General features: G+C 67.4%; 33 protein-coding genes, 2 tRNA genes and 6 pseudogenes (1 of these 41 running past the window's edge). 19 read left to right on the forward strand and 22 right to left on the reverse strand.

Annotated features, from left to right (window positions below):
• Both BM237_RS24160 and BM237_RS24165 read left to right on the forward strand, forming a co-directional pair.
• Positions 1–920: pseudogene (locus BM237_RS24160) on the forward strand (MDR family MFS transporter); its annotated part reaches 640 nt to the left of the window's first position; the annotation flags it as partial.
• A gap of 88 nt (positions 921–1,008) precedes the next feature.
• Positions 1,009–1,593, forward strand: coding sequence for a chloramphenicol phosphotransferase CPT family protein (locus BM237_RS24165; protein ID WP_093851876.1), 585 nt, complete (start codon positions 1,009–1,011; stop codon positions 1,591–1,593).
• A gap of 133 nt (positions 1,594–1,726) precedes the next feature.
• Here the strand turns inward: BM237_RS24165 and BM237_RS24170 are convergent.
• Together BM237_RS24170 and BM237_RS24175 are read right to left on the reverse strand one after the other, a co-directional pair.
• Positions 1,727–1,799: transfer RNA gene (locus tag BM237_RS24170), tRNA-Arg, on the reverse strand.
• 216 nt (positions 1,800–2,015) lie between these two features.
• Positions 2,016–2,106: transfer RNA gene (locus BM237_RS24175), tRNA-Ser, on the reverse strand.
• A gap of 246 nt (positions 2,107–2,352) precedes the next feature.
• Between BM237_RS24175 and BM237_RS24180 the strand changes: the two genes are divergently transcribed.
• Positions 2,353–2,928, forward strand: a complete 576-nt coding sequence (locus BM237_RS24180) for an SSI family serine proteinase inhibitor (RefSeq protein WP_245793994.1) — start codon at positions 2,353–2,355, stop codon at positions 2,926–2,928.
• 256 nt (positions 2,929–3,184) lie between these two features.
• A complete protein-coding gene (locus tag BM237_RS24185; RefSeq protein ID WP_107415255.1) occupies positions 3,185–7,027 on the forward strand; it encodes a PAS domain-containing protein in 3,843 nt (1,280 codons plus the stop codon).
• A gap of 26 nt (positions 7,028–7,053) precedes the next feature.
• On the opposite strand, the gene BM237_RS24190 is transcribed toward BM237_RS24185, so the two are convergent.
• Positions 7,054–7,737, reverse strand: coding sequence for a TetR/AcrR family transcriptional regulator (locus BM237_RS24190; protein WP_093851842.1), 684 nt, complete (start codon positions 7,735–7,737; stop codon positions 7,054–7,056).
• A 111-nt stretch (positions 7,738–7,848) separates the two neighbouring features.
• Here BM237_RS24190 and BM237_RS24195 point away from each other — a divergent pair, with 111 nt between their 5' ends.
• A complete protein-coding gene (locus BM237_RS24195; RefSeq protein ID WP_093851843.1) occupies positions 7,849–8,568 on the forward strand; it encodes an NAD(P)-dependent oxidoreductase in 720 nt (239 codons plus the stop codon).
• Positions 8,569–8,662: 94 nt separating this feature from the next.
• Here the strand turns inward: BM237_RS24195 and BM237_RS24200 are convergent, their stop codons facing one another.
• On the reverse strand, positions 8,663–10,315 hold the full coding sequence (locus tag BM237_RS24200; protein WP_093851844.1) for a long-chain fatty acid--CoA ligase: 1,653 nt from the start codon (positions 10,313–10,315) through the stop codon (positions 8,663–8,665).
• Between the two features lie 332 nt (positions 10,316–10,647).
• Positions 10,648–11,157 (reverse strand): annotated as a pseudogene (locus BM237_RS24205) (SigE family RNA polymerase sigma factor); the annotation flags it as partial.
• 697 nt (positions 11,158–11,854) lie between these two features.
• Here BM237_RS24205 and BM237_RS24210 point away from each other — a divergent pair.
• From BM237_RS24210 to BM237_RS24220, 3 genes are all read left to right on the forward strand, one after another.
• Complete coding sequence (locus BM237_RS24210) at positions 11,855–12,145, forward strand: DUF6191 domain-containing protein (protein WP_093851846.1); 291 nt, start codon at positions 11,855–11,857, stop codon at positions 12,143–12,145.
• A gap of 26 nt (positions 12,146–12,171) precedes the next feature.
• Complete coding sequence (locus tag BM237_RS24215; protein ID WP_093851847.1) at positions 12,172–12,927, forward strand: ferritin-like domain-containing protein; 756 nt, start codon at positions 12,172–12,174, stop codon at positions 12,925–12,927.
• Between the two features lie 127 nt (positions 12,928–13,054).
• The gene (locus BM237_RS24220) at positions 13,055–13,588 is read left to right on the forward strand and encodes an NUDIX hydrolase (RefSeq protein WP_093851878.1); all 534 of its coding nucleotides are present in this window, start codon (positions 13,055–13,057) and stop codon (positions 13,586–13,588) included.
• Here BM237_RS24220 and BM237_RS24225 read toward each other — a convergent pair.
• The gene (locus tag BM237_RS24225) at positions 13,566–14,909 is read right to left on the reverse strand and encodes a helix-turn-helix domain-containing protein (RefSeq protein WP_093851848.1); all 1,344 of its coding nucleotides are present in this window, start codon (positions 14,907–14,909) and stop codon (positions 13,566–13,568) included. The two genes, BM237_RS24220 and BM237_RS24225, sit on opposite strands and share 23 nt — an antisense overlap.
• Before the next feature lie 266 nt (positions 14,910–15,175).
• On the opposite strand from BM237_RS24225, the gene BM237_RS24230 reads away from it, so the two are divergent.
• The 5 genes from BM237_RS24230 (at position 15,176) to BM237_RS24245 (ending at position 17,957) form a co-directional block, all read left to right on the forward strand.
• Positions 15,176–15,394, forward strand: coding sequence for a hypothetical protein (locus tag BM237_RS24230; protein ID WP_093851879.1), 219 nt, complete (start codon positions 15,176–15,178; stop codon positions 15,392–15,394).
• Entirely contained in the window at positions 15,391–15,513 is a 123-nt protein-coding gene (locus tag BM237_RS30365; RefSeq protein ID WP_281253958.1) for a hypothetical protein, read from the forward strand. Before BM237_RS24230 ends, BM237_RS30365 begins: the two co-directional genes overlap by 4 nt.
• Complete coding sequence (locus BM237_RS24235) at positions 15,514–15,816, forward strand: hypothetical protein (protein WP_093851849.1); 303 nt, start codon at positions 15,514–15,516, stop codon at positions 15,814–15,816.
• A 229-nt stretch (positions 15,817–16,045) separates the two neighbouring features.
• A complete protein-coding gene (locus tag BM237_RS24240; protein WP_175541114.1) occupies positions 16,046–17,236 on the forward strand; it encodes a methyltransferase domain-containing protein in 1,191 nt (396 codons plus the stop codon).
• 76 nt (positions 17,237–17,312) lie between these two features.
• Positions 17,313–17,957 (forward strand): methyltransferase domain-containing protein, encoded by a 645-nt coding sequence (locus BM237_RS24245; protein WP_175541115.1) that lies wholly within the window; start codon positions 17,313–17,315, stop codon positions 17,955–17,957.
• A 226-nt stretch (positions 17,958–18,183) separates the two neighbouring features.
• Here the strand turns inward: BM237_RS24245 and BM237_RS24250 are convergent, their stop codons facing one another.
• Genes BM237_RS24250 through queC form a run of 4 tightly spaced genes read right to left on the reverse strand, consistent with a single transcriptional unit; the run spans position 18,184 to position 20,651 of the window.
• Positions 18,184–18,969 carry a GTP cyclohydrolase I FolE2 gene (locus BM237_RS24250; RefSeq protein ID WP_245793996.1) on the reverse strand — a complete coding sequence of 262 codons (786 nt, stop codon included), beginning with the start codon at positions 18,967–18,969 and terminating at the stop codon, positions 18,184–18,186.
• Entirely contained in the window at positions 18,962–19,318 is a 357-nt protein-coding gene (queD, locus tag BM237_RS24255; protein ID WP_093851851.1) for a 6-carboxytetrahydropterin synthase QueD, read from the reverse strand. Before queD ends, BM237_RS24250 begins: the two co-directional genes overlap by 8 nt.
• Positions 19,318–19,953 (reverse strand): 7-carboxy-7-deazaguanine synthase, encoded by a 636-nt coding sequence (gene queE, locus BM237_RS24260; RefSeq protein ID WP_093851852.1) that lies wholly within the window; start codon positions 19,951–19,953, stop codon positions 19,318–19,320. Before queE ends, queD begins: the two co-directional genes overlap by 1 nt.
• A gap of 2 nt (positions 19,954–19,955) precedes the next feature.
• Positions 19,956–20,651 (reverse strand): 7-cyano-7-deazaguanine synthase QueC, encoded by a 696-nt coding sequence (gene queC, locus BM237_RS24265; protein ID WP_093851853.1) that lies wholly within the window; start codon positions 20,649–20,651, stop codon positions 19,956–19,958.
• Positions 20,652–21,107: 456 nt separating this feature from the next.
• Here queC and BM237_RS30115 point away from each other — a divergent pair, with 456 nt between their 5' ends.
• The 4 genes from BM237_RS30115 to dbpB (BM237_RS24285) are packed head-to-tail and all read left to right on the forward strand — an operon-like array spanning position 21,108 to position 25,154.
• On the forward strand, positions 21,108–21,671 hold the full coding sequence (locus BM237_RS30115; protein ID WP_245793997.1) for a hypothetical protein: 564 nt from the start codon (positions 21,108–21,110) through the stop codon (positions 21,669–21,671).
• On the forward strand, positions 21,668–22,801 hold the full coding sequence (gene dbpB, locus BM237_RS24275; RefSeq protein ID WP_093851855.1) for a DGQHR domain-containing protein DpdB: 1,134 nt from the start codon (positions 21,668–21,670) through the stop codon (positions 22,799–22,801). The genes BM237_RS30115 and dbpB (BM237_RS24275) overlap by 4 nt, the downstream gene beginning before the upstream one ends.
• A complete protein-coding gene (dpdA, locus tag BM237_RS24280; protein WP_093851856.1) occupies positions 22,798–24,018 on the forward strand; it encodes a tRNA-guanine transglycosylase DpdA in 1,221 nt (406 codons plus the stop codon). Before dbpB (BM237_RS24275) ends, dpdA begins: the two co-directional genes overlap by 4 nt.
• Before the next feature lie 32 nt (positions 24,019–24,050).
• A complete protein-coding gene (gene dbpB, locus BM237_RS24285) occupies positions 24,051–25,154 on the forward strand; it encodes a DGQHR domain-containing protein DpdB (RefSeq protein WP_093851857.1) in 1,104 nt (367 codons plus the stop codon).
• 108 nt (positions 25,155–25,262) lie between these two features.
• Here the strand turns inward: dbpB (BM237_RS24285) and BM237_RS24290 are convergent.
• The 12 genes and pseudogenes from BM237_RS24290 to BM237_RS24345 all read right to left on the reverse strand — a co-directional run.
• Positions 25,263–25,468 (reverse strand): annotated as a pseudogene (locus BM237_RS24290) (transposase); the annotation flags it as partial.
• A 42-nt stretch (positions 25,469–25,510) separates the two neighbouring features.
• A pseudogene (locus BM237_RS24295) lies at positions 25,511–26,690 on the reverse strand (IS3 family transposase).
• 73 nt (positions 26,691–26,763) lie between these two features.
• A pseudogene (locus tag BM237_RS30120) lies at positions 26,764–27,098 on the reverse strand (helix-turn-helix domain-containing protein); the annotation flags it as partial.
• Between the two features lie 270 nt (positions 27,099–27,368).
• On the reverse strand, positions 27,369–29,411 hold the full coding sequence (gene dpdD / locus BM237_RS24305) for a protein DpdD (protein ID WP_093851858.1): 2,043 nt from the start codon (positions 29,409–29,411) through the stop codon (positions 27,369–27,371).
• Positions 29,401–29,928 carry a phospholipase D-like domain-containing protein DpdK gene (gene dpdK / locus BM237_RS24310; protein ID WP_139238163.1) on the reverse strand — a complete coding sequence of 176 codons (528 nt, stop codon included), beginning with the start codon at positions 29,926–29,928 and terminating at the stop codon, positions 29,401–29,403. Before dpdK ends, dpdD begins: the two co-directional genes overlap by 11 nt.
• A complete protein-coding gene (gene dpdJ / locus BM237_RS24315; protein WP_245794001.1) occupies positions 29,925–34,406 on the reverse strand; it encodes a protein DpdJ in 4,482 nt (1,493 codons plus the stop codon). The genes dpdK and dpdJ overlap by 4 nt, the downstream gene beginning before the upstream one ends.
• A gap of 6 nt (positions 34,407–34,412) precedes the next feature.
• On the reverse strand, positions 34,413–35,087 hold the full coding sequence (locus BM237_RS24320; RefSeq protein WP_139238164.1) for a hypothetical protein: 675 nt from the start codon (positions 35,085–35,087) through the stop codon (positions 34,413–34,415).
• A gap of 5 nt (positions 35,088–35,092) precedes the next feature.
• The gene (gene dpdH, locus BM237_RS24325; RefSeq protein WP_093851862.1) at positions 35,093–38,146 is read right to left on the reverse strand and encodes a protein DpdH; all 3,054 of its coding nucleotides are present in this window, start codon (positions 38,144–38,146) and stop codon (positions 35,093–35,095) included.
• Positions 38,139–39,005, reverse strand: a complete 867-nt coding sequence (gene dpdG / locus BM237_RS24330) for a protein DpdG (protein WP_093851863.1) — start codon at positions 39,003–39,005, stop codon at positions 38,139–38,141. The genes dpdH and dpdG overlap by 8 nt, the downstream gene beginning before the upstream one ends.
• Complete coding sequence (dpdF, locus tag BM237_RS24335) at positions 39,005–41,599, reverse strand: protein DpdF (protein ID WP_093851864.1); 2,595 nt, start codon at positions 41,597–41,599, stop codon at positions 39,005–39,007. The genes dpdG and dpdF overlap by 1 nt, the downstream gene beginning before the upstream one ends.
• On the reverse strand, positions 41,599–44,937 hold the full coding sequence (gene dpdE, locus BM237_RS24340) for a protein DpdE (RefSeq protein WP_342746254.1): 3,339 nt from the start codon (positions 44,935–44,937) through the stop codon (positions 41,599–41,601). Before dpdE ends, dpdF begins: the two co-directional genes overlap by 1 nt.
• 737 nt (positions 44,938–45,674) lie before the next feature.
• A complete protein-coding gene (locus BM237_RS24345) occupies positions 45,675–47,009 on the reverse strand; it encodes an NsdA family TPR-like regulatory protein (RefSeq protein WP_093851866.1) in 1,335 nt (444 codons plus the stop codon).
• Positions 47,010–47,307: 298 nt separating this feature from the next.
• Between BM237_RS24345 and BM237_RS24350 the strand changes: the two genes are divergently transcribed.
• Both BM237_RS24350 and BM237_RS24355 read left to right on the forward strand, forming a co-directional pair.
• Positions 47,308–47,676, forward strand: coding sequence for a radical SAM protein (locus tag BM237_RS24350; protein WP_093851867.1), 369 nt, complete (start codon positions 47,308–47,310; stop codon positions 47,674–47,676).
• A 60-nt stretch (positions 47,677–47,736) separates the two neighbouring features.
• Positions 47,737–48,281: pseudogene (locus tag BM237_RS24355) on the forward strand (winged helix-turn-helix domain-containing protein); the annotation flags it as partial.

Here is a 48,281-nt window from a genome sequence, read left to right on the forward strand (position 1 = left end):
TATGGGTGACACTGGCCGGAAACAGCTACGACTGGCTGTCCTGGCAGACGTACACGATGGTCGGCACCGCGCTCCTGCTGATCCTGGCCTTCGTCGTCACCGAGTCGCGTGCCGCCGAGCCGATCATCCCGCTGGGGCTGTTCCGCAACCGCACGATCACGCTCACCGCGCTGGCCTCGCTCTTCGTCGGCATCGCGATGTTCGGCGCGACCGTCTTCCTCAGCCAGTACTTCCAGCTCGCCCGCGGCGAGTCGCCCACGATGTCCGGCGTACTGACCATCCCGATGATCGGCGGGCTGTTCGTCTCCTCCACCGTCTCCGGCCTGGTCATCACCCGCACCGGCCGCTGGAAGATGTGGCTGGTGGCCGGCGCCGTCCTGCTGACGGCCGGGCTCGGCCTGCTGGGCACGATGCGGTACGACACCCCGTACTGGCGGATCGCGATCTTCATGGCGCTGCTGGGCGCCGGCGTCGGCATGATGATGCAGAACCTCGTCCTGGCGACCCAGAACCAGGTCGCCCTCTCCGAGCTGGGCGCGGCCAGTTCCGTGCTCGCCTTCTTCCGCTCCCTCGGCGGCGCGGTCGGCGTCTCGGTGCTGGGCGCGGTGCTCGCCCACCGCATCACCGACTACGTCACCGACGGCATGACGAAGCTGGGCATCCGGCCCGAGGGCGCGACCGGCGGCAGTGGCAGCGCCATCCCGGACCTGGACGCCCTCCCGGGCCCGGTCCGCACGGTCGTCGAGAGCGCGTACGGCCACGGCGTGGCCGACATCTACCTCTACGCCGCACCTATGGCGGTGATCGCGCTGCTGCTGGTGCTGCTCGTCAAGGAGGTGCCGCTGCGCACCCGGCTCGACGAGCAGACCGACGACGAGAAGAAGGAGCGGCAGCCGGCCGCGGCCACCGCCGCCGACCCCGGCCCCTCCGCCTGACCCCCGCCTCCCCACATCCCACAGGGCCGGAACCGCACACGCGGTCCCGGCCCTGTGGGGCATGATCACCCCCATGGACAGCGGAAGAATCGTCTTCCTGAACGGCACTTCCAGTTCTGGGAAGTCGAGCATCGCCACCGAACTCCTCCGGATCCTGGACGGCTCCTGGTTCCACATGCCCGTGGACGCCTTCCACGCGATGCGGACGAAGAAGGAGGCCGACCCGGCCGAACTGCCGGCCGTTCTCAGACGCACCTGGGAGGGGTTCCACCGGGCCGTCGCCGGTATGGCTTCGGCCGGTAACGACATCGTCGTCGACCATGTCCTGAGCGAGCGGTGGCGACTGCTGGACTGCCTCACCCTGTTCGAGCCGCGGAACGTCCTGCTCGTCGGTGTGCGCTGCTCCCCGGAAGAGTTGCGGCGGCGCGAGAGAGTCCGCGGCGACCGTCCGGCCGGCCTGGCGGAACATCAACTGGGTCTCGTGCACGCCCACGGCGTCTACGACGTCGAGTGCGACACCACGGCCGCGAGCCCGGCGGAGTGCGCCCTGCGGATTCGTGATGCTCTCACGCACCACACGAGTCCCACGGCCTTCGAGCGCCTCCGACGTACCCACGTCCGACCCGGCCCGTTGGACAGGAGCGAATGTTTCCCGTGAAACATCGCGGTACGACAAATCCCCGCTCCAGGCGAACGACTGCCTCCCGGTGGGCTACCGCAGGCCCGAGCACCGCGATCCCGGTACATACGTGAGAGGCCCCGCCGTACCCGGCGGGGCCTCTCACTTGCTGCGCGCTCGGCAGGATTCGAACCTGCAACCTTCTGATCCGTAGTCAGATGCTCTATCCGTTAAGCTACGAGCGCTTGGCTTCCCGGCTGTTCTCTCGCCGGTCGGCGTTGCGGGAACAACATTACATGACCTCCGCCCAGAGGTGAAATCCATTCGGTCAACACGGCCTGACCTGCGGAGATACCCGGCAGAGGGCGCTCACGACCCCTGCCGCGGACCTGCCGGCGACCCCTGGAACGGAGGAAGCCCCGGCCGCACGGCCGGGGCTTCGGTGATCTTGATGATCGAAGCGGAGGCTGAGGGATTTGAACCCTCGATGGGCTTTAAAACCCAAACCGCATTAGCAGTGCGGCGCCATAGACCAGACTAGGCGAAGCCTCCCCACGCACCGCGTCACCGCAGCGTGTGTGTGCTGATGATGGCACAGCCCGGAGGCTGTCTCCAATCGGAGCCTACGTTACCCGGCTGGCGGGTCCTCCGGCAAAGGGCTTTGCCCCTGGTGGCGGCACAGGTGGTGCGGCGGGCGGGTGGAGGTGCGCAACGGCGTGCGCGGTGGCGCGTTGGAAGGGGGAGGGAAGAACCCGCAGTCGCGCGGGTCCGCCCGCACCACACCTTCCGGGAGCCGCCATGCCGCGCCGCCGTACCGCCGCAGCCCTCGCCGGGGCCGCCGTACTCGCCACCGTGCTCACCCCCGCCTCCGTCGCCGCACCCGCCTCCGTGCCGGCCTCCGCCTCCGCACGCCCCTGGCCCGCGCCCATGCCCATGCCCGAGCCCGTCATGCCGGCCGCCCGGCAGGACCAGCTCACCATCACCGTCTCCACCTCTCCGGACGGCGTCGCGGCACCGCACACGGCGCCGCGCGGGGTACGCGGGGGCGGGGCGCCGACCAACCGGACGCACACCCTCGACTGCCACCCCGCCGGCGGCAGCCACCCCGACGCCCTCGCCGCCTGCGACGCCGTCGACCGGGCCTCCCAGGGACCGCACGACCCCTGGCGCCCCGTCCCCGCGGACGCGATGTGCGCCCAGATCCACGGCGGTCCGGCCACCGCCCGTATCACCGGGGTGTGGCACGGGCAGCGGGTGGACGCCTCGTTCCGGCGTACGGACGGCTGCGAGATCGCCCGCTGGGACGCCCTCGTGCCCGCCCTCCCCGGCCCGGAGGAGTTCGTGGAGGAACTCCCGGCGGAACCGGTGAAGTGACGGACGTCATACGCGGGCCCGGCCCCGGGCCCGCGTTCTCCCCACCCTCCCCACGCATCCGCCGTCGCTTCCGCCATCGCTGCCCGTAGACTTCCCCTCAAGTGGCACGCGCGGGAGAGCGGCGCACCGATCCGGTTCCGGCCCGGTTCCGGTTTCGGTTTCGGTTCAGCTCCGGTCCGGCCCCCCGGCGCCGGGCCCGGCCCGGTTCCGGCGCTGCCACGGTGCACCAGCTGGTCAGCAGGGAGGATGCGTCGTCGTGAGCAGCAGGCCATCCCGAGGCGCTGCTCGCCTCGCAGCCATACTCGACGCACTGCCGGACGCGTTGCTTCTCGTGAACTGCAACGGCACGGTCGTCAACGCCAACAGCATCGCCCTGGAAGTCTTCGAGTCGCCGGGCACGGCCCTGGTCGGGCGCGGACTGCTCGACCTGCTCCCGGACTTCGACTCCAAGCTCATCCCCGGCTCGATGCGCCGCCCCGACGACGCCCCCCAGCCCCGCACCAAGCCGACGCGGATGGTGGCCCGGCGCACCGACGGAACGCAGTTCATGGTCGAGGTGACCAGCGCCAACCTGGAGGACGGGCGCACCCCCTACGAGTCGTCCTTCGAGGCCGCCTTCGCCGACCACGGCAACAGCTACACCGGCAACGAACTGCTGATGCTCGTCGTCCGGGACCTGACCGGCACCGTCGACACCGAGGCCGAGCTGGCCCGGCAGCAGCGCCAGACCGAGATGATCCTGCGCGCCGCCGCCGAGGGCGTGGTGGGTGTGGACACCGAGGGCCGGGTCGTCCTGGTCAACCCGGCCGCCGCGCAGATCCTCGGCTACCGGGCCGGCGAGCTGGGCGGGCAGAAGCTCCACCCGCTCGTCCACCACTCGCGCCCCGACGGCAGCCAGCTCCCGTGGGAGGAGACGCCGCTCGCCGACAGCCTGCGCTCCGGGCGCAAGCACCGGGTGCGCGGGCAGGTGCTGTGGACCAAGAGCGGGCGCGCGGTGCCGGTCGACATGACGACCGCGCCGGTGCGCGACGGCGACCAGCTCGTCGGCGCGGTGCTCGCCTTCACCGACCGCACCGCCTACGACGCCCTCGCCGCACGCCACGAACAGCTCCTGGCCGTGCTGGAGAGCGGGCTGCGCGGGCCGCTGGAGCAGCTCCGCGGCGAACTGGGCGGGCTGGCGGCCGATCCGGCCGGGCAGCTGTGGCCGGAGGCGAACCAGACGCTGCACTATCTGGCCGCCGGCTACGCGCGTATGACCACGCTCGTGGACAACGTGCTGGGCTACCAGCGGCTGGACGCGGGCGCCCACCGTCTCGCGCGCGAGACGGTGTCGCTGGACGAGGTGGTCTCGGCCGGCGTCGAGGGCGCGATCGAGCTGATCGGGCCCGGGCGCGCGCAGTTCGCGGTGCACGCCCCGCCGGTCGAGGTGGAGGTGGACCCGGTACGGCTGGCGCAGGCGCTGGCCCATCTGGTCGCGGACGTGGCCGGCGTGGATGCGACCGGCAACGCTCAGGGCCCCGCCTCCGGCGACTCGACGATCGTGGTCGCGGCCGCGCAGCGCGGGGACGTGGTGCGCATCGAGGTGCGCGGCCCGTACGGCGGCGGCAGCCCGGTGCACGAGCCGCTGGTGCGCGGGATCGTGCGGCGGCACGGCGGTGTGCTCCAGACCCACCAGGTGCCCGGCGCCGGAGGCGGCAGCGCCTACGTGCTGGAGGTGCCGGTCGGCTCCCCCGACCCGGCGAAGGCGGCGGCCCGGCGGAAACGGGGCGCCCGGGAACAGGACGTCCGGGAACAGGACGTCCGGGAACAGGGAGCCCAGGAGCAGGCCGCTCAAGAGGCACGGGAGCAGGAGGCACGGGGAGAGCAGGGGCCGGAGACGGGGGGCACGCAGGGCTCCCTGGACACCCGGGCCGCTCAGGAGGTGCAGGCCGCCCAGGGCGGAGGCGAGACCACGGTGATGCCCGTGCCGTCGCAGCCGGTGCGCGGCACGCCCGCCGCGCACGCGGCGGGTGCGGCGGGCGCGGCGGAGGCCTCCGGCGGTGGGGCGATCGCCCTGCCGCCCGGCTCGCGGAACACGGCGGAGACCGCCGCGCCGGACGACGGCAGCGGCGCCGGGGCGATCCCGTCCGGTGGAGGACGCCGTCGGGCGCGGCGTGCGCTGGCCCAGGGCGGCGAGCGCACGGAGGAGACCGAAGACACCGGGGACGGCAGCGGTGAGCACGCGCTGCCGCCCGCGCCGTCCCGGTTCCCCCAGCAGAGCACGGGCACGGGCCGGCGTGCCCGCCGGGCCTTCCCCGGGCCGGAGGCGCCGGCTCCGGCCGCTCCCGCACAGGCTCCGGGGCGGGCGGCGTTCGCGCTGCCGCCCGGCCCGACCCCGGCTGCGGACCCGACCCCGGCTCCGCAGCCCGTGCAGCCGCCCGCGCAACCGCAGTTGCAGCCCGTACAGCCACAGCCGGGGCAGCAGCACCAGCCCGCACAGCCACAGCCCGCACAGCACCAGCCGGTTCGGCGGCCCGAGGCCGAGGCCGTCCAGGAGGACCGGCCGACCGGCCGCCGCCGCCGCGTGCCGCCGCCCGAGGAGACGCCGCGGCCGGCTCCCGCCGCCGCCGAGCCGCAGACCCCCGGGTCCGGGTCCGGGTCCGAACAGCACACCCCCGCCCATCACCCCGAGTACGCCGAGCACGCCCGGCAGCCCGAACACGACGACACGGGCGGCGCGGGCGACACGGGCGGCGCGGGCGGCGCCGAGCAGCCCGCCCAGGCCGATCTCACCGTGGTCGCGGGCAGCCCCATCCTGGGCGGCGCGGTGCCGCCCGAGGGTGCGCGTCGGCAGCGTGCGCTGCCGATGCCGGGCAGCGAGGCGGCGCCGTCGGAGCAGACCTCCGGCGTCAGCGTGCGCACCCTCGGCCAGGGCGTGCCCTTCGCCCGGCAGGCGGATGAGCAGCACACCGGCCGGCACGCGGTCCAGCAGCCCGCGCCCCCTGCCACACCCCCCGCGCCCCCCGCACCTGCCGAGCGCCCCGCGCCGCAGCCTCCGGCCCAGGCGCCCGCGCCCGGCTCCGCACCCACTCCCACCCCCGCTCCCACGTCCACACCCGCGCAGAGCAGCGCCGGTCCGGGGCGCCGCCGCAAGCTCGCGGCTCCGCCGGCGGAGAAGGAGCGCGCCGCCGAGGCGGCCGCCGCGGCCGTCACCGCCGCGCCGTCGCAGGCCCAGCCCCAGTACCCGCCGGCCCAGCACACCCACAGCGGGCGGGAGTTTGCCATCGGCGCGCCCGAGGCCGGGGCCGAGGGGCCGGAGCATCTGGACGGTCCGGGCGGCGCCGTGGAGGTCACCGGCGGCAGCGGCCAGGTGCCGCTGCCGGCCGACGACGAACTGCCGCCCGAGCCCCTGGACAACCCCCGGCGGCTGCTGGTGTGGCCCGAGCCGGACGTCTCCACCCAGCAGGCCCTGACCGACCGCGGCTACCGCCCCGTCATCGTCCACTCCCGCGAGGAGGTGGACGCCCAGATCGCGGCGTACCCGGCGGCCCTCTTCGTGGACCCGCTGACCGGCCCCATCACCCGTACCGCTCTGCAGTCGCTGCGCCAGGCGGCCGTCGCCGCCGAGGTGCCGGTGCTGGTGACGGCCGGTCTGGGGGTGGCCTCGCGCGAGGCGGCGTACGGCGCGGACCCGGCGGTGCTCCTCAAGGCCCTCGCACCGCGCGACAGCGAGCAGCACCCGCCGCGGGTGCTGCTGGTGGAGGAGCACGCGGCCATCGCGGACGCCATGGCCGCGACGCTGGGGCGGCGCGGCATGCAGACCGCGCACGCCCCCTCGGACGCGGAGGCGGTGCAGCTCGCGGCGCAGATCCGGCCGAACCTGGTGGTGATGGACCTGATGCAGGTACGCCGCCGCCGTGCCGGGATCATCGACTGGCTGCGGGTGAACGGCATGCTCAACCGCACGCCGTTCGTCGTCTACACCTCCGCCTCCATCGACGAGGCGGAGCTGCCCGGCCTGGCGTCCGGCGAGACGGTCCTCTTCCTCGCGGAGAGGTCCACGAGCCCGGAGGTGCAGGCGCGCATCGTGGACCTGCTGGCGAAGATCGGCGCCAACTAGCCACCCGACCCGGCGTTGGCGCCCGGTCAGGTGCTCGCGGCCTCGTCCGGGTGGAGGCCGTCGAGGATGAGGGCGAGGCCGAAGTCGAACTCCCCGGCGTAGTCGTAGCCAGGCTTCAGGACGTGCTCGGCGGCCAGTTCGGCGAGGTGGGGGTAGGCGTCGGCGGGCATCTCGCGCAGGATGGCGCCCGTGACCTCGTCCTGCTCGGCCGTGCCGGTGAACGGCAGGCTCAGCTCCTGGAGCACGAAGCCGTACAGGTAGCTGTCGATCAGTGAGACGGCGTGCGCGGCCATCCGGACGGAGAAGCCTCCGGCGCGCAGGGCTCCGATGACGGCGTCGTGGTGGCGCAGGGTGGCCGGGCCGGGCCGGGAGCGGGAGTCCATCAGGCCGACGGCCCAGGGGTGGCGCAGGAGGACGGCGCGGGCGGAGACCGCGCGCCGTCGCATGGAGCTCTTCCAGTCCGTGTCGCGCGGCGGCAGTTCGATCTCGCCGAACACCGCGTCCACCATGCCGTCGAGGATGTCCTCCTTGCCCGACACATGGTGGTAGATCGACATCGCCTCGACGCCCAGCGGCTCGGCGATGGCCCGCATGGTGAGCGCGGCCGATCCCTTCTCGTCCGCCACCGCCACCGCGGCGCGGATCACGCGCTCCCGGCTGAGCGGGGTGCGCGCCGAAGCCCCGCGCCGGGCCTTTCCCGCCTCGCGCATCCGCCTCTCCTCTCGCTCCGCTTGACCGTCTTACGGCGTAAGGCTAGCGTAACTTACAACGTAAGGTTGACACTCCGAGGACTCCGAGGACTCCGGCGAAAGGGCTGAGCCATGGACACGGATCGAATGAAGAAGGTGTGCGTCGTCGGAGCTTCGGGGAAGCTCGGGCAGTACATGGTGCGGCACGCGCTGGATCGCGGCTACGAGGTCGTCGGCGTGTGCCGGGAGCGCAGCGTGCCGAAACTGGCCGCGTTCGAGGGCCGGATGACCGTCGTCCCCGGTGACACGAACGACCGGGAGGTGATCCGGCGGGCGGTCGCCGGATGCGACGGGGTGCTGACGGTGCTGGTGCCCTGGGGGGTGCGGCAGTACGCGTCGGGCACGGCGCAGGCGGTGCTCGACCACGCGCGGCCGGGCGCCCGCCTGGTCTTCTCCTGCGGCTGGCACATCACGCGCGACGGCAAGGACAGGTACTCGCCCATGTTCCGGCTGGGTGTCAGGGTCGCCGCCCGGGTGGGCAGGCTCGTGCGCTACGTCGAGATCGACGACCAGGTGGAGGCGTGCCGCCGGATCTTCGCCAGCGACACCCGGTGGACCGTGGTGCGCGGCAGCAGCCTGGAGGAGGGCGAGAGCCAGGGCCTGCCCGTGTGGAGCCGGCACGTGGGCGACCCGGTGCTGGCCAGCGACCTGACACGCCGGGTGGACTTCGCGCTGTTCATGGTGGAGGCGCTCACCGACGACACGCTCGTGCGGGAGGCCCCGGCGATCGTCGGCCGCCTCACCCCCAGCGCCCTGGCCCACGCCGGGGGCCGCGCGAACACGCCCGGCTGAACCGGCCCCGGCCGTACCGCGCGCGGCGGCGGCCCGGACGGGACTCCCGCCCGGGCCGCCGCGGCAACCCTTGTGCGCCGTGCGCCGTGCGCGGTCAGAGCTGTGTGACGTCCAGCTCACCCTGCGCGTACTGCGCCCGGATCACCTTCTTGTCGAACTTGCCGACGCTCGTCTTCGGCACCGCCGGGATCACCGCCCAGCGCTCGGGAAGCTGCCAGCGGGCGACCTTGTCGGAGAGGAACCCGCGCAGGTCCTCGTACGAGACGTCACCGGCGCCCTCCTTGAGGACGACCGTGGCCAGCGGGCGCTCGCCCCACTTCTCGTCGGGCACGGCCACGACGGCGGCCTCGGCGACGGCCGGGTGGCCCATCAGGTGGTTCTCCAGCTCCACCGAGGAGATCCACTCGCCACCGGACTTGATGACGTCCTTGGCGCGGTCGGTCAGCGTCAGATAGCCGTCGGGGGTGATCACGCCGACGTCGCCGGTGCGCAGCCAGCCGTCGGGGCTGAACTTGTCCTCGGGGCGCAGGGGCTCGGCGTCCGCGCCCCCGTAGTACGCCCCGGCGATCCAGGGGCCGCGCACCTCCAGCTCACCGGCGGACTCGCCGTCCCACGGCGCCTCGCTGCCGTCCGGGCCTATCAGCCGCGCCTCGACGGAGGCCGGGAAACGGCCCTGGCTGACGCGGTACGGCCACGCCTCCTCCTCGCTCAGCCCGCCCGGCGGGTGCGCGACGGTGCCCAGCGGGGAGGTCTCGGTCATGCCCCAGGCGTGGGTGACGGTGACCCCGTACTTCTCGCCGAACTCCCGCATCAGGGAGGGCGGGCAGGCCGAGCCGCCGATGGTGACGTTCTTCAGGGCGGAGATGTCGCGCGGGTTGGCGGCCAGCTCCGCCAGCAGCCCCTGCCAGATGGTGGGCACGGCCGCCGAGTGGGTGGGCCTCTCGGCCTCGATCATCGCGGCGAGCGGGGCGGGCTGGAGGAAGCGGTCGGGCATCAGCAGGTTGACGCCGGACATGAAGACGGCGTGCGGCAGGCCCCAGGCGTTGACGTGGAACATCGGCACCACCGGCAGGGTGGTGTCGGCGTCCGTCAGGCCCATCGACTCGCCCATGTTGACCTGCATGGAGTGCAGGTAGATGGAGCGGTGGGAGTAGACGACGCCCTTGGGATCGCCGGTGGTGCCGGAGGTGTAGCACATGGCCGCGGCCTCGCGCTCGTCCAGCTCGGGCCAGTCGTACGAGGTCGGCCGGCCCTCGATCAGCGCCTCGTACTCGTGGACGGCCGGGCGGCAGCCCTCCAGCAGGGAGGTGTCGCCGGGGCCGACGACCACGATGTGCTCGACCGGCTCCAGCTTGGGCAGCAGCGGAGCGATCAGCGGCAGCAGCGAGCCGTTGACCAGCACGACCCGGTCGGCCGCGTGGCCCACGACCCACACGAGCTGCTCGGCGGGCAGCCGGAGGTTGAGGGTGTGCAGCACCGAACCCATGGACGGGATGGCGAAGTACGCCTCGACGTGCTCGGCGTTGTTCCACATCAGGGTCGCCACGCGGTCGCCCGGGGCCACCCCGAGCTCGTCGCGCAGGGCGTGGGCGAGCTGGGCGGAGCGGGCGCCGACCTCGGCGAACGTCCTGCGGTGCGGTTCGCCTTCCCCGGTCCAGGTCGTGATCCGCGATTTTCCGTGCACCGTGGTTCCGTGTCGCAGAATGCGCGAGACGGTCAGCGGTACGTCTTGCATCGTGCTCAGCACCGGGGCCTCCCGTGAACGAGATATTACGTGCGCCGCCGCGAGCGGGCGGCGCGGTCGTTGCGGGAAGCCTGCCACCGACCGGTCGGTATGTCACTAGGCCGGACCCGGATATGTCGCTGTCTTTCCACCCGGGCCCGCCGCTAGGCGGCGACCGCCGCCTCCCCCTCGAAGTCCCCCGCGCCTCTGAGCCCCCTCAGGTCACCGCCGTCCCCTCCGGCGCTCACCCGCACCTCTCGCAACCCCTGCGTCCCCCGGGCACCCCGGGCCCCGTGCGTCTCCCCTACACCCCGCGTTCCCCGCTCCGCACCACCGCCGCCCAGCACGTCCGCCAGGAGCCGCGGGTCCTCGCGGAGCTTGGCCAGCGCCCGCGACACCGCGCTCTTGACCGTGCCGACCGAGACCCCGAGCACCGCCGCGGTCTGCGCCTCGCTCAGGTCCTCGTAGTAGCGCAGGGTCACCATGGCCCGCTGCCGCTCCGGCAGCGCCAGCACCGCCCGCCACACCGCGTCGCGCACGGCCTGCTGCTCGGCGGGGTCGGGGCCGGGCACCGGATCGGGCTCCGGCAGCTCCTCGCAGGAGTACTCGTCCACCCGGCGCTTGCGCCACTGCGAGGTGCGCGTGTTCACCAGCGCACGGCGCACATAGCCGTCGAGCGCGCGCTGGTCCTCGATCCGCTCCCAGGCCAGGTAGGTCTTGGTCAGCGCGGTCTGGAGCAGGTCCTCGGCGTCGCTGGGGTTGGAGGTGAGCGAGCGCGCCGTGCGCAGCAGCACCGGCCCGCGGGCCCGTACGTAAGAGGTGAAGGTCAGCGGCGCCACGGTCGCGGCCGTCCCATGCGTGGTCATGGCCCAACGCTAGGAGCCGGGACCCCTGCCCCGGATCGGTCCCAGGTCCCGATGCCGCGTCCCTCTCAGGGTGGAGGCGGATCTCCTTCTCCACCCCCGGGAGGGGGACGGCCCCCCCGTACCGCCTCGGGGTCGTCCCGGTGACCGCCCCCGCGCACCGCAACGCACAGCGGCCGCGCGCACAACAGCAGAGCGGCCGCACCGAGTGCGGCCGCTCTGCCCATCCCTTCCTTCTCCCGGGACACCGGCCGGTTCCCCGCCCGGCCGGCGCCCGTCGGCTCATCCGAGCCCGTGAAGCGCGTGCACCACCACGGCCCCGAACCGGGTGATGCGGGTACGTGCCATGTTCTGTCCTTCCGGAGCGTGTGCCTGAGGTTTTCGCAGCGACGTCGCGAACTCAGACTGCCCTACGGAAACCCGGCGAACCACCCACAACGCCTCATCCACTCGCAAGAATGACGACGTGTCGATAAACCCCCCGTGCAACCGCACCCCCCTTCCCACCCGTCCGCAGCAGGGCGGGCGCCATCGGCACGCCCCTCGCACGCCTGTACGCGCCCATGCCGCACGGCGCACGCGCTCTCCCTGCGCGCCCGCTTTCCACACCCCGTCCGCCGTACGGCCTCATGGTCGACGGATCCGCGTGCGTGGAGCAGACTGGCGGGCGGGCGCGTAAGCGCGGAAGGGGGAGGACACCGTGGAGTTCGTGGTCTTCATGACGCTGCCGGGGCTGGTCATCCTGCTGATCGCCGTGGCCTTCGTCGACCGGGTGCTGCTGCCCCGGCTGGGCAGGGGACGCGACAGCAGGGTCGCGGCGACGGGCTTCGAGATGCTCCACGCGAGCCTCCTGCCCGGCAAGGAGCACGAGCTGAAGCAGCGTCAGACGACGACGCTGATGCGCGAGGAGGAGGGCGACGGCGCCCCTCCGCACTCCACCGTCGACCTGAAGCGCGGCACCGCGGTCATCCGCCCGAACGACCTGTCCTGATCTCCGGCCCAGGAGAGGGAAACCACATGGGCACGAACGGATTCGCCGAGTGGGTACGGCGTTTCGAGGACGAGCGCGAGCGCAGGCACGCCCGGGGCGACCCCGACTGGGAGCGGGGCGCCACCCTCCACCCGGCCGTGCGGAACAGCGTCCAGCGCTTCCAGGTGGGCGAGGACGGCGACGGCGCCAACCTGATCGCCAAGGCGGACCGTGCCGGGGACCCCGACTACGCGCGAGCGGTCCGGCTGTTCGTCGACGAGGAGCGCAACCACGCCCGCCTCCTCGCCCAACTGCTGGCCGCGGGCGGCGCACCGACCCTGACCGGCCACTGGAGCGACAGGGCCTTCGTACGGCTGCGGCGCCTGATGGGGCTGCGCATGGAACTGCTGGTGCTGATGGTCGCGGAGGTGGTGGCGCTGCGCTACTACCGCGCCCTGCGCGACGGCGCCGGCGACCCGCTCACCTCGGACGTGGCGGGCCGCATCCTGGCCGACGAACAGCGCCACATACCGTTCCACTGCGAGCGCCTGCGCACCTCCCTCGCCCAGCTGCCCCGACCGCTGCGCCGACCGGTGACGGCCCTGTGGCGGCTGATGCTCCTCGCCGCGTCCCTCGTCGTCGCCGCCGACCACGGCCCGGCACTGCGCCGCCTCGGCCTCGGACGCCGCCGCTTCACCGCCGACGTCATGGCCTCCTCCCGCACGGCGGTCTCCGCGATCCTGGCCGCGCGCCCGGCCGCCCTGCCGGACGAACAGCCCGGCACCCGATCGGGCGCGGCCTGACGCCGGACGGCGGCCGTCAGTTCAGCGACTTCTCGACGATGCCTCGGCCTAGGACCTTGACCCTCCGTTGCCGTATCTCTGGGATGCTGATGGACGCCGGGTGTACCGGGCGAGAGGGGTGGCGTTCATGCAGTGGAAGGCCCATGGCGAACGGCAGATCTACACCAACCCGTGGGTGAGCCTGTGCCTGGTCGACGTCCAACAACCCGACGGACGCAGATGGGAGTACCACGTCGTCCGTCTACGCCACTTGGCCGTGGCCGCAGTGGTCAACGATCACCGCGAAGTCCTCATGATGTGGCGGCACCGCTTCATCACCGACGCCTGGGCCTGGGAACTGCCCATGGGCCTTGTCGAGGAGGGGGAGACGCCGGACCAGACGGCGTCCCGCGAAGTGCTGGAGGAGACCGGCTGGCGGCCCGGTCCGATGAAGCCGCTCATCTACGCGGAGCCCGCCAATGGGATCACCGACTCACAGCATCACGTCTTCCGCGCCGATGGCGCGACCTATGTCGGGCCCCCGACCGAGAAGAACGAGTCCGACCGCATCGAGTGGATCCCACTCGCCGATGTGAAGGGAATGATCGACCGCCGGGAGATCATCAGCAGTGGTTCCCTCGTCGGCCTCCTGTACCTGCTCATGAACGAGACGATCCGCTGACCTGCCTCGGCAGGGCCTCCCTCAGGCGGGCCTCGAACGCCATGACCGCGGGCTCCCGTCGATAAGGGGACAACTGCCCGTAGAACTCCCTCAGGTGGCCTGCCACCCGCTCGGAGGAGACCGCTGACGCGCGCTCCAGCGCTTCGGTGGCCGTGTGGCACGCCTCATCGATCCTGCCCAGGTGGAGGCGTGTACGGGCGAGCCAGAACGCGTGGAAGGCGCGGCCCCGCCGGTTGGAGCTGTCCTCCCTGCTCAGTGCGTTCGCGATCAACGGCTCGGCGATGGCCGCCTCCCCGATCCGGCCGTGGGCGATGCCGGTGTCCACGATCAGCTTGGGTTCGTCGAAGTAGGTGACCCATGCGGGGTCCGGATCGGCCGACCGAATCTGCTCGAACTGCCGGTGTGCCTCGTGGATCGCCGTGTGCGTGGCGGCCCGGCTGCCCAGTGCGGCGTGGGCGAAGGCTTCCCTCATGGAGAGCATCGACAGCACACGCGGTGTCGTGTCGTCGGCGGTACGCGCCTGGTCCTGGGCGGCTCTCACGAGCGCCAGGGCGTCCCCCGGCTTGTCCTGGTATGTGGCCTGGAGGCTCATACACGCCAGGACGTTGGCCATGAACTGCCGGTCGTCGATCGCCTTGGCCAGGCGCAGTGCCTCCGCGAAGTACGTGCGGGCCTGGCTGTACTGGCGAGCGTCGAAGTACGTCCAGCCGGTGAGCCGTGCGAGCTCGGCCGCGACCCCGTACAGCTCCTGCTGGATGACCGCGGACCGGTTCTCCTTCAGGAAGCCTGTGACATAACGGAGCTGGCCGACCACCGCCGGCCTCAGTGCCTCGCCTCCGTGCTGGTCGTCCCGTCTCCAGTAGTCCTCGATCGATGCCCGGAGAGCTTGAAGGGTGGAGGGGCTCAGATCCGTCCGCGAGGCTAGGGCCAGGATGTCGTCCACATCGGCTCCCGGAAGCGCGGTGGGTGTCTCCTGCTCCCGCACCGGAGCCACAGGCGGCTCCCGTTCGACCGTGGTGAGGGCGGCGGGCGTCTCCCACGGGCGGCGGGCGAGTCCGAGCATGTGACCTGGAATGCGCAGGCCGTCCGCGATGCGCTCGACGACGTCCATGTGCAGGAGCTGACGTCGGCCCGCCATGACCTCCCCGACACGGCTGGGAGTCAGATCACACCGCCGGGCGATCATGGATGGATAGACGCCCGCACGTGTCTTCACCAGCCTGAACACCCGAGTGAAATCACGGGCCCGGCAGGCATCGATCATCTCGGGATCGGCGAGCAACCGCGGAGGCAGCTCCTGCGAACGGGCCGGCTCGGGCATCGGCAAGCTCCCACTGACGAGGGCTACACAACGTCGCTACATATACACCTCCCGTGAGATTACCCAAGTTGGGTAATCAGCTGGGCCTTTCAGGCGCCCTGCCCTCATCGCGATGCTGCTGGGCATGGCGAGCAGGCCGACAACAGTCACCACCGCAGGAGCGGCACCGACCGCGTCGGGCAACACGGCTCATCCGGCCGTAGAGCTCTGTCGGCTCGTCGGTTCAGTCAAGTCGCACGCCCCGGGAGTGACGAATTCCGATGACCATGTCCACCGATGAGCCCGCCAAGGGCGACGCGCTCTACGACGAGATCCGCAAGACCGTGGGCGAGTTCCAGGACAGGGACGCCGCGTACTACCTCCTGCGCCCCGTCGGCGGGGGCCGCGAGTGGGCGGCCCTGCCCGAGGTGCTGCGCCCGGCCACGCAGGCCGAGTTGCTGAGCGCCCGTGTGAAGGCGGCGAACCGCGCCGGCCGGATGCCGTGACGCGGGCCGCCACCTGGATGCGCTTCTGGTGCGAGCTGTCGGCGAGCGCCCCCGGCCGACCGTCCCGGATCGTGCTGGGCCTGTATCTGGCCCCCACCCCGCGCCTGGCGGTGCGGTAGATGCGCGGGCAGGCGGAACGCGTCGCCAGGGCGCTCGCCCCCGGCCCCGACACCCCGTGGCTGCCCCCGGCCTGCCTGCGTCCCGTCCGGGCGGAGGGTGCCCCCGATCCCGGCTCGGTCATACGGGAGTGGGCGCGCGCCGAGGCGGAACGGGAGAACGCCCTGGGTGTGCTGCGGGAGGGCTGGTCCTACACCGTCGCGGCCCACGACGAGACGGCCCACTACCGCCTGGCGGCCTGGCCGCTGGTGCTGCCGCCCGCCGGAGAACTACGGGTGTACCGGCGCACCCACACGACCGCGTAGGCCGCCCCACGGACTCCGCCCCGGCCGCGTCCGGCAGGACGGCCGTGACCGGGACGGCAGGCTCCCGTTCCCCACGGGACGGGCGCACGTACACGAAGAGACGACCCCGACGAAAGGAAACCCATGAACACCGTGCAGACGCCCTGGCGGGCCGACGCGGGCAACCCGCAGGACGACAGCGACTCCGGCAACACCAACGACGGCCAGGGCCCGGCGGACGGTCGCTGAGGTGGCCGAGGACACGACGGTGGAGGCCGGTCCCGAGCGGCTGGCCTCCGTACTCCTGGAGAAAGGCGCGCTGACCGCCGACTGGCTGCCGGCGTTCCACGCCGTGCCGCGCCACCTGTTCGTACCCGAGATGATCTGGCCGGGGCGGGCCGGCATGAACCGGCAGGACGACCGGGTCGTCCGCTCGCAGTCCCCGGACCTGTGGTGGGAAGCGGTCTACTCGGACGCGCCGATCACCACCCAGTGGGACGACGGCGCGTACACCGGGCCGGGGCGGGGCCGTACTCCGACCTCCTCCAGCTCGATGCCGACGATGGTGTTCTCCATGCTCGCGGACCTGGGCGTACGGCCCGGCGACCGGGTGCTGGAGATCGGCACGGGGACCGGGTGGAACGCCGCGCTGCTGTGCCACCGGCTGGGGGACGGCCACGTCGTCACGGTCGAGGTGGACGAGGGCGTCGCCGGTCAGGCCCGCGCCCGGTTGTCCGCGGCGGGCTTCTCGCCCCGCGTCGTCGTGGGCGACGGCGCCGAGGGATACGGTGAAGGGGCGCCCTACGACCGGATCATCGCCACCTGCTCGGTGGGGCGCGTCCCGGCGCAGTGGCTCGGGCAGGCCCGGCCCGGTGCGGTGATCGTCGCGCCGTGGGGGCCGGTGTACGGCGGCGAGGGGATCGTCCGGCTCACGGTCCGGGACGACGGGTCGGCCTCCGGGCCGTTCACCGGCTCGTCCGCGTTCATGCGGCTGCGCGAGCAGCGCAGGAGGCTGCCTCCGACGAGCGAGTACCTCGGGGGGCGCGAGTGGCCGGCCGGGGGCGCGGAGTCCACGACGACGCTCTCCCCGGATGACGTGGGCGGCTGGATCCACATGTTCGCCATCGGCGTCCAGGTGCCCGACCTCTTCTGCCGGGTCGCCCACGGACCGGACGGCTCCTACCGGCTGTGGCTGCACGACACCGGCCTGACGAGCTGGGCCACCGCCGACCACGAGAGGGGCCGGACCGAGTTCCGGACCGTCCAGGCCGGTCCCCGCCGGCTCTGGCACGAGTTGGAGTCTGCCTGGCGCTGGTGGTATCAGCAGGGGCAGCCGGACTTCGCCCGCTTCGGCCTCACGATGGACGGCCAACGCCACACGGTCTGGCTCGACTCCCCGGACAACCCCGTCCCGGACTTCACCGGCGCGACAACCCCCTGAGCCCCGCCGTCCCTCACCCGTCCCCGCCCGCCCGGGCGGGGACGGGCCTCCCCAAGCACACCACCAAGGAACCGAGTTGCCCGTACAGCACGACATCGCGGCCGAACGCGACCTCTGGGACGCCTACGCCAGCAGCCCCCGCAACGACGTGACCGGTGCCGAGCCCGTCTTCAACTGGACGCAGTACCAGGGCCACGGCCCGGGAACCGAAATCCTCGGGAACCCGGTCAGCGTGCTGGAGATCGGCTGCGGCACCGGCCGGGCACTCGCCCACCTCGCCCAGCGGGGCGTCAGGGCGAAGGGCGTGGACCTCTCGCCCATCATGGTCGCGAACATCACGAAGCGATGGGAGTCGCTGGGGGTGGAGTTCGCGTGCGCGGAGGTGCTGGAGTTCCTGGCCGACGGGCCAGCCGTGGAGATCCTCGCCGATGCCGGCTACCAGGGCTTGGGCGCGCAGACCGGCGGACGGGTGGTGACACCACCGCACCGCAAGTTCAAGAAGAAAGCCCCGGACTGGTACGAGGAGAGGTACCAGCGGCAGCGTACAGCGCACTCCTCACGTCGTATCCGGGTCGAGCACGGCATCGCCCATCTGAAGAACTGGCGGGCTTTGGCCCGCCATCTTGGCCACCGCGAGCACATCAGCGACACCGTCCAAGCCGTCGCCGGCCTCCTCTCGCATCAGCAGACCGCAGACCTGACGCCGGCACGACAGAGGTGAACACCGAGCCCGCCGACGTTCCTCGACCACGCAGCGGGCCAGGCGCAGCCGTCCGGTCTCGGTCAGGGGTGCATTACGGTGGGACACGAGGGCCTTTCGGTCAGGTGTAGACGTCGCAATCCACACCGAACCGGAAGGCCCTCACCTGTTCAAGATCCCTCAGCCGAGACCTGGCTCACCCGTCCACAACCTCCTGGGACAGAACACCTAGGGCGTGTGCGGTGCTTCAGTCGGTGTAGGTCAAACTGGCGATGGCATCGTGGCTGTGAATGCTTTCCAGATTCTTCGCCCGGATCGCGTGCTTCAGACCCTTTTCCCGGCATGCAAGGCTTACGTCGCGGATGATGTCTTCGACGAAGACGGGATGATCGTAAGCCTGCATTGTGACGACGCGTTCGTCGGGCCGCTTGATGAGCGGGAGGACGGGGGCGGAGCCGACACTGCGCAGCAGGTCGATGATTTCGTGGATCGCCAGGGGGTAGGGCGCGTCGGCGGTCCCGGTGACCGTGAGGGTGATCTCGCTGCGTTGGTTGTGGGCCCCGTAGTCGGAGATGGCCTTGGAACACGGGCACAGACTGGTGACGTCGGTGGTCACCGTGGTGGCGACGGTGCAGGTGTCGGCGGTGATGCGGCCCATGATGGTGATGTCGTGGGTTTGCCACGACTGCCGCTTACTGGCGGGTGCGGTCACAGTCGTGGCGATGGGCAGAGACAGCGTCACGGCCATGGTGGGGGCTTCGAGCAAGGCGAGCCCTCGTTTGAGTGCGATGGGCAACTCCTGCGGGATGAGGGTGGCCACTTCCTTGTGCACCAGGGCGATCATGCGGCTCATGTGGGTGCCGCGCCGCTCGGCCTGCAGGCCGACGGTGACGCTGATGTCGGCGATGCCATGCTGGCGCGTGTGACCGTCATCGAAGATGACGGGATAGCGCAAGCCGCTGATCCCTACTTCGTCGATGGCGATGTTGCGGGGGTCGACCTCGTTTTGGATGTCATGCATGCTGTTACTCACCTCGGTAAGTACAACCGGAGGTGCAGGTCTCACGCACGGTGATCGCCGACAGGTCAGGGAGTTCGGCGATCAACCGGTCCCAGATCCAGCAGGCCAGGTTCTCGCTAGTGGGGTTTTCTAGGCCTTCGATGTCGTTCAGGTAGTAATGGTCGAGTTCTGCCTCAATGGGCTTGAAAGCACGCTTGATGTCCCCGAAGTCCATCACCCAGCCTGCTTCCGCATCCACCGGCGCTTCGACGTGCACGGTGATCTTGTAGGAGTGGCCGTGGAGGCGGGCGCACTTGTGTCCCTCGGGGACACGAGGCAGGCGATGGGCCGCTTCGAAGGTGAACTCGCGAAAGATTTCCATTACTGAATTCCCAGGTACTTGTGCGTCTGGAGAGAAAGAGTCCAGCGCGGGTTCTTCATGCAGTACTCGACGACGGCACGAGTGTGGGCCTCGCGATTAGCGTCATCCAGCGGCTGCAGTCTGAAGTGGCGGAAGTCGAGGCTTTCGAACTGGGCGGGGTCGCCACCGACCTGGGGATAGACCAGTTTGAGTTCGTCGCCGTGAGTGAGGACCAACGTGGAGCCAATCTTGGGGCTCACGCACAGCCAGTCGATACCCCGCGGTGCCGGGCGGGTGCCGTTGGTTTCCACCGCGACTTCGAAGCCGCGGTCGTGGAGGGCGTCAACGGCGTCATCGTCCAACTGCAGTAGGGGTTCGCCTCCGGTACACACCACGAACCGGTGTGCGCGCTCCGCAGTGGGCCAGGCGGCCTCCACCGCGGCGGCCAGGTCGTCGGCGGTGGTGAAGCGGCCGCCGCCTTCGCCGTCGGTGCCGACGAAGTCGGTGTCGCAGAACTGGCAGATGGCGCGGGCGCGGTCGCGTTCTCGGCCGGTCCACAGGTTGCAGCGTGAGAAGCGGCAGAAGACCGCAGGACGCCCTGCGTGACTGCCTTCCCCTTGGAGGGTGTAGAAGATTTCCTTAATCAGGTAGGTCATACTCAGGCGCTCTGGTATTGGACCGGGTCCGTCACGCCGGCCTCGGCGAAGCCTTTCAGGCGCAGTAGGCAAGTCTCACACTTGCCGCAGGCCCGTCCTTGGTCGTCGGGGTCGTAGCAGGAGGAGGTCAGGGAGTAGTCCACGCCCAGGCGCAGGCCTTCGCGGACGATGCCGGCCTTGGACAGGGTGATCAGTGGGGAGTGCAGCGTGATCTTGGATGTGCCTTCGACTCCAGCCCGGGTGGCCAGGTTGGCCATGGCGGCAAAGGCCTCCATGTACTCGGGGCGGCAGTCGGGGTAGCCGCTGTAGTCCACGGCCGTGACCCCGGTGAAGATGTCACTGGCGCCGACGGTCTCGGCGAACGCCAGCGCGAACGACAGGAAGATCGTGTTGCGGGCTGGCACGTAGGTGATCGGTACCCCGGACTGGGGCGTGTCCTGAAGCGATTCGTGCTTGGGTACCTCGATATCGGCGGTCAGGGCGGAGCCGCCGAAGACCCGCAGATCGATGTCAGCGATGACGTGTCGGGCTACCCCCTGGGCCTGGGCGACCCGCCGAGCCGCCTCCAACTCGACGGAGTGACGCTGACCGTAGCGGAAGCTGAGCGCGCAGGGAGTGAATCCCTGGTCCTTGGCGATGGCCAGCACCGTGGTCGAGTCCAGGCCGCCGCTCAGCAATACGATCGCGGGACGGTCCATGCTGTCACTCCCTTGTCTGATGTCCAGTTGCCTCAGTTGAGGCAGGTGAAGCCTACCCCTGTAACTACCGGCTACAGTAACCACAACAACAGACGAGTTAGGGAAGCCAGAGGTCGAGCCGCAGTGAACGAGTTGCCCATCGTGGTCACGTGCACGGACCGGAAGGCCTCACCTCCTCTGGCCGCTCTGCAGGCCCGCAATCTGCCAGCCGCGGACCTGCCCGAAAAGGCCGCAGAATGGGCACGCCGCCTCCACACCGCCGCCGAGGGGCAGGTGGAATTGGCAGAGCTCTACCAAGGGGACCAGTGGAGGCGCGCGCAAGCCCTGACGGCCGCCGCAACCCAGGCCGGGTTCGCCCCCCGCCTGTATGTAGCCTCGGCCGGACTGGGCCTGCGATCAGCCTCCAGTCTCGCACCCTCCTACGCGGCCACTTTCATGCCCCGACACACAGATTCCGTGGCTTCCTCCATCTCCCAGGCAGCCGACTGGTGGGATCATTTGCAGCGCATGGACGAAAGCCGTAATTTGTCTAAAATTGCAGCTTCTGCCGGACAAGTTCTTCTAGTGCTGTCCGAGACGTACGCCCAGGCCATGCACCGCGACCTGCTCGCCCTGGCAACCAGCGGAGCAAGCACCGTGCTCATCGGGGGCGCCTGCGACCTGAACGGGGTACTGCGCATTCCCGCCAACGCCGCCCTGCGCGGCGCCCTGGGCGGCACCCTCACCAGCCTCAACGCCCGCATGGCGGCCACCTGGCTGCAGCACTGCACACCCGGCCACCTCATCACCCCTGCTGCCAAAGAGCGTTGGGCGACCTGGGCTGGTCAGGCTGCCCGCCCGGAACGTTACGCCCGTACCCCGATGTCCGACAAGCAAGTGATCGACTTCATCAAAGACATGAAGAGCCGCTATCCAGATTCCTCCCGTACTCGCCTGCTACGCCTGCTGAGAGACAAGGGAATGGCCTGCGAACAAAAGCGTTTCGCGGGACTGTACTCGTCAACGATTGGCCAGCGATGACCTCCACTGTGCTTAAGCGCCGGGCCCTGCGGATCGAGCAGCACCCCACGATCCCGCTGTATGTTTTCACCTTGGCGGCGGAAGAGGTCTACCAGGTCGCCGATGTCGCCCGGATCTCTCGGGACGAAGCGGGCAAATTGATCGGCTACCAGCGGCCCGAGAAAAAGCAACACGTCAAGCAGATCCTCGAATATCTCGACGGCAAGGAGGTCCTCTTCCCCAACGGACTAATCCTTGCCCTGCCCTCCACCGTGCGATTCAAGTCCAGCCCCGGCCCCGGCAGCAGCGACGGCCTGTGCACCTCCGGCACGCTGGAGATCCCGGTGCCTGATTCCCCCGACGCTCCTCGGCCAGCCTGGATCGTCGACGGCCAGCAGCGCAGTCTCGCCCTGGCTCGCACCCGCAACAACCGCCTGGCCGTGACCATCGCCGGCTTCGTCGCCGAAGACCTGGAAACCCAACGTGACCAGTTCTTGCGCGTCAACACCGTCTCCCCCCTGCCGACCAACCTGGTCACCGAACTCTTGCCCGAAGTCGGCACCGTGCTGCCGACGAAACTGTCCGCCCGCAAACTCCCCTCAGTCCTGGTCGAAGCCCTCAATCAGGACAAGGACTCCCCATTTCGCGGACTGGTGCGCCGCCCATCCACCACGGCGGACCAGAAAGCGGACGCCGTCGTCACGGACAACAGCCTCACCACGGCGATTCAGGAATCCCTCAATTCCGCCTCGGGCGTCTTCTTCCCCTATAAGAACCTGTCCAACGGTACGGTCGACACCGCCACCATCCGCCAGATCCTCGTCGTCTACTGGACTGCCGTGCGCGACACCTTCCCCGACGCATGGGGGTTGCCTGCGACCAGGAGCAGACTGATGCACGGCGTCGGAATCCGCTCCATGGGACGTCTCATGGACCGCGTCATGATGGCTATCAACCCCGCCTCACCCCACGCTGGGAAGCTAGCCCGAGCCGAACTCGACTTGATCGCCCCCCACTGCTGCTGGACCCAGGGGCGCTGGCCCGATCTGAACATCCCCTGGAACGAGCTCCAAAACAACCCACGTCACATCAGTACCTTGTCGAACTACCTCCTTCGTATCTATGTGCAGGAAAAGGCAAAAGCCGCGTGAAATTCTATTTCCCTGATAGCCAAGACCTAGTGAGTCCCACATACGACTTCGTCAACGACGAGTACTCGCCCTACCGAGTCCGCCAGCGCGATGACGTGTACGCCCACCAGGCCGTGACACCGATCCCCTACGACGGGATCCTTGTCAGCAAGGCGGTTGTCGACGGATCTATGAAGGGGGCAGGGAAATACTCTGCCCCACAGCGCGAGCGCTTCTATCGCCTGGGTGTGAGGAAATTTTTCCGCCTCCCTGACGCATGCTCCACCGTCGGCGACTGCGGCGCCTTCAACTACATCGACGAAGAATACCCACCATATGAAGTCGACGAAGTCCTCGACTTCTATGGCCGATGCGGATTCGATGCAGGCATCAGCATCGACCACATCATCTTCGGCTACATCCCTGAAGAATCCGACCAAGAGCCCGAAGCTGCCTGGGTCAACCGACAGCAGATCTCCCTGGAACTCGCCGAAAACTTCTTCAACTCCACCAAGAAGACCGGCGCACAGTTCCAGCCGATCGGCGCAGCACAGGGATGGGGCCCTCACAGTTACACACACAGCGTTCAAGAACTACAGAAAATGGGATACCGGCGGATCGCGCTGGGCGGTATGGTCCCCCTCAAGTCCCACGAAATCCTCGCCTGCCTACGTGCCATCGACAGCGTCCGCAACCCCGACACCGAATTGCACCTGCTCGGCATCAACCGGGTCGAGAGCATGGAACAGTTCGCCCGTCACGGTGTGACCAGCTTCGACAGCACCTCGGCCTTCCGCCAAGCCTTCATGGACGACCGCAACAACTACCACACCGCCACTGACTCCTACACGGCCATCAGGGTTCCTCAAGTCGACGCCAACCCCGCCCTCAAACGGCTCATCCTGTCCGGCAGTATCTCCCAGTCCCAGGCCATCGCGGCCGAACGCGCCTGCCTGCGCACCTTGCGAGAATTCGACCGCGAAGAGACACCCCTTGAGGAGGTTCTCGGCGCTCTGGAAACCTACGAATCCCTCGTCCTCGGACCGAAAAAGAAAAGCTATCTTGCACTCTACGAGCGCACCCTGAGCGACGCACCCTGGCGCACCTGCCCCTGCGCCCTGTGTAAAAAGCACGGAATCGAGATCGCAATATTCCGAGGATCGGAACGCAATAAGCGTCGCGGTTTCCACAATCTGACCGTGCTCGAGGCTAAAATGCGCGCTCTCAGCTTCACGTAAAAACGAAAAATTTCATTTTTTCAGGAGATTAGATGGCTGACCGATATGAACTAAGGCTTCCAGCGTTGGAAGTACGCCAGGGCAACCGAAAAATCTACTGCTTCGCCGTTGACGGGAAGAAGTTGCACAGCTTCGCAGCCGTCTCCCGCGTACGCCGGGACGACAGCAGCACCCTCCAGGGCTACCAGCGGCCCGAGGTCCTCAGTCACATCCGCGGAATCCGCCGCTACCTCGAGTCCGACAATGCCATGCTCCCCAACGCCCTGGTGCTGGCCCTCGATGACACGGTTCGCTTCGAGACTACAGCGCGCCGCAGTAAGGGCGTCTACTACTCCGTCCCCGGCGAGTTGGTCATCCCTGTCGATGAGTCTCTCCCCGACGAGGACAAGGCAGCCCTTATCGTGGACGGCCAGCAGCGCAGCGCTGCCATCCGCGACGCCGACTTGGCCGAGTTCCCCGTCGCCGCAGTCGGCTTCATCGCCGATACCCAAGAAGACCAGCGCTCCCAGTTCATCCTGGTCAACAACACCAAGCCACTGCCCAAGGGGCTCATCCACGAACTGCTGCCCGAAACTAGCGGACATCTGCCCCCCTCCTACGCCCGTAAACGACTCCCCGCCCACCTGATGACCCGGCTGAACACCGACGGCAAGGGCCCCTTCTACGGCCGCGTGGCCAGTCCCACCTCACCCGACGGCAACATCAAGGACACCAGCCTGCTGCGCATGCTGGAGCACAGCCTCTTCGAAGGCTCCCTCTACCAATACCGTAACCCCGAAGACGGCTCCGGCGATGTCGAACGCATGCTGGAGCACCTGCGCAATTTTTGGACCATCGTCCAGCAGACTTTCAGCGACGCCTGGAAACTCCCGCCCCGCCAGTCCCGCCTCACCCACGGCGTCGGTATCCAGGCCATGGGCTTCGTCATGGATGCCCTTACCGATGGCATGGCAGCCGAAGACGTCGACTGCGACCGGGTCCGAGCAGCAATCCTTAGCTTGATGCCGGTGACCGCCTGGACGTCCGGGATGTGGCGCTTCGGCGACGGTGAGCAGCGCCGCTGGAACGGGCTGCAAAACACCCCCAACGACGTCCGTCTGCTCACCGACCTGTTGGTCCGCGCCGTACGGGACTGACGGCCAGCCGCGTTCACCGTGCCCTTTAGGGTGCGGTGAACTGGCCAGCGCCTGCCAGCCCTCGACAGCGGCGAGTTACTGAGGTTGAACTCGTGATGTCGTAGGGATTCATCCGGGTCTGATGGTCAGGCCAGTCTCGGCCAGGCAGCCGTCGATGAGGTCGCTGCGGTACTGGATATGTGGCGCAGTCCCCGCCGGATGCGCCGGACGAGGTGCTCGGGGGTGGCGAAGGCGGTGTTGGACAACCAGCCGCACCGCAGCAGGGACCAGATCCCTTCGACCGGGTTGAGGTCGGGCGTGTAGGGCGGCAGGTAAGTTGAGCTGCCCCGAGTTTCGTAGAGTCCGGTGATCTTGTTTCAGACGGACTGCGGGGTGGCTTGCTGTTGTCGCCACCAGTCGCGTTCGTACTCGGCGGGCGGTACGTAGTCGAGGGCGGAGTGGAGCCGTTCCTCGTTGCACCAGGTGACCCACTGGAAGATCGCCCGCTCGACCTGGTCGACGTCCCGCCACGGTCCTTGCATCTCGATCAGCTCGGCCTTGAAGGTGCCATTCAGCGCCTCGGCCATCGCGTTGTCATACGAGTCCGCGACCGAGCCGACGGACGCGGCGGCCCCGATCTCGGCGAGCCGGTCGGTGTAGCGAATTGACACATATTGCGACCCGCGGTCGCTGTGATGGATCAGCCCGGAGTCCTTCTTGATCCGGCGTCTCCACAGCGCCGTCTCCAGTGCTTCCAGCGGAAGTTCGGTCCGCATGTGGTTCGCGACCTGCCATCCGACGATCGTCCGGGAGAAGACGTCCAGGACGAACGCCACGTACACCCAGCCTGACCAGGTGCGGACATAGGTCATGTCGGCCACCCAGAGCTGATCGGGCCGGCTCGCGGTGAAGTCACGGTCGACCAGGTCCGGCGGCCTGGGGGCTGACGGCTCCGGCACGGTGGTGCGGCGCCGCCGGCCGCGGATGACGCCTTCGAGGCCCAGCTCGGCCATCAGCCGCTCGACGGTGCAGCGGGCCACGTGGACGCCCTTGCGCCGCAGTGCGCGGGTGATCCGGCGGACGCCATAGGTGCCGCCGGAGTCGGCATGGACCTGTTCGATCAGCGGCATGAGCTGCTCGTCACGCAGCCGGCGGGCCGACTTCGGCCGCTTCTTGCGCGCGTAGTACGCCGACTCGGACAGCCCCAGCACCCGGCAGGCGAACCCGACCCCGAGGCCCTTGTCCCTGAGGTGATCGATCACCTGATCGGCCTCGTCCGGGGACGGTCGAGTTCCGCCGCAAAAAACGCGCTCGCGGCCTTCAGGATCTCGTTCGCCCGCCTCAACTCCGCGATCTCCCGACGGAGTCGCCTCAGCTCTTCCCGCTCGGCGGTGGTCAGCCGGTCGTCGCGTTCGCCGGTGTCCGCCTCCGCTTGACGGACCCAGCCACGCAGGGCCTCCTTGTGGATGCCCAGGTCCTTCGCGGACGGCCGGTCGTGCGGACCTCACGGACGGCCCGCTCACGGAGCTCGTCCGGGTACTTACGTGGTGCTGGCACTGCTCGTGTTTCTCCTTCGGGCCAGGATCATAAGCCTGGCTTCAGGGACTCCACGAAACCGGGGTCAGCTCAGTCGCAGGCCGATCACCGTTTTCACACGGTTCAGGGTCCAGCGCTGGTCCTCCCAGCCGTGCGCGGCCGGCCCCTTGGCCAGCTCTTTCTCCAGAATGGCGAACTGCTCCTCGCTCAGCCGCGCAGCGACGCCGGGCCCTGCGAGCGCAGTGCTCGCGGACCGTTCTCGGCCCAGGTCCGGCGCCAGCGCTGCACCGACCGCACGCTGACCCGCAGCTCACGGGCGATCACCGCGCTCGTCCCACCCCGGGCGAATCGCTCGGCCGCCTGGAGTCGTAACCCCTCGCGGAACCGCTGCCGTTCGGCGGTCAGGCCGCCGCCTTGTGGATACCGCATCCCACCGGCATACCGCGGGGGTCAAGGACCATCAGCCCTTACGACACCACAAGTTCAACCTCAGTAGGTGAAGCGATGCTGCAACGCATCCACGACCACGGGGTGTCGAGGCCAAAAACAAACGTCACTCGCTTGCGCCGAGGCTCTACAGAACACCCCCATACGATTTGTGCCTGCTGACACAAATCGCATAATCTGCGGATGGCCAGTACATCGGGCTCCCGACTCATCAGTTCACCGAGGGTATTTTTCAAGTCTACACCCGAGACCTTATCGATTTCGTCGTGTGGAAATCTCCTGCTGCCGGGTCGCCAAGTCGTACAAAGCATTGATGGCTGCGTGAGCTACAGATGCCGAACCTGCACCCCGGGGATACACGACTTCTTTGGCGTACCGTCCAATACAGTTGGTCGCCGCGTGTGCGGCGCACTGCGTGATCATCACACTGAAGTCTGAGTTGCGCGCTGCGTCTTTCAGATGCCGAGACGCGACCTTCTCTGCCGAGATCACCACCTTAACCCGGGGGAAACGTTGGATAATTCGCTCCTGGACGCGCTGAAGTACACCTTCGTCCAAGCCGTAAATGAGGATCTGCGCCGCTCCTACAATGGGCTTATTCTCGGCGCTTTCCGATGAGACTCGCTCTGGCCATTCCAGTCTCAGACCAAGCTCATCACTGAGGGAGTGGGCCGTGGAGAGGTATGCCTCATCGAGGCGCCGTGCATGGACACGGAGGGGGGCCAGCAGCAGCTGGGCGGTCTGAATACGGGCCTTGGGTGCCGGTGAAGCAAAGTTCGCCAGTCGGTCGACAAAGTCGAGGGCTTGTCCGGCGGTCTCTGGTGCCACCCACTGGTCGAATCCGATGCTCATTTGCTCCAGGAATTCGGTGTACTCCTGAGCGTTCGGAGCGGTACGGAGAAACAGTTCCAAAAGGAGGTCCAGGACAGCAAGGTTCGCAGGGTCGCAGCGCTGGTTCACGATGCTTCGCATGACCGTGGTCAGCGTCTGCGGGTAGAAGACCTCTACACGGGCGAGTTCCTGCAGAAACGGCCCGAGCGCGTACTGCCACACGGCTTCGTACTCGGGGTCGGTGAGGTCAGCGAAGACGCCTGCCATTTCTGCGTCCGACACTGCCTCCACCTGGATCGGGATGTCGCTTCGACGGACATCCATTCTGCGACAAAGCTCGAAGGCAGTCTTGTCGCCCTGGGCGACAGCTTTGACTATTTCTGCCCATGTGTTGAGCGGCGCCTTGCCCGGCGTCTCTTCGGGCTCGGGCTCCGTTGTGGCTACCGGCTCGATCTCAGCCGGCTCCGCTGTCACGGTGTCCGCATGCACCGACTGGCGGCGATACGAGGCCAGCGCCTCAGGGACGGTGTCTCCGCGGCCCTCGGCATCGAGCAGTGCGATGCTGCGGGAGAGTTCCGCCCTATCACCTCGTCCGTGCATGCCGACGAGCATCACCGTGATGGCCTGCTCGCTGAGGGTCAGCAGGTTTCCGTCTGTCAGCAACGAGAATTGGCTATCGGGCGCCTTCAGCGCATCTACGGCGCGAGCCAGGTCTCCTTCAGCAAGCGCGGGTTCGATGTACGCCGTGAAGAGAGCCGACAGCACCATATCCTTCACCGGAACCGGCGGGTCCTGAAGCAGCACTTCTCGTAGCCCGCGCAGTGCCAGGATCTCGTTCGCCTTTCCCTGCGCGGCCAGGAGCCTGATCTCCAGGTGTTTGACGTTGGCCGGCGAGAGGCCGCCCTGGTGGTCGATCTGCTGAAGAAGAGCCTGGGCAGTCTGTGGTGCACCGCTGAGGAGGGCTGCCTCGAAATCCGCCAGAAGACGCCCCAAGGGCTTGGGCGCGGACCAGGACCGCACGGGGGCCCGCTCCACCACTTCCACCATGCGTTCCAGCGCAGTCCTCAGGCCCCTCCTCTCGTCTGTGTCGGTGGTCGCCTGGATGACGAAGGTGCTCCCTGCCCCGTAGCGCTTAAGGATCGCAGCCTCATGCGGCTTGTCGAGCGCGGCAGGCACGTCGTAGCCGTACTTCGCAAAGGAGGGGCCGACAAACGCCACCAGGAGGTCTCGAACAGCAGTGATTTCCTCGCGCTGGCGAGGAATCACGTAGTAGGCCATGCGCTGCGTTTTCTCGTTCAGCCATGGCAGCACCATCGGTGACTTGTGGTACTTGACGGCCGCATCCCGAAGCAGCGTGATGCCGCTCGGGTATTTACCAGCATCGTTGCGGTCCCGATGAAGGAAGTGGTCCACGAACTGCTGTGTACTGGCCGCCTGTCTTGCTGCTTCTTCCTCAGACGCCACGTGCCATCCATTCATGCTGGTAGTCCACTATTGCCTGCGCCGCAGCCGGTTCGTCCAACGAATACGTGATCTTTTCCTTGTTCCGGGCAAGGCCGTTGCGCGTGAAGTTCATGGAGCCCTCGAACATCCAGCCCGGGCCCACCAAGCTCTTCTCGTGAATCACCTGGTCCAGGAACACCTCCAGATCCGTACTCTCGTCACGGCCCAAGGCGAGGCGCTCGAGGAAGAGTGCGTTCGCAGGAGCGTCCTGGGTCACCACGCGCACGGCGGTACCGCTGTTCGCCAGCATCAGCAGCAGGTCGGACAGTCGGCACTGCAGTGGGGGATTTTCGCCCAGAAGGTAGTCGAAGGAGCCGTCAGCGTTGTCGACCAGGTCCACATCACTGACCCATGCAGACACCAGCCAGACCTCACCGCCGGGCGCTGACAGTTGAGCCAGCAGTGCTGTCCTGATCAGTGAGTCCGCGCGCAGGGCGCTGCGCGCATTGGTGCGCAGCGTACGAGGGGAGACAGTCACTGCTCGGACTCCTTGATGACGGCCTTCACGACGACCTCGCGGTTGTCCCTGTACACCTGGGTCACCTCGCCGTACAGCTTGAGACTTCCACGGTCCACGCGCAGGGCAGGGATGTTTAGCAGTACATGGCGCAGCAGTTTGGGCCGATCCAGGGGAACAACCACTTCTGCGGCAGGATGCGACGAGAGCACCTGGGCATACATGGCAGGCCAATCCGGCGATGTGGCATCCAGGCGCGGCCATGCTTGCGTGTGCACGGCGGCTGCCAGAAGCCGATCCAGGATCTGTGGGTTGTCCACCGCACGGTAGGGCTGGTAGGAGTCCAGATGGTAGTTCCGTGCCTGGTCACCCCGGGGCCACAGGATGCTGAAGGCCTGGTCCGGGCTGATCTTGTGGGGCAGTTGGATCTTGGACGCGCCTACGGCGTAGGCGATGACCCGGGAGTCGACCTCGATCCCGGTTACTTCTTCCAACTGATCCCATGCCTGCACCAGGGCAAGGGCCGTCGCGTCGGTCAGGCTGTCGGAGCCGCGGCGAAGCACGCGCATCGCGAGGGATGCGACATCACCGTGCCGCGGCGCACCATCCAGTTGGCTCCAGGCGGACCGTATGCGTTGCAGTGCGTCCTTGCTGTCCTGAGCCGACGTCGCAGTGCGCATCTGGCTCATCGCCTGGGCCAACTCGCCGTGGGGTTCGCCCTCCACCACATGACGGAGCAGATTCGTCAGCCGTACATCGGTCTGCTCGAAGCTGTTGGGACGCAGAGCCGTGCTCACCAGGCTCCAGAAGCGTGCAGGATCGCGCCCGTAGGTCTCCGCCAACTTCTCCACCACGCCGAGTCCGCCCTCGGACGTCTCGCTGATCCAAATATGATCCGGTGCCGAACCGGTACCCGGTACCACGTCGAGCGTGAGGTCCTGGTCGCGTGCGTCGGGACAGGCTCGGGTCACGGCCTCCAGGATCGCGGCGGCCAAGGTGTCCCGGTAGGCGCGGCGAGCCAGGTCAGTTGTGCGGTCGCGGAGGTTCTCGCCGAACAGCAGTGAGCCAGCGTCGTCCAGCACGGCTACGATATCGGGGTTTTGGCTGAGTTCCTGCAGCTCGCTGATGACGCGGTCGGCAGGACTGCCGACGTCCGCAGGCGAGGCAGAGGGATCCTGCCTGTACAGCAGCGGGATGACCTTTGTGATGCTGCCTCGCCAGGCGCCCTGCGACAGTCCCGCGTGAATCGCCTCGGGCTTGGTGCCTTCCAACCCCTCGAGCGCGAACGCGGAGAGGTAGACCAGAGACAACCATCCACGCTGGAATGAGTTGGCTGCCTCAGCGATCCGCTGGTCCTCCAGAACGGTGTTCACAAACGCCTTCGAACGCCACTGGGGAGAGTTCAAATGCTCCACCACGCCCGGCAGAGAGAGGTCCAGGGGCTTGATCTGAATCCGGACGGCGTCGACGGACGAGGTGAAGCCCATGGCTGCCCTCGCTCCCTCGAGGACGTAGCTGACCTGAACCTTGTGCCGCTTACCCGGCTTGCCCTTGATCACTTCAGCCACAGCGCCATAGGTCATCCGACGCACCTCAGTGGGGTTGCCGGAGGCGTGAGTGGTGAACCCGATGGACAGCACCTGATCCCGCCACTCGGGCACCTTGGGCACGTCCGCTGCAACAGGCGGGCCCGCATGGTTGTCCACGAATTGGGTGGCCCACAAGGGGATGCCCTGCGAGGAGGTCGCGATCTCCTCGTCCGGCTGCGCAAGTCTGATCCGCCGCGGGCGAGTGACCTCGACCGTCTGCACATCCGTGCGGCCGGTGTCCCAACGGCCCTGCCGCTCCGCCGCGTCGAGAATGCTCCCCAGTTCGATCACGGCATCATCGACCCCGGTGGGAACCTCCAGCCACGTGCGGTGGCGGTCATCGCGATACCCGAAGCGGCGGCTGACACGGCCGGGCACAGCTTCCCGCAGCGCGCGGCCTACGGGCAGCCTGTCCTCGTCGTCGGACGTGGCGAAGGGGAGATCAAAGCTCACCTCCGGAAGATTCAGCGGAGCAAAGAGCGAGGTCGTGACGAACTCGGGCAGAAAAGCCTTCCGGTCGACCGTGCCAGGATCCTGATGGATCGGCGATGCGCCGACCTTAAGACGTCGCAAGAGGGTCGGAGCGACTGCCAGCAGCAAAGACCGGGGCTGCTCCCACAGCAGGGCCTGCACTTCGTCGGGACTCAGGCGCAGCGCGCCTCGCAGATAGTTGGCCAGGGAGCGCAGGAGGGTGTCGTCCCCGTCGAGGAGTTTCTCCAGATCCTCAGTAATCGCGTGCCGGGCGGCGGGCAATTGCTTATTGTCATAGTCTGGACAGGTGTTTCCTGTCGCCAGCGTTCGAGCGCTGACCCACAGCCTGCGGTTACGCAGTCGGCTGCCGAGCCAGTCGATGAAGGCCTGAGCACCTTGGATCTTGATGATGTGGCGGTTGTGCACGGGCAAGGTGCGAGGGGTTACCTCGGGAGCGAACAGGGACACGTAGTCCTGGTAGGCCAGCCGGTCTCGGCCGAAGTCGGACAGGGTAACGATCGTGAGCGGGCGCGTGCCCCTCTCACGTCCGGCCCGGCCCCGGCGCTGCAGGAAGGAAGCCGGATCGCGAGGCGCTTTGTGCTGGACCACCAGTCCGACGTTGGGATCGTTGAAACCGACTTCGAGAGAGGCTGTTGCGACGACAAGATCGGCGTCCGTGTCGACGCCCGCATCCTGGGAGGAAGTCCGGCCGATCCTCAACGGCCTCTGGCTCAGGTCGGCGCTGAGGTTGTGCCCGATCAACTCCGGAAGGTTCCAGGACTGGCCCGCGAGAAAACGCTCCTCTTCGGCCGGCAGGTCTGTGGAACGCAGGGCCGCCAGGACTGCGGCATCCCGCCTTCTGCGGTTCTTTCCGTACTGCCCGCCCTCTGCGTCCCGCAGGTCGTCATAGAGGCGGTTGGTGACATCCAGGTCGTCGGTGAAGAGGAATCCCTTGGTCCCGTGCAGCGTCGTGCCTGCCGACCGATTCCTGTCGAGGAGACGCCCGTGGAGCATCGCCGTCTGGATAGTGGTGGACAAAAGGCTCGTACCCGACAATGGGTCACCGCGCAGCGCGAGGTGATACTCGCGGCCCTCCGACTCCATGTCCCTGCTGTGTGGCTCGATGAGAGTGACGCTTTCCGCCGGGAGCCCGACGAGTTCCGCCATGAAGCGGTCAGCCTGACGCAGGGTGGCGCTCAGCCCGACGAAGGTGACGGGGCCACGGCGCGCGTGACGCCAGCGCCGCAGCAGCAGGGCTGTTTGGGCACCCGTGGAATCGGAGTAGGTGTGCACCTCGTCGAGCAGGACGATACGGGGACCGTGCCCCGCCCAGCCGAGAGTCCTGCTCAACTTCGACCCCGTGCTGTTGCGGTTGAGCATCTCCGTCGTGGTGAAGAGCAGCTTGGGTTGAACCCTATTGATCGACTCTCGGGTGAGAGCCATGGCCCCGTCAGGTATCTCCCCCTCCTTGCACACCGAGCACCGCAGCACCTCAATGTTGCGAACTCTGTCCTGGTCGGACCAGAGCATGGCGCCGCCGTCCCCGGTCGGACACGTCAGATAGGGACAGACGCGGGCCCCTCCTTGTTCGGCCCACATATAGGTTCCGTGCGTTACGTCATCGCTGGAGGGCGGTGTACGCCCGTAGAGCACGCCGATCGTGGGACTGGACAGGCCTCGCCACCGCAGTTCAAGGGCGTTCTTGATCGCTTCACGCAACTGGTCACGCAGCAGTTCGATGCGCGGATAGAGCGCGAGGGTGTGCACCCCCGTGCCCTTGTGGTTGGCCATCGCCGCGAAGGCCGGAAGGTAGAACGCGAGAGTCTTGCCGCTACCCGTGCCGGCCCCGACCACGACGCCACGCGAATCCCCGTGAGCCAAGGAACGGGTGACGGCCTTGGTGGCGTCGACCTGGAAACGTGAGAGGACATACGAACCGATCAGCACCCCGGCGACCGTGGAATGCATCCCAGTCCACCCCGCCGTCGCCTCCATCTCGGCGATCGCCTGCGTGGCCGAGACCTCACGCTTCGGATAGTGGCGCTCGGAGACGTGCAGGCGGTAGTCGGCGACCAGAGGCTTGCCTCTCTCCCACCAGTCAGCCTGCAGCGGATTACCAGGCCAGGGGCCGAAGATTCGCCGCAGACAGGCAGTCAGCCGAACCCCCTCGGCGAACCGTGTCCGATACCGCTCGGCTCCACCGAAGGGGACATAGAAGAGAAGTTGCTGATTGAGCAGCGCCTTCTTCAACTGGTCAGCGTCATAGAACAGTGATGCCGCGTCCTCGTCCTTGTCAAGTAAGGACCACAGAGCATCCCCAACCTCTTCCTCGGAGAGCACGCCGTCGGTGACACCCCATTCAAGAAGAGGCAATTCCCGCTCTTCCAGGGCAGTGAGTGCCTTCCCTAAAATTTTGCGGCGCAATGTCGTTGATGCCACAGGTTGTCAGTTCGCCTTCCGAGTGATGGTGTACCAATTGTCCTGGTCATACTCTCGCAGCAGTGCGATGTCCGCGTCCGTGAGTTCGCGAAGAGTGACCCCGCCGGCATCCAGTCGGTTGATGAGTTCGAGGAGGCCTTGCGGTGCATCGGCCGGCGCATCCTGAAGGAGCGCTGAAAGCGTGTCGCGGTCACTGCAGAATGTGAGGATGGTGGCGCTGTCGACCTTGGGTCGGTTTGCCTTGGTCTTCATCGATTCATAGAGCTCAGTCGCCTCCAGTCGCTCATCGGGGCCAAGGGCGACAAAGCGGGCGGGGGAGACCTCTTGGATCCGTGCGACGGCCCAGGTCTTCCAAAGTTGTCTGAGGGAGGCACTCAACTCGCTAGTGAACGCCTCCAAGGCGCGCCTGGCACCAACGAAAGCCTGGTCGCCTGGCAGGCCGCCGCGCGATTTCGATTCGAGTTTGGCCCGTGCCGTGTCGAAGCCGGACATGTCCAGAGCCTGGCCGGTGCGCTCGCGAAGCAGTACCGCGGTCCGTTGCTGCACAATCGCTGCCTGCAACGCTGTGCGCACCTCATCGATACGGCGGAGCACCCGCTCCTGGTCGTCTCGCTCCTTTTGACTTTCAGAGATGCTGCGGGCTGTGTTCTGCAGCTCCTGCGCCTTCTCCAGAACCGTCACGCTACTCATTCACCTGCCTCCGCTTGGGGTGTGGCGTCATCTACGGCCTGCTGCCACTCCACGAGCAGACCTGTCAACTGGTCCGCAGCATCGCTGACCGCGTTCTGGGTCTGCATCCGCGCTGCCGCGAGAGCGGTGTCGAGCAAGGCGTCGGCGGTCTTCAGGTAGGCGCGCATCTCCTGCAGATGTGGTGAGCGTAGTGTGGCCGCCACAGCCAGGAGGTTGTCGGTCGACTGATCCTCCCTGGCGCGGACTAGTTCCTTCTCCAGCACGGATACCGTGTTCCAGTCGGCTTCCGCGACGGCTACAGCCCGCATCTCCAGCTCAGGCCCTTGGGGTCCTGTGATGCCTTCGGCGTTGGCCATCTGCAGGGCCGTGGCAACCTGCTGGACGAGGCGGTCACCGGGACCGCTCGACTTGGGAAAGCGTTCTCGGATCTCGTGGACGAGGGTGGTCAACTCTTGCAGTTGACCGCGTACCGCAACGTCCCATCCGGCGCGAAGGGGGTGTGCGGCCTCCTTGGCCCACTTCGGCAGTTCAAGGCTCGACAAGTCCCACTTCTGTGCGGCCTCCTTCACGAGGGCAACGGCACGTGCCGCGTCAATGACGTGGACGGCACCCGTGGCACCCTGGCCGAGTCCCAGACAATTCAGCAGTGCCTCCACAAGACCGGCGCGATGCTGCAGGTGTGTCTCAAGCCGCTTCATCCATGTCTCGGTGCGCGACGAACTGTCCGGCCGAGCCCATGCCTTCCCCTTGTCAAAGGCGGCGGCATAGAGGGCATCGATCGGCATACCCGGGACAACCTGCCCGGCGAGGGCAGCCCCGAGCAGAGATACGCGCAGTCCGGCGACCAGGTCCCCGTCGGTGTGTTCAGCGTTGAGCGCGACCCGTTCACGCAGGGCCGCTCGATGTTTCTCTGCGGAGCTGGCGAGTCTGACGACGTCTTGCGGCCGCATCCCGTCGGCATCCTGGGCGTGAACCCTGACCAGACTCTTGAAGAACTCGCCGTTGCGGGGATTGCGCTCTAGGGTGATTGCTGCGCTCTTATTTAGCGCCTCAGCACTGGCGTCCTCGATTGAGACTGTGTTGGCTTTGACGGTCCAGCCGGCTCCTTCTGCGTCGCCGACTCCGATCGGCTTGATGGGAGGCGTCAGCCAGTCCTCCCTGTAGTGAACCGATCGGGAGAGCATGGTGCGGACGATGTTCGCCACCTCGGTGGTAAGGCGTGATCCGCTGGCCGCCCAGTCTTCCACCACATCGAGTTTGCGCTGGAGAGCGGGAGGAACCCGTGGTGTCTGCGGCGCATCGACGAGCGTGATCGCAGGCTGGGTGGCCTCTCTGGCGGGCAGGGTGCGGACGGGACCGGCACCTCGCCCTTCTACGTCCAACTCTGGAAGGGAGAATGCCTCGCCGATGCCCTGTAGCAGGTTCACCAGCTGGGCGGGGGCATCAGCCCAGAACTCCAGCGCCTTGCGCCGCCGCTTGGCGTTCACAGGGTCGCGTGCCTCGACGTCTTCGCTGACGCTGTTGGGCAGTGCCTTGTCGACGCCCTTGACGGCCTTGTAGTTCTCCTGGAAGAAGGTGCTCGGGAACTGGCCCTTCCTGATCGACCCGTAGGCGTCGTTCAGGATCGGGATGACTCCATTGCCGAGAACGGTGCGCGGGATGAACGCGTAGGGGTTCTCTCGCGGAGCCACGCTGTGAACGACACGCGTCAGCGCCGCACGGTTGAAGGGGTAGAGGCCGAACCCGTCGACGGATGCACCGAAAGAACCATGACAAAGGATCTTTACCGTGCAGTCGTCGCACCTGTTGGGGACCAATTCGCCGCCAGCGCGCTCCAGTGCATCACGCCCCACTCGTGCGGCATTGAGGTACTTCGCGACGAACCTGGCGATTTCCTCTATCCCCGTCTTGCTCTCTCCCAGAACGATGTCCAGGTTGTAGACGAATCCTCCGGTGGACGTACTGATCCTGGTGGCTGCGGTCTCTGGAAGGTCGTGGAAATATCCGCTCGTGATCGCCATGAGGGTGCGCATGGGCGCGAGAGCCGTCTTTCCGTCCCGCTGCGACGTCTCAGTGATCGCGTCGAGCAGATCTCCCTGGACACCTTGGATGAGGGCGAAATCCTCCACCAGGAGGATGATCTCCTTGCCCTGGCGAGCGTAGATTTCGCGCACCTTCTGCATCGCTCCCAGGAGACGACCGCCTCCAAGCGACGATAGTTCCTGGACGGCCTTGTCCCAGTGGTCGTTGAGCAGCTCCACAGCCAGCACTTGCAGTTCGGGCCTGGACATCACTATGCCGAAGATCTGCCGCGTAGGAGCCGCCATGTCGCCGGCGATGGCGTCAGGGCTCAAGGGGAGGTCGCCGAGAGAGAAGCGTGGAGGGCGTTCCTCACCGGACTCCCGGTCGCTGAGGAAATGCTCGGCGAACCGGGGAATGAAGTTGTCGGGCTCCAGCATCTGCTCCTGTAGAAGTGGATCCTGCAGGAGCAGGGAGATGCCTCGTGGCCCGACGAGTTGGCGCTTCTTCCCAGAGACCGCGTCCTTGCTGAGGTCGGCAAGTGTGACGCTCAACTGGGTGATGAGACGGCGCGCCAATGAGGCGGCGGTGAAGGCCCCGGTGACGTGCCGGATATCCTTGCGGATCTGTTCGATCTCTTCGTCCTCGACCCCGTCGAGGAGAGAGTCGATCACATGCCGCAGACTTGTCTTGGACTTCTCGAGATAGATGATCTTTCGGTCGTCGGAGTGCTTGATCTTCTCTTTTACCCAGCGCACCAGATGGGACTTGCCGGATCCTGATTCACCGACCACCGGCAGCAGCAGCGTCCCGGTGTTCGTGCGCCGGTTGAGGAAGTCGTCCCGGACATCCTCTTCTGTGACGCTCTCACCCGTGCTGCTGAACGATCGGCCATTAATCCGGCAACGCTGAATGCCCAACCGTGTGTGCGTGGAGAGGAAGACGGCAGGCGAGGAGACGACCGCCTCCGTCTGGATCGTGGAAGTTACGTTCTCCACGTCCCAGCAGACGAAGCGATGGAAGTCAGACATGGGCGGCCTCCTGTCGGGCGATGACGGAGCAAAGGCGCATGGACGACTGCTCTGGGTCCTGCACCTTGATCGGTTGTTTCGCGTCGGAGTCGCTGCTCAGGACGAGCCACTTCTCGTACTCACCTCGCATCAGGGCGAAGGAGAGTGCCGCGCCGGCAGTCCGGTCGTCCGCAAGCCCGTAGCCCAAACTGTTGGAGATGGCTCCGCCGGGAAGGACAGGAAGGTGTTCGCGCAGCAGGCGCAGGACATCCAGGGCATCCGCAGGAGCACCAGGTGGCAGGTGCTCTTCCAACACCTGTCGCACGGCGAGTGTGCAGTCCGGAATGTAGCGTTGGGCGAGGTGGGGTGCCGAGGCTCCCAAGCCGAGGGATGTCGCCCACGTCGTGAACGGTGACCATCGAGTGTCGTTTACAAAGACCAACTCCCCGTCAGGCGCGTCCCTTTGGTGCTGACTGTCCACCACGGTCCAATTGAAGGACTCCGAGAACGGGTCGCGGGTTAGACTCCATACAAGAGCCCGCCGCAGGTCATCGGCGGTCTCGGCCGGTTGGTGTCCGCGCAGGCCCAACACGGCGGAGCGCAGGCCGCGCTGGAAGGCGGCATAGTCGTCCCAAGTGAGGGCCGCAAGATCACCCGCCAAAACCCAGTCCTGACCGTCAACGCTTTCCTCAGCGAGACCCAGTGACCGCAATGTGGTGAGGGCGTAATGGACCGTGGTGAGCTTCTTTGATTCGCGGCTGTGCGGTTCAAGGAAGGCGCGCAGCGTGTCGTAAGCCACCGGCCCGGATTGCGAGGCGAGGAAGCGCACCACCACCCAGATCTCGCCGGGATACGGTACGGGCGTGTTGAGCAATGCCATTACCTGAACTCGCTCCTCGCGTGCTGGATATTCAACGACGGGTGGGTGGTCACAAAGGGAACCCCGGGCCTGGTCGGATCCTGTACCTGCCAAGGCAGCAGGAGATAGAGAGGGTCCCCGTCCTCAAGCCGGTAGCGGAGTTCTTCCGGGAGGAGCGACGTCGCCTCATCGGCAACCCAGACGACGGTGGCCCGGGTGTCACTGCCCATCAGGCTGCTGCCATGATCGACGACCACCGGATGACCTGGTGCCTGCTCCTGTATCTGCCGGGCCAGTTCCGCGTCGAGGCCAGGGCCGGCGAAGTGACAGACACCCGACCGTGCCAGTTTCACCAGCACAGGCAGCAAGTTCTCTTTGCGCTCCGCAGGGTCGTGCCAATAGATGCTGAGGTGCGAGGTCTGGGGGTGCAGGTGGGCCAGAGGACTGTCGCGCGGGGGCCACTCAACAGCGGCCGGATCCGGCGAGAGCGGCCTGCGATAGTGAGACGCCACTCCTTCACGCGGAAGTCCCTGACGCCGGCACGCAGGACAGCCACGGCAGGCTGCCATGGTGTAGTGACGCCCACCGTTGCTTCCTGTGATCGAGTAGTACTCGGCCAGAGTGTCGGCAATGCACCGCTCGTGACGCAAGACCGTCAGCATCGCGCGCAGAGAGTTGCGCTGGGCCTCCTTGACGCTCGATCGGATGCGCTCGTAGGCGACGCGGAAGTACTCTGGATTGTTGGTCTGCCCCTCCACCAATTCGATCTCGATCCGGTCTCGGGCAATTTCGTAGAATGCAGTGATCCGCGCCTGCCAGGCCGGGGCGTCTTCGCCGGGCTCCCGCATCGGGGGCGTGGGAGGGAAGACACGGATCAGCCCGATGCGATCCATCATATTGAGCAGGCGAATGTTCCAGTCCTTGTGCGTGGCGTACCCCACAGGCATCCGCGGTGGCCGCACGGTCAAGTCGAGCAAGTAGCGGTTTGCGTGCAGGTGGTGCCCCTTGGTGAACATCGCCCGCCATCGCCCCCATGCGGTGTCCGCCATGAGGATCTTCTGCTCGTTCAGGGACTGGGCTGTGGCCTGGTCGCCAGGTGTCGACGCCAGGTAGGCGAGTGAGGGACTGCCGTCACGGCCGCCTCGTCCGACCTCCTGGTAGTAGCGGTCCACGGTCTCGGGCACGCAGGCGTGCACAACACTGCGGACGTCGTCGAGGTCGACGCCCAACCCGAAGGCGGAGGTGCCGACGACGACGTCGTACTCGGTCGCGACAGCGCCATGGCTCGTGCGGCCCGACCAGCCCTCAAGCGCGCGGCGGCGCCCCGCATCGTTGATGTCTCCGTGCACGACGGCGACGCGCTGCATCCCTGCGGCGCGCAGCGCATGGGCCCACTCGGTGGCATGCTTTTTCTGGGTCGCATACAGCACCATCGGTTTCGGGAGACGTGCAACAGCCCGGAGCACTGCTTGGGAGCGCGCCTCGTCCGAGTCGAAGGCATCCAAGAAGTAGGCAGGTTCACTGCGTAGTTCGGAGGACCAGACCACGTGGGTACCTTCGCGGGAACCGAACAGGTCACGCAGCGTCGTCACCTGTTGCTCGGTGAGCGTGGCACTCATCGCGACCGTCCTGGGGGCATGCCCGTGGGGCGCGACCTCGCGCCAAGACCGGTGCGGGGCGGCGAGACTCTGAAACCCTGAACGGAACTCGTTGCCCCACTGCTCGACGAGGTGTGCCTCGTCCAGGATGACGAAGTTCAGGTGCCCGTCCTGGGCGGCGTCGCGCAGGGCTTTGCTCAGGCCAGCGACCACGGCCTCCGGCGAAGCGATCACCAGTGCCTGCCGCCCCGCTGAAATGTCCGATCGCATCTGCTCCTTGTCAGCCTCGCCCAACTCCCCGAAGTAGGCGTACCGCTTGTGCTGAGCGCCGGGATCACGCTTGCTCAGCAACTCACGGACACGCCGCTCCATGTCGATAGCCAAGACCACGGTGGGCACCACCATCACGGACACGCCGCTGCGTCGGTGGGCTAGCATCGCCCCGGCGAGTGCCACCGGTGTCTTACCGTGGCCGGTAGGCAGGCAGACCAGGAGGGTCTCACCCGGCGGCATCAGGGCTACCGCGCGAGCTGCCTGACGCTGCCCTTTGGAAAAGTAGTGCTCGTAGCCGAGGATGTCCGTCCAAAACGGATCGGCCGGCTCAGCTTGCAGAACTCGGGCCAGGCCGGAGTCCTCGCCCAGGACTGCTTCACGGACCTGCGCCAGACCTGCCTCGTGCGCAGGTTTGTCACCCTCGACCGGAGCCCACTCCTGGCCCCGCACCAGCGCGCGGCTCCCGTCTACCACCACGTCGCAACCGCCCGCTCGCCACTGATCGACGGTGGGCAGACCCTCTCGCAACGGCACCGAAAATCGGCCTGCCCGGCCCAGTGCCTGGTGATGCAACAGCAGTTGCCGAGTCAGCGAGACGATGTCCAGCCAGCCGGTGTTGCCGTTGTCTATCCCAGCCAGGGCATCTGCCAGACGGCGTAGAACGCCTTTGGCCAGTACGTCCGGCTTCACTTCGGGCCACTGATTGAGAAGGTGCTGAGCGCTCACCCATGTGTCGTCAGACATCAGTAGGCCGTTTCCAATCCGCGGCGGACCAGACAGGCAGCCGCCACGACGCGGACAACCGGCTGCGACAGCCCCTCGGCGAGCGAAGTCAGCACCTTCGCATCGGTGACCAGGCTTTCGGTATCGCGCAGCAGCCGGCCAGCGGCCTGCCGAGCCTGGGCCTGCGAGTGCAAAACTGCGGAAACCTCCAGCGTCTTCTGCTGGGCGTCCTGGCAAACTGCCGCGAGATCTGTGTGCTGGTGCAGGAACCTCAGCGCTGCCTGCTGTGCGTCACGGACGTACGTGGCTGCGTGCTCCTGGCCTCCGAACACCTCAAACAACTCCGAGACGCGCTGGCTGTTGTAGTTGCGGTCACCCTTGCTCTTGTCGTAGCGACGATTCAAAAAGGCCAACTGGCCGCCCAAGGTCACGGGCTGGTTCGTGCCCGACTCGATCCAGACGCGCCTGATGACAGGAGGGAAGATCCGATCCGCCTGGCGGCGCAGAGCCTTTGCCGCGTCCGTGCTGTCTTGGACGTACTCCAGTGCGGCAGAGGTGTCCGCCTCGATGAGAAAATCGAAACCGAAATACGGCTGCGGCCCGTGCCCCGGCGGCATACCCTGGTCGATCCGCCTGAAGGCGGCACTCTGCCCGAGATTGTCATTGAGGACGGCATCGGACAGCATGTCCACCAGGGGATTACCGACGCGGAACAGCCGTGCGTCCCGACTGCGCAGCGCACGCGACCGGTTGAACATCGCATGAGCGATCTCGTCGTCCGGGATACGATCCTTGATCCGCTCCCAGTGACGGGGAGCAAGAAGTGGACGGCTCGAACCGTTGTTGATCAGAAAGCGCCGAGCCGGGGATCCCTCGATGGAACGATCGAGGGAAGACAGCTTGATCCCTCCTCCAGCAGTGTCCGTGTAAGCCAGGAGCGCCCCTTCCATGTCGGACCAGTCACGCTCGACTTCAGTCAGCGCGGCCGGAACGCTGCGCAGACGCTGCGACGACACGTGGATGGATTCCAGAAGGTCCATCTTGCGGATCTCGTCGCGCTCCTTGCCGAGCCGGGCAAGCACGTCCTGCTGCTGTGCCACAAGCCCTTCCGGTCCGTCCTCAACCGCCCCGGTCCATACACTCTTGACTGACTGGGCTATGGCGTCCTGGAGGGTGGAGACGGAACCGTCGAAGACCTTGTAAGCATCCCCGAGTAGGGTGGCCCATGCCTCCGTAAAGGAGCCGTCGGGGCCGTTGTCCTCGGCCAGTCGGAACTGGGGCGCGGGACCAGTGGCTCCGGGCAAAGCCAAGCCCGGGTAGCGGTCGACACGGCCCAGACGCTGTTCCAGTTGGTTGGGCGACCAGGGAAGCCTCAGATGCACGACGCAGTCGGCTGCCTGCAGGTTCAGACCGTCTTCGGCCGTGTCGTCGGCCAGGAGCACCGACTGCCCGGGCATGTGGTAGGCCCACCGAGAGATCTCGGTTGCCGCCATGGCCGCGCCCAGCGTACGCGTGTGCTGGGCAGTCACTACCTTCGGAAAGTCACGGCGCAACCTGCCTGCGAGCGCGTCAGCCAGCCGACCGGGTCCACAGAAGATGACGGTGCGCTTTGCCTTACGCATCACGGGAAGAAGCGCCCGGATGACGTGCTTCAGGTTCTCCTCGCTCGGCTCGCCCCCCGCGGGCCAGTCTTCCTCGGCCTCGGCCAGCACAGCCTTCTCACAAGCAGCCACCGGCACGCTGGCGAGCATTTCCCTCTCCCGCGGTGAGAGCCCGGCACGTTCGCCAGCGCCGGTGTCACCAATCACCCGCCACCGGAGCGCATCGATGGCGTCGTAGGGAAGCGCGAGTGCCCGTGAGGTGAGAATCGCCAAGGGCATGGCGAATTGCGAGAGATGATCGCTCATCCCCTCGTTCTCCAGATGCTCACGCACCGTGCTCCACCAGCGCATCACGAATGCGCCCCCGGCCTCTACGACCGTTGAGTGCGAGTGGATGAGTCCGGGGCGCTGACGGCCGCGCACCTCATAGGGGAGTGCCTCGGCGTCCGGGCCGCTGCCCTCTTGCAGCACCGCTTCACGCCGATTGCGAATCACTCGGCGGTGGATCCGGTACGTCTCACTGATGTGAGCGCGCAACTCAATGACTTGACGGGCAAACTCATCCTGCGCATCGGGGTTGATCAGCTCGTCCTCCTCGTCAAGCATGCCGAGGACCTTGTCCGCGAGCTGAGCCAGACGGACATCACTGGAGGGAACCTGCGCTCGGATCTCCTCGATGGAGTCCCGGATGATATACGTATACTCCGGGTCCAGAGAGTAGACCGAGTTGGCCAGTTCCTCGCGCATGCGGTAGCGGTCCTCGAAGTCCTGGCGCCGCTCCCACGAGTAGAGATCTTTGTCGAGCAGGTGAAGCAGACCGAGGTTCGTCAGGTATCCGGACGTCACGGGAGTGGCAGACAGCAGCAGCAGCCGCTTGGCCGAGTGCGCGAGTTCGCACAACTCCTTGTAAGGCGTCTCATCCGGACCTGCCTGCACCAGTGCGTGGGCCTCGTCCACAACGACGAGGTCAGCCTGCCTGCATCCAGCCCACTTATCGGGGGTCTCATGGCTGGTCACGACGATCGTCGCATCAGGGAAGTCCCCAATGTGGAACTTGTCCTTGAGTTCGGACAGCCATTGTCGCCGAAGAGCGGCCGGCGAGACCACCACCACGCATGCCTCGGGATTGTCGATGAGGATCTGGCGCACGACGTACCCTGCCTCGATCGTCTTCCCGAGGCCGACCTCATCGGCCAAGAGGTACCGCTGGACCGGGTCAGAGAGGACCGTGAGCGCGGCGTTCACCTGGTGCGGAAAAATCTCCACCGTCGACGACAGAAACGTGCTCATGCCAGCGCAGGCGCCACGCTGCCGGACGAGGTTTTTGAGAATCGGGAGCCTTGCGTCCCGGTATGGCGTCGTACTGCCGCCGCGGACTGTCAGATCCGCTGCAGGGTCCAACACAGGGCGATCCCACCGCACGTAGAGATGCTCCTCACGAGCAGGTAGATCGTAGTCCACATTAGGGAACCGCACAATGTAGGAACGCTGGACGGGTTCCGCCTGTATCACTCGACCTGCGTTCCATAGGCCATCCGGACTCCTCCACCAGATGCGCTCCTCGCGCTCCAGAAGGACCGAGTGAACCAGGTGATCCGCCACCCACTGCGACTGTGCGATCGTCGCGGCCGGCGACTCGAAGTAGTCAACGCGGACGCGCCCCGCATCCACCTGTCCGACCTTGCCGATCCCCGGGCCCTCTGGTATCCGGACAAATGCGCCGAGTTGTCTTGCGCTACTCACGCGGCCCTGCCTCACGATTTTACCCCCACCAGATGTGCAGGTCGCCCCTCCCCAGGGCGCAGCGCCCCCCGGCGCTACAGCAGCACATCTTTCACTATCACAATTTCTCTAACTATTGAACACTTGAGGATGCGCCGTCTATGAAGAGTGGATGCAGTGACACCTCGCAAATGTAACGCGCAACGGATGATAGGGGAGGCGAGCCGTCTCGTCACTGTGGCGAGGTGCCATGGGCTGTCTCCGGTCCTACTGGAGGCTGTCACGACCTGACCTCGGCCCACGCCCACCGAATCATCAGGAACTGCGATCGCCGAGAGGAGCGCCGCCCCTCTCCGATCGCGCCTACATCGGTACCGGCGCGTGCGTGACCACACTGTCTAGACGCCCTACGAGAGACGAACTGACGTTCGCCCAGCAGTCCGTCAACCAGAGGCAGAGGGAGCGTGGGCCCTGGCCGAGTGGAGTCGCCCGACTGAAGTCTTGGTGGATCTTCCACAGAACATGGCGCAAACGAATCGAATGACGTCAATCGCAGCACTGACCCTCTCCCTGAAGCAGCAACGCTGGAAGACCTCCTGTATTCCCGCTGAGGCGGCACCCTGAATCGTTCCGGAGTCGGTGGAGGCTTGACGCTTCGGTTCCAGTTGATGGTTGACAGTGGTTATGTTCGACTTTTCTCCGCGCGTGACTACGACGTGCAGCAGGAGGCTGGGATCGAGTGGCAGGGTCTGGTTTGTCGCCTCGGTGATCTCTCAGGCACGGAGGACTGATGGGGCCAGCGTCCTTGCGCGGTCGTGGAGGTCGCGGGCGGTGCGGTTGCGGAGGTGGGGGCGGATCAGGGCGACCATGGTGCGGATGCGGTCGTCCACCCGTCCGCTCTGGACGTGCGGGTAGTCGTCCAGGGCCGAGTGCCAGGTCGCGGAGGCCTCTTCGAGGTGACCGAGCCGCATCTGCCTCTCGGCGGCGATCGCCAGGTTCCGCACCCGGCTTCTGCGCTGCGTGGGCTGCCGGAGCCTGTTGGACTCCGCCTTGGCTCTGACCGCCCCGCCGATGTCTCCGATCTCGTACCGCACCTGGCTCGTGTGATCCGCGAGCGCGGCGGGGTCGTACCGGCCTGAGACCCCGGCTCGTGATTCGGCTTTCTCCATCGCCGTCTCCGCGTCGCGCAGGTGGGCCAGTGCGGTGCGGCGGTCGCCGGTCTGGGCGGCGGCGTGGGCCTGCTGGCCGGCGAGGAAGGCGCGCATGCGTGGTCCGGCCTGGGGGGAGGCCGCGGCTGCCGCGTCGGCCAGGCGCAGGGCCTCCGGCCCGTGGCCGAGGTCGACGGCCTGGACGCTCATGCCGCGCAGCGTGGTGCAGTAGGTCAGGTGGTCCTCGGCCGCGCCGGCCAGCTCCAGGGCCTTGAGGTAGTACTGCTGCGCCAGCCCTTGCAGGCCCTCGTCCACGGCCATGTAGCCGGTCAGATAGCACAGGTCGGAGGCGGCCGAGAACATGTCCTTGCGCACGGGCTCGGGGGCGTCGGCGCGCAGGTACGCCGAGACGGTGTTGACGATGAACGAGGCGGCCATGGGCCGGGCGTGACGGCCGCCGAACTGGTCGTCCAGTTCGCTGATGCGCTCGGTCATGGCGACCACCATGTCCACCTCCGGCCGCCCGATGCGCACAGTGCGGCCGGCCCGCACCGCCTCCATCCGGCCCACCACGTCCTGCCAGCCGGGGACGGTCAGCGCCACGGAGAAGAGGCCGACGCCCAGCACGCTCCTGCGGGATGGGTCCATGTCCGTCCTCCCGAGGGTCATCAGTCCTTCCACGGTATCCGCGCCGGTGCCCGCCTCCTCGGCCTCCAGACCGATCTCGGCCAGCGTGACCGGCCTGCGCAGTCGGCGTGACAGGGCCTCACGGATGAAGGGCCGTACGGCCTTGCGCGGCCTGGTGCCACTCAGCCAGTGGGACACAGCCGACTCGTCGTACCGCAGCGGCACCCCGGCCTCCGCCCCGACGCGGTTGACCGCCAAGGCGAGTTGGGACTGCGACCACTGGCTCTCGGTCAGGACACGCCGCAGGCCCTCGTTCGGCTTCCTGGCTCCCATGTCCACTCCCCCGCATCCACGCGATCTTTCATGGGTTTCACGCGCTGCCGCTCCACCCACGGTACCGCCCAGAGTAATCACACGGTTACGTATCCGTGAGCACGGAAGTGGTCGGTACCGAAGTCCAGCGTGCGGAGGGAATCCGTCGCGCAGTCCGCCGTGACGCGGGTCCGGCCACGGCTGCCGACGGCACCCAGATCCAACTCGGCTGCTTGCAAAGCCAGTTCGGAATCAGCATCCAAGCGGCACAAGGCACCGGCCGGCAGACAGCATCCCCCCGACAAGAGAGGGAACACCGGTGACAGTGATCGTCAAGACTCCGCCGGCCCGGAAAGCCACCACCCGGCTTCTGTGGCTGGACCTGACGCGGAAGTGCCAGCTCGCCTGCGGGCACTGCTACAACTCCTCCGGCCCGAGCGGATCGCACGGCACCATGACCCGTGAGGACTGGGTCGGCGTTCTGGACCAGGCCGCGGCCTACGGGGTGCGCAGGGTGCAGTTCATCGGTGGTGAGCCGACCATGCACCCCGACTTCACGGCCCTGGTGGACCACGCGCTGAACGTCGGTCTGGAGGTGGAGGTCTACAGCAACCTCGTGCACGTCTCCCAGGAGTGCTGGGAGATCTTCCGGCGCAAGGGCCTGGCGCTGGCCACCTCCTACTACTGAGGTTGAACTGGTGGTGTCGTGAGGGCTGACGGTTCTTGATCCCTGCGGTATGCCGGTGGGATGAGGTATCCGCAAGGCGGCGGTCTGACCGCCGAACGGCAGCAGTTCCGCGAGGATTTACGGTTCCAGGCGGCCGAGGAGTTCGCCCGGGGCGAGACGAACGCGGCGATCGCCCGTGAGCTGCGGGTCAGTGCGCGGTCGGTGCAGCGGTGGCGCCGGGCCTGGGCCGAGGGTGGCCCGCGGGCGCTGCGCTCGCAGGGGCCGGCCTCGCTGCCGCGACTGAGCCAGGAGCAGTTCGCCATCTTGGAGAGGGAGCTGGCCAAGGGGCCGGCCGCGCACGGCTGGGAGGACCAGCGCTGGACCCTGGCCAGGGTCAAGACGGTGATCGGGCGGCGCTTCCACCTCACCTACACGATCCAGGGCGTGCGCAAGTTGCTGGTGCGCAATGGCTGGTCCTGCCAGGTGCCGGCCCGGCGCGCGATGGAGCGCGACGACGACGCCGTCACCGGATGGGTGAAGGAGACGTGGCCCTGCGCGGAAGAGCAGCGGCGGCCCATGGAGCCTGGCTCGTCTTCGAGGACGAAGCCGGTTTCTCCATGACGCCG

Origin of the sequence: Streptomyces mangrovi, assembly GCF_900114215.1 — a bacterium.
Lineage (GTDB): Bacteria > Actinomycetota > Actinomycetes > Streptomycetales > Streptomycetaceae > Streptomyces > Streptomyces barkulensis.

What these genes read in the sequence shown, in the direction of transcription:
- BM237_RS24215 (WP_093851847.1), top strand. Translation starts at nt 12,172, where the DNA reads ATGGGCACGAACGGATTCGCCGAGTGGGTACGGCGTTTCGAGGACGAG.
- BM237_RS24235 (WP_093851849.1), top strand. Translation starts at nt 15,514, where the DNA reads ATGCGCGGGCAGGCGGAACGCGTCGCCAGGGCGCTCGCCCCCGGCCCC.
- queE (WP_093851852.1), bottom strand. Translation starts at nt 19,953, where the DNA reads ATGACCTACCTGATTAAGGAAATCTTCTACACCCTCCAAGGGGAAGGC.
- dpdG (WP_093851863.1), bottom strand. Translation starts at nt 39,005, where the DNA reads ATGGCATTGCTCAACACGCCCGTACCGTATCCCGGCGAGATCTGGGTG.
- BM237_RS24220 (WP_093851878.1), top strand. Translation starts at nt 13,055, where the DNA reads ATGCAGTGGAAGGCCCATGGCGAACGGCAGATCTACACCAACCCGTGG.
- BM237_RS24225 (WP_093851848.1), bottom strand. Translation starts at nt 14,909, where the DNA reads ATGCCCGAGCCGGCCCGTTCGCAGGAGCTGCCTCCGCGGTTGCTCGCC.
- BM237_RS24195 (WP_093851843.1), top strand. Translation starts at nt 7,849, where the DNA reads ATGGACACGGATCGAATGAAGAAGGTGTGCGTCGTCGGAGCTTCGGGG.
- BM237_RS24190 (WP_093851842.1), bottom strand. Translation starts at nt 7,737, where the DNA reads ATGCGCGAGGCGGGAAAGGCCCGGCGCGGGGCTTCGGCGCGCACCCCG.
- dbpB (WP_093851857.1), top strand. Translation starts at nt 24,051, where the DNA reads ATGGCTGACCGATATGAACTAAGGCTTCCAGCGTTGGAAGTACGCCAG.
- queC (WP_093851853.1), bottom strand. Translation starts at nt 20,651, where the DNA reads ATGGACCGTCCCGCGATCGTATTGCTGAGCGGCGGCCTGGACTCGACC.
- BM237_RS24165 (WP_093851876.1), top strand. Translation starts at nt 1,009, where the DNA reads ATGGACAGCGGAAGAATCGTCTTCCTGAACGGCACTTCCAGTTCTGGG.
- BM237_RS24230 (WP_093851879.1), top strand. Translation starts at nt 15,176, where the DNA reads ATGTCCACCGATGAGCCCGCCAAGGGCGACGCGCTCTACGACGAGATC.
- dpdF (WP_093851864.1), bottom strand. Translation starts at nt 41,599, where the DNA reads ATGTCTGACGACACATGGGTGAGCGCTCAGCACCTTCTCAATCAGTGG.
- BM237_RS24345 (WP_093851866.1), bottom strand. Translation starts at nt 47,009, where the DNA reads ATGGGAGCCAGGAAGCCGAACGAGGGCCTGCGGCGTGTCCTGACCGAG.
- dpdH (WP_093851862.1), bottom strand. Translation starts at nt 38,146, where the DNA reads ATGTCTGACTTCCATCGCTTCGTCTGCTGGGACGTGGAGAACGTAACT.
- BM237_RS24180 (WP_245793994.1), top strand. Translation starts at nt 2,353, where the DNA reads ATGCCGCGCCGCCGTACCGCCGCAGCCCTCGCCGGGGCCGCCGTACTC.
- queD (WP_093851851.1), bottom strand. Translation starts at nt 19,318, where the DNA reads ATGGAAATCTTTCGCGAGTTCACCTTCGAAGCGGCCCATCGCCTGCCT.
- dbpB (WP_093851855.1), top strand. Translation starts at nt 21,668, where the DNA reads ATGACCTCCACTGTGCTTAAGCGCCGGGCCCTGCGGATCGAGCAGCAC.